Origin of the sequence: Psychrobacillus sp. PGGUH221 (assembly GCF_042055255.1) — a bacterium.
Lineage (GTDB): Bacteria > Bacillota > Bacilli > Bacillales_A > Planococcaceae > Psychrobacillus.
The window spans coordinates 115,344-173,014 of record NZ_JAQMHQ010000011.1 but is presented as its reverse complement, the minus strand read 5'-3'; the positions used below and the strand labels follow the sequence as shown (position 1 = coordinate 173,014).

Sequence of the window (57,671 nt, the reverse complement as noted above, 5' to 3'; positions counted from 1 at the left end):
GAAAGTAAATTTATGAGTAAATAAAAAATTATAGGAGTGGAGAAAATGATTACTAAACTAGGCCAAATTATGCTCTATGTAAACAACCAAGAGGAATCCGTTAAATTTTGGACAGAAAAACTAGGATTTATTGTTAAATCTGAAGTAGACAATGGACAAGGAATGAAGTGGTTTGAAATTGCTCCAACTAAAGACGCAGAAACTAGCATTGTCCTTCACAATAAAGAGTTAGTTGCAAAAATGTCACCAGGAGTTAGCTTAGAAACACCATCATTAATGTTCTTCTCAGAAAATCTAGATCAATTATATAAAGACTTTTCGGAAAAGCAAATTACGGTTGGGGAACTTGTGGAAATACCTGAAGGAAAAGTATTTAACTTTGCGGATAATGAGAACAATTACTTTGCAATAATGGAGAAAAAGTAGGAAATACTAAATACTATAAAAAAGAGCACTTAACATGTCGTAAAGTGCTCTTCATCATTTATTTTAGTAAGCTGACCATCCAGCATCGATTGCTATAACTTGTCCGTTTACAAAGCTTGCTTCATCAGAACCTAAGAAGATAGCTAGTTTAGCAATTTCTTCAGGTTGGCCAATACGAGGGTTGATTGCCATACCAAGAGCTTGACGAGATGCTCCTAGTTCGTTGATATTTGTCATTGTTGAACCGATGTTTGTTGCCACGGCACCAGGGGCGAATCCGTTACAACGAATGTTTTTGTCTGCATACATAAATGCAGTGTTTTTAGTTAAGCCCACAACAGCGTGTTTAGATGCAGTATAAGCAGCACCTGCACGAGCGCCGTATAAACCACCAGCAGAAATATTATTTACAAATGTCCCGTGACCTTGTTCAAGGAAGATAGGGATTGCTAAACGCATTGTGCGCATAACGGCAACAGTATTGACTGCAAATACACGTTCCCAACGTTCGTCCGAAATATCCCCAACAGGTTCCATACCATCCATAATACCTGCATTGTTTACTAAAATGTCTAGCTTTCCAAAAGCAGTTTTCGTTTCGTCGAATAAACGTTTTACATCTTCTTCTGATGTTACATTAGTTTGAATAGCAATCGCTTCACCACCAGCTGCTTTAATACCTTCAGCTACAGCAGTTGCTCCTTCTAAATTCATATCAGAAACAACGACTTTTGCTCCTTCTACTGCATAGCCTTCAGCAATTGCTTTCCCCATACCTGATGCAGCACCTGTTACAATCGCAACTTTACCTTCTAGTTTCATAAGAGAATACCTCCTTGAATTTTATTGTACACTTGTTCAATAACTATTATAATAAATAAAAGTAAACGCTTTCAATATGCAAAAATAAGCTAACTGTTCAGTAATGAACAACTTCATAGAAAATTGTTCAATAAGAGGTGAAATAAATTGTCTTCTACCGATATACGAATTGTTAAAACGAAAGAATCCCTTCACGAGGCATTGTTAGAATTACTGAAAGAGAAACCATTAGAGACTATTTCTATTTCTGAAATATGCAGAAAAGCTAAAATCAATCGGGGGACATTCTATTTGCATTACGGCCGGGTGGAAGACTTGTTTGAGGAATACTTCCAAGAAATTATGGAAGACTTAGCAAGCTCATATGAAGAACCATATCGCCATGTACTAGTTCTAAAAACAAGTAGCCTAGATCCATCTACTATTCGAATCTTTCATCATATTGAAAAATACAAGCCCTTTTATAAAATTGTTTTTTCTAAAAACGCACCATTAACCTACTACTATTTATTATTTGAGAAAATAAATTCACTATTACATACAGATAAAGCGGTGAAATTAGAAGAGGGAATCAATATGAATTTAAACAGTGCTTATCAAGCAAATGCCATTATCGGAATCATTATTGAATGGTACAAGGGAGACTTTGAACACAGTGCAAGCTATTTGAACGAGCAGCTCGTAAAGATTTTGAATGTGAAAATGAATATGGAATAGAAGATAGAAACATTCAACTTATGTAGAAACTTTTCTCTAGAAAAAACAAAGAGGAGCAGGTTAATTCCTGACTCCTCTTTTTTATATATAATGTCTTATTTTAATCCTGAAGCTTTCAGTACATTCTTTTTGTACATCTCTTTAACTGCTATAGGCATTTCTTTAGTTGTTTTCCATTCGGCCTGTTCTGTATAAAAAGTTTCCTCTAAACCCTCTGGGAATTTCATCTCATACAGGTCATTTATGCTCTTAACTCTTAAAGCAGCCATAATAGCAAAAAGCTGTACTTTATTTAAGCTAATACCTTTACCATTTATAATCTCTGATATTGTACCAACGCGCATGCCCGTCATCTGAGCTAAGTCTTTTTGAGTGATCCCTCGTTCTTTCAACAAGTCATCTATCTTAATAACAAAGTATGCATCTTCCAGTAAACCAGCCGTATCCATTACTATATCATTCATGGAGCTATGTCCTTGTTCTAATAAATCCTTAACCATTATTTTTTTCATCAGTATCTATCTCCTAAAAATGATTTCGTTATTCCGTGATACATGATAAATGCATGAGTCACAGTTTGTCAATTCACTTTAACCTCATGCTTTAATTGTTCGAGTTCCTTTTCGGCCTTTTAACAGCTACTTTCTAATCATGTCTATTCTACTTTTCTAGAATTTATAATATAATAGAACTACAAATAATTATTACCTTTAGTATGAATATAATATTAAATATAAGTAAAATAGACTCATTATACTAAGAATAGGGAGTAGTCGAATGCGTTTAGTTAAAATTGATCAATGTCAGCCGGGGATGAGGTTGGGCAAACCAATATATAATGACAAAGGTAAAATTCTGTTAGCAAAGGGAGCAGAACTAAGAGATCGAATCATCCTTAAGTTACATAAATATAATGTTACAACTGTTTACATAGAAGATGAAGTATCTGAAGGAATAGAGATTATTGAATCTATTCCAGAAGCTTTACGCATGGAGGCTTTAAATACGATTACGGAAGGATTCCAAACTTTAATGGATCTAAGTCATTCCAACTCTAATCTTCAAGGGATGATGAAAACAGGTAGAGCTATAAGAAGTTTTCAAAAAGTATTTAAGGATATACTAGCGTCACTAACAGACAATCAAAATGCATTAAATTTACTAGCCTCGACAAAATTGCATGAAAATTATGTGTTCAATCATTCGTTAAACGTTTCTATATATGCTTGTCAGCTTGCTATCGAAAATGGATTGCCTCTTAAGAATATTGAAGAAATTGGATTGGGGGCCATGTTACACGATTTAGGTAAGGTGCATATTCCACTAGATATCTTAAATAAGCCCGGGGAGTTAACGAAAGAGGAATACGCCCTAGTCAAACAACATTGTGAAAAGGGCTTTGAAACTCTACGAAAAATACATGAAATCCCTTTACCAGTTGCTCATTGTGCTTTTCAGCATCACGAAAGAATCGATGGGATGGGATACCCAAGAGGATTAAAGGGAGATGAAATTCACAAATATGCGAAAATCATCAGTGTTGCGGATGTGTTTGATGCGGTAACAAATCCAAGAGCATTCAGGCAGGCCGTAATGCCTCATCAAGGACTAGAAATTCTGTATGCTGGAAGTGACGCTCAGTTCGACACACATCAAGTCAATTTATTTAAAGAGTGTATCGCCATCTATCCACCAGGCTTAACCGTAACATTAAATGATGGTCGAACAGGAATCGTCACACAATATAACTACCAAGCGGCGGGGCGTCCTGAAGTTCGCATTATTAAGAATGAAGAAAATGAAAATGTTGCTCCATATGAGATAAATTTAGGAGCAACGGAAAACCTTACGCTTGAAATTGTGATGGCGGACGCATTGATTTAAAAGTAATAATTCACGATGTTTACTTATAAAAGAGGGTTAGATTATTTAATTCGTTAGTCTTTTATAATATCCAATAATGCAAGTACCCTTTGTGATATAATTTCGATAAAAAGTGGCTAGTATAAAGAAAAGCTCTATTGAATTTCTTTGGAGGAATCTATATGTTTGATCCAACTATTTTTGAGAATTTAAAAGTCGCATTGGAAAACCAGGTGTATGATTTAGATAATATAGAACGAAAAATCATTATTACAAACCGGGTGGACCAAATTGATTTATCCATTTTGGCTAGAGAATTTTCTGTTCAATTTACTCTCGTCAGCTCTCGAGACGTTACAGCAGAGATTGTATTAAAGGCCTCATTAGATGAACTGGCAGGGGAGATATTAGAGCTTCCTGGAACAAATTTAGGGTGTTCCTTACTGTTAAGATTCTACAAGCAAGTTCAAAATTTTCCTATTCAATGCAAAATTATTGAACAAAATCTAAACGATATTTGGGAAGATGATGTGGAGCTGTCACAGACATTGAGCTTCCTGTTCAACCAAGAAGAACCAAGCTATCTTGACACGATTGAAGTAAAGTTTACTCGTAAAATTAACGAAGAACACATGGGGGATATTGAAGATTTTCTAGAGCATGTTTTAGAAACGTTAGAAGAACTGCATAGTATTTAAATCTGTACTCAGTGGATATTAGTAGACAAATGTATAAAACTGTTATATAGTAAAGACAATAATTAAATTGCTTAACAGAAACAATGAATTCACATATTACAAAAAGTAATCGTGTTTGTTCGGTACTTTTTGTAATATGTGAATTTTTTATTCACTACAATTTTTGGAGGTCTTTTAAATGACACAAGGTACAGTAAAATGGTTTAACGCAGAAAAAGGTTTTGGATTTATCGAAGTTGAAGGCGGAAACGACGTATTCGCTCACTTCTCAGCAATCCAAGGCGAAGGTTTCAAATCACTTGACGAAGGTCAAAAAGTGGAATTTGAAGTAGAACAAGGTCAACGTGGACCACAAGCAGTTAACATCGTAAAACTTTAATTCTTCGGAATGAAGTAAATGTTTAACCGTGAATTCGAGACACTCTGATAAGAGTGTCTCTTTTTTTGTCAATTTAATTAAAATACTTCCGGATAGAAATATTTTTGACCGGATAAAAGAAAATACGACCGGATAGAATTGTTTCTGACCGGATAAAAGAAAATACGTCCAGATGGAAAAATTTCTGAGCCTATAAAATATATTCAATAATAACTAGTTTGTATCTGCTTTTATCGGTACAAAGTGATAGCATATGATACAGATGAATCACTAGATGGAGATGAACTAAGATGAGTAATACACATATATTTTCGAAGCGTGAGGAGATTGCGAATGCAATCATTCACGGGATTGGGGCTCTTTTAAGTATAGCTGCACTTGTCATTTTGATCGTATCTTCTGTGTCAAAAGGGACGGCGTGGCATGTGGTAAGTTTTACGTTGTTCGGAGCAACGATGGTGCTGTTGTATGCGTCTTCTACACTTGTCCATGGGTTTCCGGCTGGTCGAGCGAAAGATGTGTTTGAGATAATGGATCACTCGTCCATTTACTTTTTTATAGCAGGGACGTATACTCCTTTTTTATTTCTTGCAGTAAAAGGGTCACTTGGTTGGACGCTATTTGGGATTGTATGGGGGCTTGCGATAGCAGGTACAGTATTTAAAGCCTATTTTGTAAAGCGCTTTTTGCATACGTCGACGTTGTTATACGTTGTGATGGGCTGGCTGATGGTATTTGCTTGGAAACCCCTAGTGGCAAACGTATCGACTGAAGGCATGATTTATCTGGCTGTAGGTGGTGTTCTCTATACACTTGGTGCGATTTTTTATGTATGGAGAGGGTTTACGTACCATCATGCTGTCTGGCATATATTTGTTCTTGCAGCGTCCATACTACATTTCTTTGCAGTAATGACTTTATTGCCATAAATTTAAACTCCTCTCTGATACGTAAAAGAGAGGAGTTTAATGTTTCTATCCACTTACTACTAAGTCCACCACATCTGACTGATAGAATCCTTCACAATAATCGGCTTTAAGTTTTCGACTGCTTTTGTAAAACCTTCTTCAATCGACATTAATCCATCCTCATGTTCGATACTTACAACATAATCATACCCATAAAGTCGTAGAATACTAATAATGTCTGCCCATGTTTTTTGATCGTGCCCAAAACCAACGGATCTAAAATACCATGCACGGTCACGCATATTCGCGTAATCGGTCATATCGGTCAGACCGTTCCGGTTCATGTTTTGCTGATCGATAATTGTGTCTTTTGCATGGAAATGATGGATGGCATTCTCACGTCCAAGTATTTTAATTGCTTCTATTGGATCAATACCTTGCCACCACATATGACTAGGGTCAAGGTTAGCACCAATCATTGGACCACAGGCTTCTCTCAATCGCAATAGTGTAGCAGGAGTATGTACAGTGAATCCTCCATGTAGTTCTAATCCAATCTTTACGTTAAGTGATTGTGCTAAATCATTTTTTTCTTTCCAGTACGGAATCAGTTTTTCTTCCCATTGCCATTTTAATACTTCTTGGAAATCATGTGGCCAAGGGGCTACTGGCCAGTTAGGATAAAGGGCATTTTCATGATCTCCTGGACATCCTGAAAATGTATTAACTACTGGAACGCCCAGTTTGGATGCTAGATGAATGGTCTTTATAAACAATTCATCAGCGGGATCTGCGATTTTTTTTTGTGGATGGAGTGGGTTTGCATGACAGCTTAGGGCACTAATGATTAATCCGTGGTCGCTAATTTTTTGCTTAAAGCTCTGCAATTTCTTGTCATCGTTTAAAAGTTCATCCACTTTACAGTGAGCATCACCAGGATACCCTCCTGTACCCAATTCAATTGCTTCTATACCTTTAGAGGAAACATAGCTTAACATGTCTTCAAAACTTTTATCAGAGAAGAGTACGGTAAAAACACCTAGTTTCATAAAAACAACCTCCCTTAGTTATCAGAATTTACAGTAATGTAAACCGTTACATTACTAACATATATAAAACTTTCAAGTAAATCAATAGATTTTTATAATAAAAAATATATATTGACGCATAATTCGGAATATAATAACATGTAAATGTAAACGATTTCATTTTTCTTTCAATGAAATCATAGAAAGTGAGACTTAGAGAGATGACAAACATCCAACAGGTGGCTAAACAAGCTGGGGTATCTGTAGCGACAGTGTCCAGAGTACTCAACGGACAAAATACAGTATCGTCAAAAACACGAATTAAAGTAGAAGAAGCTATAAAGAATTTAAGTTATGAACCTAGTATGTTAGGGAGGAATTTAAGAAATTCAGAAAGTAGAATTCTTTTAATATTGATCCCGAGCATTTCCAATCCGTTCTATTTAGAAATCATTAAAGGAATTGAAACCGTTGCACTTAGTCAGAATTACAATATCCTGTTATGTGAAACAGATTCCAATCCGGAAAAAGAGAATATTTACTTTGACCTTGTTAGAAAGAAGATGGCGGATGGAATTATTTCAATGGACCCTGCAGTTAATATCGAAACATTAAAAGAGCTAGCAGAAAAGTATTCCATTATTCAATGTAGTGAGTATAACGTCGATAGCGGGATTCCTTATGTGACGATAGATAATGAAGAAGCGTCTTATCGCGCTGTTAAGCATTTGATACAAATCGGCCATAAAAAAATTGCCCTAATGAATTCGGATGATAAATTTCTTTATTCGAGACAGAGGGAAATGGGATATCAACGAGCATTAGAAGAACATGGTATAGCGTTGAACAACGATTATATTCTTTATACAAAACATTTAGGCTTTGAGCACGGACAACAGGCGATGAAAAAGATACTGGCTATGCACGATCGCCCAACAGCGATATTTGCAGTATCGGACCTTTTGGCGATAGGGGCACTAAAAGAAATAAATGCATCTGGATTACATGTACCAAATGATATAGCAGTAATAGGCTTTGACAAAATTGATTTTTCGAATATGACAAACCCTACGCTCACAACGATTGCTCAGCCTATGTATAAGATGGGTACGGTGGCGGCGGAAATGTTAATTGATAAGATCAGAGGAAATGATGTGGATAATGTCATATTGAACCATGAATTAGTCATTCGGGAATCTACATGAGGATAAACAACTAAGATCAGCGCTCTGTTATTAAAAGGGATTAATAATAGAGCGTTGCCCTTAGTTGCTGATGTAATCGATTACAAAAAGGGGAGCACTCACTAAATTCAAGGGGGAATAGTGTTGAAGAAATTTCTAATCTTATGTTTATTTTTAGTAACAGTCTTTATGATGGCAGCTTGTAGTGATGATACGAATACTGCAGATGGAAAAGAAGATGATACGTTAAAAATCGGTATTTCTTTGCCTTCAGCAACACATGGGTGGATGGGAGCACTAATTGATAGTGCGGAAAAGCAAGCAAAAGCTCTTAAAGATAGCGATGGCATTGAATATGTGATGACAAATGCCGCTGATCCAAACAAACAAGCAAACGACGTAGACGATTTGATCGCACAAGGTGTGGACGTTATCGTTATGCTTCCAATTGAATCTGCGGCACTTTCACCAGTGGGGCAAAAAATAAAGGATGCTGGAATTCCTTTAGTCATTGTGGACCGTGAGCTTGAAAATGATGCGGCTACAGTTGTTGTTAAAGGTGACAATGAAGGTATCGGCGTAAATGCTGGTAAATACTTTGTGGAAAAATTAAATGGAAAAGGTAAGGTAGTGGAAATTTCCGGACCACCAAGTTCCGTTACAGAACAACGCGGATCAGGTTTTAAAGAAGCGATGGAAAATGCAGAAGGAATGGAGATTATTGCTTCACAAAGTGGTGACTTCTCTACTGAAAAATCATTAGAAGTGATGCAAAACATTTTACAAGCACATCCGCAAATAGATGCTGTGTTTACACAAGATGATGGAATGGCGCTTGGTGTACTACAAGCTATTAAAGAAGCTAACCGCACAGACATTAAATTTGTAACAGGTGCTGGCGGTGGTAAAGCAGTGTTTGAGGATATCAAAGCAGACGGTCTTATGACAGCTACTTTCCTTTACTCACCAACGATGGTAGAAGACGCAGTGAAAATTGCGGCGGATATCGCTAAAGGTAATGAACCAGAAGAATCAATGGTCGTAAAAGAAGCTACTCAAGTAACAAAAGAAAACGTGGATGAGTACTATGATCCGGAATCTAAATTTTAAATGAATAACAGGAAATACAATGGTTGTGTAAACAGTTGTTGTATTTCCTCTTTTCCTATATAAGGAGTGATAAATAACATGACTGAAAATCCTTTTATAAAAATGGAGAACATGAACAAGTCATTTAATGGTGTACCAGTTGTAAAGAATGTGTCTCTTCAGATTGAAAAAGGTGAGATTCATGCATTGTTAGGTGAAAATGGTGCCGGAAAATCCACTTTGATGAATATTTTAGGGGGAGTCCATCAACCGAATAGCGGCACTATTTACATAAACGGTCAAGAAGTTAGAGTGGCTAATCCAAGAGTATCCCAAGAACAAGGGATAAGCTTTATCCATCAAGAACTAAACATGGTTTCTGACCTCAAAGTCTATGAGAATATGTTTTTGGGATCAGAACTTCGAAACAAAGTCGGCTTTTTAAAAGTAGAAGAGATGTGTCAACAAACTCATGAAATCTTATCGAAGCTTGGAGTAGACATCAATCCGAAAGAATACGTTCGAAATTTAGCAACTTCCTATAAACAACTAATAGAAATATCCAAGGCACTGCTTCATAAATCCACGCTTATCATTATGGATGAACCTACAACCTCATTAGCAGAACATGAAGTAAACCGTTTATTTGAATTAATGAAGAACTTAAAGAAATCAGGCATCTCGATTATTTATATATCCCATAAACTAAAGGAAATTAAAGAGGTATGTGACCGTTATACCGTATTACGTGACGGAGAAATGATTAAGACTGGCGATATAGAACAGGAAGACTTAGATACAATCACCAAGCTAATGGTTGGTAAATCTATCTCTCAAAATAGATTTGTACAGGAACATTCATTTGGCCAAATATTACTAGAAGTGAACAATTTAACAAGTCAAGGTTTGTTTAAAGACATTCATTTTCAGGTGAGAAAAGGGGAAATTGTAGGTTTTACTGGACTAGCTGGAGACGGTAGGACAGAGCTTTTTGAAAGCATATTCGGATATCGAAAAAAATACACTGGTGAGATAAAGATCCATAATCAGTTAGTAAAAATAGATCACCCCCGAAAAGCCGTAAAGGCAGGAATAGGTCTTGTTCCAAAGGATCGAAAAGAAAATGCAATTATTAAAGATTTAAGCGTGATTCATAACATGAGTTTATCTTCCATAGGAAACTTTGAGAAATCTGGCTTTATCCAAGATAATAACGAACGAGATAAATTTCAACATTATAAGGAACTGCTGAATATCAAAGTACACAACCCTCGTATCACAATCGATAAGTTAAGCGGTGGTAACCAACAAAAAGTAATCATCGCGAAATGGCTTGAAGTAGGGGCAGATATACTCATATTTGATAACCCGACACAAGGGATTGACGTCGGGGCAAAGCAAGAGATTTATCAGCAAATCGTGGCATTGGCCGAACAAGGGAAATCGGTGATTATATTGTCTTCGGAGGCTCCTGAAGTAATGAGGCTATGTCATACAATAAATGTGATGTACCAAGGAGAAATAACAGCAAGGTTTAACGGAGAAGAAGCAACGGAAGAAGAAATTATGCATTATGCAACTGGCTCGAAAAGGGAGGTCGCAACAAGTGGCTAATATTAATGTAAAAGAATATCGTCCGCAAGTGTCAAATGCCAAAAGTCGTCTCACATGGCTATGGTCAGAATATAGCGTCATAATAGCTTTCATTATTATTTTTATCGCATCTTCTATTATGAGTCCAAGATTTTTAGATATGAACAACCAGCTCAATATACTCATGCAAGTATCTATTATCGGAATTGTTGCATTAGGTATGACGGTCGTTATGCTTTCAGGTGGGATCGACTTGTCCGTTGGGTCTGTGCTTGCACTAGTCGGGGTCATTACGGTTCTAGCATTAAATGCGACAGGTAGTATACTTGTTGGGATTTTCACAGCATTAGTCGTAGGTTCCTTTGCAGGATTCTTGAACGGATTAATGGTTGCTAAAGGAAGGATTGCCTCTTTCATCGCAACATTGGGAATGATGGCATCAGCGCGTTCCATTGCATTGTATATTGCCGAAGGTGGAAGTGTTTCTGGAGAAGTGCAAGGATTTACTGCGATCGCAAATAATGATTTATGGATATTTGATTATCCTGTCATTATTTTCTTCGTCATGACCGCACTGGTTTATATGTTAATGCACAAGACACGCTTTGGAAGATATGTGTATGCACTTGGAAGTAATGAAAAAGCAGCATTGCTTTCAGCGATTCGTGTGGACCGTATTAAAATTGGTGTCTATAGTTTGGCTGGCTTATTAGTAAGTGTTGCAGCGATCATTGAAACATCCCGCTTAAACTCTATTTCATCTTCAAGTTCAGGAGTTCAATATGAACTAGATGCGATTGCTGCCGTTATTATAGGTGGTACAAGAATGACAGGTGGTCGAGGTAAGATAATTGGAACACTTTTTGGAGTGCTTATTTTAGGTATTCTGAATAACATGATGAATTTAATGAATGTTTCCCCATACCTGCAAGGGTTTGTAAAAGGTTTAATCATTATTATTGCAGTAGTATTCCAAAAGAGAGAGTAGGAGGGATCATATGGGGTTAAAAGTAGGCATTGTTGGATGTGGATCGATAACAAAATTGCGCCATGCACCTGAATATAAAGCGAATCCATTTGTGGATGAAATTGTTTTTTATGATCGAAATCCTGAACGTGCAGCAGCGTTAGCAAGCCTGTTCGATGGGACTGTAGTGCAAAGTGTGGATGAATTATTAACCGATCCGACTATACAAGTAATTAGTGATTGTTCTTCGAATGAATTTCATCATATATTTTCTACAAAAGCGTTATTAAATGGAAAGCATGTTTTATGTGAAAAGCCGATCGCCCTTACGATTGAACATGCGAAAGAAATAGTCGATGCCCAAAAGCAATCCGAGAAAAAATTTATGGTAGATCACAATCAAAGATTTACTCGCGCGCATCAAAAAGCGAAAGAAATCATAAAAAGTGAAGAACTTGGGAAAGTGCTAACTTTTAGAACAACGTTTGGACACTCTGGACCAGAACAATGGGGAGTGAATAAATCAAACTCCACATGGTTCTTTCAAAAGGAACGTTCTGGACTTGGCGTTGCTGGTGATTTAGGGGTCCATAAAGTAGATTTGCTGCATTATTTATTAGATGATGAAATCGAGCAGGTAAGTGCTTTTCAAGGAGCACTCGACAAAGTAAATGAAAACAACGAACCGATAGAAGTGTGCGATAACATCGTCTGTAGTTTAAGAACGAAAAAAGGACGATTAGGGACTGCTGCTTTCTCTTGGACGTATTACGGAGAAGAAGATAATAGCACCATCATCTATTGCGAAAAAGGTATTTTGAAAATCTACCATAGTGATCAATATCAATTAGAAGTCATCACGAAGGATGGGGAGAAGGTACAATATCAACTAGAGAACATCCAAACAAACAACAATCAAACAAATAGTGGTGTGATTGATGCATTTATTGAATGTATTCGACTTGATCAAACTCCGCTTGTTACAGGAGATGATGCACTCTCTTCACTAAAAGTTATTTTAGGTATTATAGAAGCAGCTGAAACGAATACGGTTGTTACAATTGAATAACAGATGTTGACTACGGTTTCCGTGGCGCTTTGGACTGTCTATTTGCTACATAATTATCTTGAGAATGAGAGCTGGAGTAAGTGACATGGTCACTTACTCCAGCTCTCTCTTTTAGGTAATCTTGTGGCGAATACTTGTCCTTCGCGCCACTGCAACCTTGGTGTACAGTGTAATTTGGTTTTGGGGAATGAAAGAATCGAACCTATTCTAGTCAGAAAGTAAGTGGCCGAAGATATAATTTCGGCCACTTTTTTCTTTTAATTCTTATTCAAAAGTAAATTCAAATCGTTTTTCTGTCTGGAATACTCCTTCGTGAAAAGTTCGCTCCACAAAAGTAATATTATGCTCTTTATCTATTAGTAAAACAGTCGATGAACGAGTGCCATAGTTAGGACTTTTTATAAACAGAGGAGACAGCAATCTCTCCATCTCTAAACCAACACCAGTATTGGGTAGATGTTGATCTTCCGCTATTGTCTGGTCAGAAATAATATCGAACAATGAATCAATCTGTACCTCACCTGGACAGGAACGAACATAATCACCTAGTTGTTTCTTGCCTATTGCAACCTTCGGCCAAGGAGTATTCAAAGTATGATTACTCAAGCTATGCGTGCCAGGTGGAATTTCATTCATTTCATCTAATATATTGTTGTAGTGAAATAAATGATTGCCGTCACCTACAACTACATTAAAGCCCCCATATTTACCTTTGTTTTTCGCAAGCGTTTGAATAAAATCAACGGAAGCCTCGCCATTAGCTAAAAAATCACGCACAATATCCCCTCGTGAAAAACGACCTTTTGCTTCATTAGGATCCCGATAATTTGTTAACGCCGCAAAACGACCATCTCTCGTCACACCAAGCCAAGTACCCATATACACCAAATCTCGTCCAGCCAAAATACCCGGATAATCCTTCCAAAATCCAGCAGCCGCTGTTGGTCGCTCATAAAATTCATCTCGATTTGCTACGACAATCAATTTATAAAACGGATGCTCCTGAAAATGAAAATTCACCAAACACATTCAAACTACCCCTTTAAACGTTTTAAGTATTTTAATCATAACATGTGTCAAAAAATTAATACCAGATTTTTGCAGGTACTTATATGTATGAGATTGCCTATAAAAATTAGCATCTTTCAAAAGAGTTTATAAGCAACCCTAATCTATTAGGAGAACATTATATGGACGAATGAAATCATGATTATAATAATTAGAAGATGATTATTTTGTGATAGGCACGACAAACGTTCTGCATTGAAAGTCGGAAGAAAGTTCATGTTCTTTTTGATATCATCCAATTAACATATCATCACCATATTCGACAAACTAGATTTCAGACAATCCGCAAATACTTATCATCATTTGCTTAAAAACTCGCAACAATTACATTAATGGAGGCAACACAGTTGTATCACGAATATAAACATGTCTTTAGTAAAGAGGAATTTAACGAGCAACTGGAAATATTCCTCCTATTGATTTAAACAGTAATCAATTCAATTTTACTCAATTAGGGCTATTTTACTCACTAAATTGGAAAATATTAAATAAATGTAAATGAATTTTCTGTGAGAAGACATACATACTTGTTAAAAGAATGGTAAAATAAGAATATGAAATCTTTTCTATTTGAATAGTTAAAATTTTGAGTAAACATTATTTTTAATAAATTTCTTAAAGTCGATTGTATTTATAAATATTAAATTAAAGGTTGTGAACTAATAATATGAAAAATAATTTTATTACATATTTAAATACTATGAATAATGCTAATAGTTCCAATGAAAATGCGATAGCTGAATCACAAATAACTAATCCTTATTACGAATCAATTCGTGTAGAAAGAAAGATAGGCCAATTCTTAATTGAATGTATGAAGGAAAAGCCTGTAACAATCTTGCTAACAGGACATGCTGGGGATGGGAAAACAAGTCTAATTTATCAAATACTAAGAGATTTAAATTTAATCCAGGTTAATGAACAACTTAAGATTAGCGATAAAATGTATTCGGAAAAATTAGAATCGAGCTTTTATTATGTAAAAGATATGAGTGAATTAAATAAAGAAGAACAAGTAAATTTCTTAAAAAAAGGTCTAGATATAAAGAAAGAAAAAGGGTCAGCAATTATAATATCTAATACTGGTCCTTTAATTGATGCTTTTAAAGGGTTAGAAGATAAAGAAAAAAGTGTGGAATTAGACTCCGTCATTGAGATGGATTTACTTGAATTGATGGATAGTAATGAAGGGAAAATGGGTAAGGTTGGTAACCACGAAGTATTAGTAATCAATATGGCTAGAATCGATAATACTATATTAGTACCTCAATTATTAAATAGAATTCTTAAAGAAGAATTATGGGAACCTTGCAGTGTGTGTGACCATAAACTAAATTGTTCGATTTACAATAATTATCAAACTTTAAAAGAAAACACTAATAATGTTAATACATTTATTACTAGTTTTTATAGATGGCTATATGAAACTGATAAAAGACTGACCGTTAGGCAAATACTTGCGCATTTAACTTATTCAATAACAGGTAACTTAAATTGTGATACTACTTTAATAGATAACAAGGGAGCAAATTTATTCAAGTACCATTTTTCAAATCTTTTCTTTGGCTATCAAGGTACTGAAGAAAATTCTGAAGCACTACAAATCCGTGCAATAAAAGAAATAAAGAATCTAATGCTAGATTCTAAGGAATTAACATTTGATTATGAAATTTTTGTTAAAAATGATTTTTCATTTTTAACCCCTTTGGCTCAAAATGTAATTAGTCCATATTGGAAAAAAAAGATGCATAAATATACTTCACTTTCTATGGACTTATTAAAAAGGGAAGAACCATATAAATTAAGAAAAGCTGTTAGAAGGATGGAAATGCTATTTGGAAAACATACAGAAGATACAATGAATCTAATGTTAGGAAATATATACACAAATATTTACCCAACATATTTGGAAATGAGAAAAAAAAGTCTAAGTGTCAAAAACACAAGAGATTTAAAAAATAAAATTATTCAAGCGTTGTACTTTATGTTTATTGGAGTTGCTAAAAAGGATGAAAAATCTATTTACCTTCCACTTAGTAGAACAGGAAATGGAACGCAAAATGTACAAGTTTTACTTGGTAAAATAGATTTAGACGAAATTACTATTTTACAGAAGTTCAAAGAATCAAAATTTGATGTTGGAGAAAACCACTATGAGCTAGTTATAACGTTTCGTGCAATAGATGAAGAGTTTCCAATTTCATTAATGCTGTTAGATTACTTTGATAAAGTGTCTAATGGAGCTGTTTCAACTAAATTAAATCCTGCGCTAAGCCACGGTGTTGGAAGGATGAAGTCGAAAATTTATAAAAAATACAGATATCGAAGTAGTGATAAATCAATAAAACTTCTTGTCCATACTGTAAAAGGAACACGATATCATAATTTAGAAATAGAACAACAAGAATTGTTTGTTGATTAAAATGAGAAGGTGATGGAAATATGTTTCCTAAATTAAATAACTTTGATAAAAATAAACAAAATTTACAAATTCAAATATATGGACAAAGGCTTTACGCGGATCAAACATTATATGAATACTTACTAGAATTTTTGCTTGTATTTATTTCTCCGAAAGGGTCAAATAGTATCCAAAACGCTGATGATGGTTTTTCTTTCATTGTCCCAGAGAATGGTGAAAATCTAACCTACTTTCCTAGCCCGAGAATGGGTTTAAAAAGATTTGTGTTTTTTGAGAGAAGTGAACAAGAGAAAAGATATAATGTTGATAAAGACGCATTAGAAGCTCAAAGAGACCTATTGAAAAGAAAAATCAATTTAGGGAGTTCGTTAACCAATAAAGATTATGTTTTAGACGTTATACAAGATTTATTTTATGGCTTCAATGCAGTGATAGGAAAACGATCTTGGTTTGCACAATCACTACTTCCTGTGTCTCCAGAATTAATATTTTGTGAGGCTATGGGTAAGAAACAGAAAAGAGAAAAAATTGAATATAAACATGATTTAATAGATGTTGATAAAGATTTTGAATTTAATGGACATGTATTTATGGCTCGAGGAGGAGAAGTATATTTTTTACATATTGTTCAGGGATTAAAAGAAGCCCCTGAATTTGAAAAAGGCATAATTGAGGGTTTAAAAAGTATGGTTACAAGTGTACCTCAGTTAAGTATTTTAGCCGAATATATCCAAAAACAGTGGCAAGACTTTCAGTATGAGGACCTTTCTAATGACAGCGAAGTAGATGGAATTAGATTTGTAAAAAAAGATGCTAAGTGGATACCAAAAAATTACTCTAAAAGAGCTAAAAATTCAGTTATTGAACTAAGTAATCTTTTGCAAAGTGAATTAGATCCTTTTGAAAAAATTGAGCTAGTAGGAAAGTTAATTGCCTTGCAGATAATTCGGATGATGTGCCTTCAATCTTCCTTAGTATTAAGCAACGATGACCAGCAAGAATGGTTATTAGATTTTACAGATGATTCAAAGGGCTCTATTCGCAAAATGGCAGTAGAATCGTACCGACAGGTAGAAGAAAATGTTTTTAGAGCAGTTCATCATGCAGATATAGAAAGTTATAAAGGTGATGATGCTAATAAGGATGAAATGGGGATTTTTAATTCTGCATTAAAAGATACAAGTCGATTAGTTAGAAAATTAGCTAAAGATATAAATTTATTAATCCCACCAAAAGGTGCTAATATGCGATTTAGTTTAGATGAAGAATTAATAAAAATATTAGTTGTGAGTTTGATTGAGCCCGGTGAAAGACTATTATTTTCAACCTTTTTAGAAAAATGTTATGAACATTTTAAAATAGTCATTGGACCAAACGAATCTCTAAAACATTTTACCGAAATACAAGAGTTGGATCTAGGAGCTTTTGATTCAAATGAATATATCTTTCAACAATTATTAAAGAGTTGTGGTTACTTAAGAAATCTATCTGACGCTACTTCTATCGTTGAAAATCCATTTAAAGGGTGATGAAGTTGAGACATTATATTAACGACCTAATTTCAATTATAGACAAAAATATTATAAACAATAATAAATCTTTTATTAGAGTTGATCATTTTAATCATCCGCAAATTTATTTAGAAATATGTTTGTATTTTAAAAAAGTTACGAGCCAAAGAAATGAAAACATAATAACTTTATTATCTAAAGAGAAGTTTGATATTTTCCAAAACAGTGGACTTAACTTGGATATACTTAGTGAATTAACTAAAGGTGGATTTATTAGTAATGATGATAGTTTCACTAAATGGAGAAATGAGTTTGCTGAAGATGATAAAACTATAATCTTAATGGGAACCGAAAATGTTCAAGATAAGGGGGGGATTGCTGATTTCTATTCAGTAACCCCATTAACGATTCAGGAGAATATTGGTAAAAAATATCATAAATGGTTTTTGGAATATTTAGATCAAATGGAATCCTCATCAGAGATACTAATTATTGATAACTTTTTTTCTAACATCTTTCAATTTGTACCAGTCGATTTATTTAAAGTAAGTCAAATTGCAGATGATGTTTATAATGAAGAGATCATAGGAGCAACTGAAATAGTTAATTTTATAGGCAATACTTTATGGGATTACTTTAAAATACCAAATATTAAAGAAATTAGTCTTGCCGATATTGCTAAATTAAGAACTTCAAAAAAAATAAATACTTTTGAAAAAGCTATAAATTTTATTAATAGGAAAGATTATAAGGATAGCCTGTCAAAAGCTAAATATTTAAAACTTGAAAGTAAATTACAGCTATTTGAAGAAAAAAATCCTGAAGAGATGCTTCGTTACAATGATGAAATTAATAAATACTTCAAAAGTTACGATGGTTTTAAGAGGGATATTTTAAACTTTATTAAAGGTATAGATTTAGAAGGTAACAGAGAAAGATTATCTAAGCTCGACTTTAATATTATTAATAATATTTTAGATATAAAGCTCCCCACTTCAAAAAAAGAAACTAGTAGAGTAATTGATTTATATGGATTTCCACTACGTGTGTATTCCAAAATGATAATAGACTTTGTTAGGAACTATAAAAATTCTGCAGATATAACTGATATTGTAGATAGGAAAATAGTAGTGCAAGTTAAAGAAATTCTACTAACTGATATTTCTGAACCTGATGGGAAATATAATATGTGGAAATCTTTAAGTATGAGTTTATGTGGAGTAGTGGATTATATTAATGAAGAAATAAGTGATTGTATCCAGATTTCATATGTAGAGGGTATTGACCCATTCTTTTTAGAAAGTTTTTCAGATGAAAAAGTTAAACACACAAGTGCAGTAGAAAAACTTTCTAAGATTCATTTCAAGGTTTCAATTGAAGGTGGACTGACAAAAGAATATAGATGGATATTTAGTCCACATGATTATTGGATTCAGTCATTCTCATATCTAAACAATTACAGAGAATCCTATCAGGAAAACGAAGATATATTACCCATTTTCTATACTAAAGGATTAGGTAATCTGTTAAGTAGTACAGATCGAGAAGCTTTTAGCTATCAATTAAAAAATTATGAAATTAACTATATTAATGTAATGAAAAGTATTGATCCCAGTCTCCATACAAGTATTTTGTCGACTCGTTTATATCAACTTGTTGAACCGTTTCGAAGTTTCGTAAATAATATATGTGATGAAGGTTTTTATAATGTTATAAACAATACTAAAAATGATAGTACCGTAAAATTCATTTATAAGTATATTGAGGTTATAGATTATTTAAAAGAGAAATATAGTGATTTAACTAGTTTAGAAAAAGAACATTTAAATTTAGTAGCAAATCTTTTCTATATAGTCTCATCAAAAGATGTTGCAACTAAGCAGTTAAAATTAGATGGGGCGATAATTCCTCCTTATCATCCTGCAATGTTGGAAAAAATATTAGAACAACAATCTTTTCAAAGAAAAGGATACGGAGAAATAATTCGAAGTTTAGTATTAAATGAAAATAGCAAGCAAACTGATGATGACAATAAAATGGAAAGAATAGACAGACAGTCTACGATTATTTCAGCTGTAGATACAATATTAAGTGAAAATAGTTTCAGTAGAATTCCATCTCAAGTTTTAGGTTACTATGCTTTGCATGGTGAGGAAAACAACGATGTAATTATTGACAGCTCAGTTATGATTGATACTGACATTATTTTTGATGAAAACTTTAATAGTAAAGAATTAATGATAAATACATCTAAGTCTCAATTAATTATGAATCATATTCAGCAATATGTTATGACTTTCCCGGCAAATGCTGACTCGTTAAATCTTTGTTTTGTGAACTTTGAACAATTACAACCTATAATTGCTGGGTTACATAAATTTATTGAACAATATAAAGAGTTACCTCATGGGATAAATATAAAGTTGCATATACTTTCTCCTTCTCTAAATTATAAGGGAAGAAATTATATTCATTTATGGTTAGATAACTTTTTCAGTGAAGAAGATAAAGTACAAATTGAGACATATTATAATACTTTTGATTATAATGCTGTAGAAATAGATAAATTTAAGAAAATGGATTCAAAATATGATGTTGTATTTATTGAGAGTGTCTTAGAAACTACAGGAATAGAATACGAACAAACTGGCGAGAAGACAATTAATCCTAGTGATACAAGATTTCCTATGGTTTTTCATCCCATGCCTGCTCCTAAAAAGGACAAATCAAGAAACATTTCTATTAGTCAGAAACAGTTTCAAGCATCGTTTTCACACTCACAACTATTATTTTGGATAGAAAGACCTTACAGCGAAAAAGAAATATATAGAGTAGAGAAAGAACTTGTTTTAAGAGCAGAATCTAAGGATTTGCTTAAGTATTTTCATAAGAATGCACATTGGGTTGTTACAATTGATACAGGATTAGACAAGTCTATATTTGAGAAGGAAAATATTATTAGTTTTTCAACAGGTGAGGGTACATTTGGGGAGCTTAATGTCGCAATTTCTTCTTCGAAAGAAATGAAAAATGATATATCAATAAGATTAAAATCACGTTTACAGGCTTTGTTTAACTCCTGGGATAAAGAAGTTTGTAGTAAAGCTGCGAATCATTGTATAGAAAAGTCAAGCAGATTAGACGGGATCAAGGTATTAAAAGCATTAAATCCACATAATTATGAAATTCATAGTTTTTTGTCTAGTATACTAGCTGCAGAAACTTTGCATGTGGAGAAACATGATGAAAAAACAGTATTAAAAAGCTTAATTTCATTAGACTCATATCAGCATTGGTTTTCAGAACAATATAGTAGACCAGACTTCTTAATGCTGGAAATAAATCAAGATGGACTTGAAGCTAAAAAGCTTACAATAAAGGCAACCTTAGTAGAATGTAAGATGGGTAAAGAGAATGAAGTCCACATTACTAAAGGAATAAATCAATTAACAAACGGAATTAAATTCCTAACAAAAATATTTAACCCTGATTCTTTAAGTTATGACAGAAGATATTGGTATGCCCAACTTTATAGGTTACTAGCTTTTTCTCCTAATTTCCTTGCTGAGTCTCTAACTTTAAGAAAGCTTTTGAATCAAAATCTATTGAAAATTCTAGATGGGGAGTTTTTGATTGAATGGGATACAAGGCTATTAACATATTGGTTAGACTACAATCAAGAAAAATTAGAAACTAAGGAAATAGAACTTGAAGGCATTGAGATTTCATGTACTCATAAATCCTATGGTCAAATTTATATTCAGAAAAATCTATTGCCTGTGGAAGAGCACTCTGCAATTGAGTTTGTAAATCCACATAATGCCGAAATGGAAGTATTCGCTGATAATGAAAAGGATTACGAGATGATCATCCAAACTAATGATATATCTTCCTTATTAAATTTGGAGGAAGATTATGGAAAAGAATTTGATACATCCGAGGTTACGTTGCCTACTCCATTAACAATTATTTCAGGTAAAAATGTTTCAGAAAATGGTGAGAATAACACAATTATAGATAATGTTACTAATATAAAGATTAACCCTAGTGAAGGAACTGAATTAAAATATACTGGAACGATTGAGCCTTCTTATGTTGCAGAATCAGGCTTAGATTCTATTAGGATTTTATTGGGAGAAGAAGTTAAAACTAAAAATAAATATTATTGGGAATACGGGCATAAAGAACTGGAAAATAGACATATTTTAATTTCAGGTAAATCTGGAGTAGGGAAAACATATTTTATGCAATGTTTATTACTTGAGCTAGCAAAAAATAATATTTCCAGTTTAATATTTGATTATACCGATGGATTCAAGAAATCGAAACTTGAACCAGAATTCAAAGAATATTTAGGAGAGAAAGTTGAACAGTTCCATGTTCAACTAAAAGGATTCCCTATTAATCCCTTTAAAAAGAATATGAAAGAAATTGATGAAGATTTATTTGTGCCAGAAACCAATACTGATGTTGCTGAAAGAATTCGTAGTGTATTTGCTGCAGTTTATAAAGGTATGGGTGATCAACAAGCTAATGCAATTTATAGAGCTACAATGAAAGGCTTAGAAAAATATGATTCTAAAATGAATTTGCAGTATCTTAAAGCAGAATTGGAAATGGATGGAACAGGCAATGCAAAAACGGTTTTAGCTAAAATTGAACCTTTAATTGATCGAAATCCTTTCGACATGGAATCCCAATACAATTGGGAAGATCATAGAAAAAAAGAAGGTATTGTTTTTGTAGTCCAACTATCTGGTTTTGTTAGAGAAGTACAGTTAATAGTTACAGAGTTTATCTTATGGGATTTGTGGAATTTTAATTTATCACATGGGGATAAATCTAAACCATTCCCTGTAATATTAGATGAGGCACAAAACCTTGATCATTCTGAAAAATCACCAAGTGCAAAAGTGCTTACTGAAGGAAGAAAATTTGGATGGTCAGGATGGTATGCTACTCAGTTCATGCAAGGGCAAATGAGTAAAGATGAGATTCAAAGACTCCAAAATGCAAGTCAAAAAGTATATTTTTCTCCACCAGAATCGGAGATAAGTGATGTGGCAGGATTCTTAAGTACTGAAACTCATTTGAAAAAAGAATGGTCAACTAAACTTTCAAAAATAGGTAAAGGACAGTGTGTAATAGCAGGTCCGGTTTTAAAATCTGACGGCTCACTCACTAGAACTTCACCAGTTGTAATTAATGTCTCACCTTTAAGTGAAAGGATATGAAATGGAATATCAAATTAATTTCCATCAAACGTTTGCTCCAGAAACAGAGGCAATTGCACATTTAATGCAACTTGCTTCTGTAAATAATGAATATCTTACGAAAGAAGAAATTTCGAGTTTGACAACTATTCCTACTGGAAAAAGTTCAGGAAAAGTTGTTCCAAATATTTTATATGCCCAAGCAATGGGATTAATTTCTACTATAAAAGAAAGTACTAAATATTCTTTAACATTGACCGATTTAGGGAAAGAAATTTTGAAAGAAGATCCATTTTTAACAGAAGAACTTACACTTTGGCTATGTCACTATAAGCTGGCAAGTTTTAGTTCGCCAGCAGTTATGTGGTCAACTATATTTAGTGCAGTAGGTGTTAATAAAAGTAGAGTATTGACAATGGATAATATTGAAACATTATTGACTCAAAAGTTAGGGTTAAAAAAAGAAATAATTTCTATAAGAAATGAGAAAAAAGGTAATAAAAATCCTATTACCCCTTTTAAAACAGGTTATATAACTGAAAAAGCTTTTGGACCATTAAATATTATAAATGATACTGGAACCGAAATTGAGTTTTCAAGTCACAAAGTTTCACGTGCATACAAATATTTGTATGCATACTTATTGCTGAGTCAATGGGAGGAAATACTACCAAGTAGGACAGATATTACTTTTGATGACTTAATTAATACATTGGGGTATGGCTTTCCTTTTATGTGGAATGATTCGAATGTAATGGAAGTATTAGAAATGCTTGAAGAAGAAAGTATTATTGTGTTGAATAGACAGTTGTTTCCAATAACCATTATTAAACAACTTTCATCTAGCTCAGTTTTGCATAAAATTTATAGCTTCCTAATTTAAGGAGATGAAGATTGTGAATCAGCTTAAAGATATTGTAAGGTTTAAAAAAGAATTATATTTTAATGGAGCTGTTCAAGTAGACTGGTTTTATAACAAGGAAAAACAAGGCGAAATTTCAAAAAGTTTTGTGTTTCATGGTCCTGAGTATTTTGGAGTATCAGAAGAGGATTTAGCAATTAAAACACATCGTTTAGTAGATACTGCTTCATTCGCAAATATATTAACGAATAAATTGTATGGTGAGAGTAATAATTCTAACTTCTTTATGACTATTGCACCATACGGCACTGGAAAATCACACTTAGCGGTAACCTTGGCAAGTTTATTTAGTGGCGAGTCCTCTATACAAGAAAAAATTATTAATAATATTAATCTTGTAGATTCTAGTGTAGGAGGCTCAATTAAATCAACACAATTAAAACCCAACTTAGTTCTAGTACTAAACGGTATGAAAGATTTTAATCTAAATTATGAGATACTGAATGTCACACAAAAAGTACTAGACTTCCATAACTTAGATTCTGATTTTTTGAAAACAATAACTAAGTCATATGATATTGCAAAAAACTTTGCTGCAAATACCTTTGAAAATTATTCTAGTTCGTATGAAAGATTTGCTAATGAAATATTAGATGTATCCCGTATAACCAATCTAAAAGATTATCTCATTGAGAATATTCTTCAAGATACTAATGTATTTGAAGTAATAAACAATGTTTATTACGAAATCAATGGAACGTATATTAGATGGGATGAAGGGGTTTCTGCTGGTGATGTATTAGCAAAGATAGCAGATACATTATGCGGTGATCGTGAAGTATTTAATAAAGTACTTGTGTTTTTTGATGAATTTGGAAGATACATAGAATTTGCTTCATCATATCCAACACGTGCTGGTGATTCAGCACTTCAGCAAATTTATGAAGCAGTTCAAGATGGAGAAGATAAAATTGTCTTTGTAGGTTTTATTCAGTCTGATTTAAAATCATATCTTAGTCGAGTTGATAGAACTGCAAATATAAATCGCTACATCGGTCGGTATGAAGCAAGCGAGAAAATTCATTTATCCTCAAATTTAGAAACTATCTTTGCAAACTTAATTGAGCGAACACAACCAAAGCAATTTACTAGTTTTGTTGTTAATAAAATAGAAAAAAACAATAACCACTGGAAAGAATTTCATGATAATTTTCTCTCGTGGGCTCCTCAGTCAAAAAACTCGACAGTTTGGGGAGACTTTGATAGATTTCGTAAAGTTATATTAGAGGGCATTTATCCACTGCACCCACTAACTGCGTGGATGCTCTCAAACTTATCATCTTGGCTACAACAACGATCATCACTAACATTTTTAGAAAAGCAAATTGAGCTTGAAGGAAACAATAATTTAAGTGAATTTGGTGATTTATTACTAGTTCCAGCAACTAGAATTATTCGCACAGAATTTTTTACTGAATTATTAACAGCTGAACAAGAAGGAAGAAAACAAAGTGAATATTGCATTTTATATAATCAAATTATTTCTAGTCATGGAGATAAATTTAATGAAAGACAGATTGAAGTACTAGCTGCAAACTTGATTGTTCGTATTGGTCGATTTAAAACTAAATCTTTAAGTGATGCAAAGCAAGCGTTAGCTTACGCGGCTAACATTACACTTAAAGAAGTTGAATTAGTAATTCAGCAACTAGAAGATGACTTTGGAGTTATTAGTTTTGATGAAAGGGCAAATGTTTTTGATTTTGTGGTAGACGCAATTGGAATCAATGATTTTAAGAGATTGGTGAATAGTAAAAAAAGAAAATCCGACTTTGATATAAATGTTGCCTTTCATATTGGATTAAATGAAATATTACCACTAGAAAAAATGGAAACCTCATTTGCTAAAAGACATTATATAAGTACTCATGAATGGCAGTTTACACAACAAATAGTTCATATTAATAATATTAACCTGAAGTTTCTAAAAGACTTAGAAGATGAGTGGTTACATGCAACTGCTCCAGATATTGCAAAAGGAAAATTGATATGGGTGTATACATCTCCAGAAACTGATTCAGAAAAAATTCAAAATCTACAGGATAACATGAAACGTTATAAATTAGAAGGGAAACCAATAGTCTTTTTCTTGATGGATGATACTGAAAATGATTTTTATGATGCACTTCATGACTATCAAATTTCTAACTCTTTCAGTGAACAAGAACGTGAAAAATATAATCGTTTTATTACTGACTATAAAGTTAAAGTTAATGCAGTAGTTGAAGATAAATTTAATGAATTAGTAGGAAAAAGAATAGTAATAAAATCAGAAGGTCTAGAGAAAATTGTTAAACGTCCTAAAATGTATATAGAACATATATTTGAAACTCTTTATAGTTTTGCAATTCCATTTCCATTTACAGAGTTTGCTGGAAAACAACAATCTAAAGGGAAAAAGAACTTATCAAGAATCGCACGTTTAATTCTTTCAGGTGCATCATTCCAGATGATACATTCTGAAACAACAGATATTAAAAACAGAATTGAAGGTTTACTATTTGAAAAGAATATAGGTTCATGGGGAACGTTTAACTCAGAATACCAATTAATATCACCAACGAATCCAAATGTGAGAAAAATATTTGAAGAATTGGATGTTCAATTAGATGAAAGTGGAGCATGGGATGTGTCTAAAGTTTTTGATAAATATCAAAAACCACCATATGGTATAAACGATTATGCATTAGCGTTATTAATTGCAGTATACTTAGTTCAAAGAAAAATTGAATACAGAGTAAAAGTTAATGACACTAGATTACGTTTAGAAGAATGGAGCAATCAAATATTTTTAGATAAGAATGTTAATTTTAAAGGTCTATTGGACACTACAATTGTGAAAGTAGATCCTGATAAGTCAGCAAGTAGGTACTTATTACTTTTCCAAAAAGTTGACAGAAATAATGACGTTGATTTATGTCCTCATTTATGGGATGAATATCAAAATCTAAAACTAGAAGAAGATGTGCCACCTGAACTTGAAGATAAAGTAATTAATTTAGAAATGCAGCTCAAAGAAGGCAAAAAGTTATATGAATTAAATGTTCAATTTTTCGGAAGCATAAGAGGAACTTTAGAGTCAATCTCTAGAGGAGATGATGGATTTAAAGAGGTATTTGAAATTCTAGATAAGACTAGCGGTATTAAGAGCAATATTGAAGGTTCAGATAAATATATTTACAATCCAAAACAATTAGAAGAAATGGATTTATTTGTTGACAAATCTCATAGATATATTGAAAACAAATTTCCTACATTTCTTAAAAGTTTAAAATGTCAATCTTTTGCTCAATTATCTGCCTTTGAAAAATGGGTACGTAAATTAATTGATTCCTTTAATAGGTATAATTATACTGATGAAGCTCGTCAATTATATACTAAGCTAGAGAAAATTTTAGATGATACATCAATTATACACAAACTTCAAAATATAAATGAGACAGTTGAAAATTACTTAAATAGAAATATTCCTAGCTCAACATCAGGTTACAAAGATTTAACTGACATGAAAGAAGCTGGGCTTCAAGTTCTAAGTTTATTAAAAAACCACAAAGTTGAACAAAAACATTTAGCTGAAAATATTGGGAAAGTAGAAAAGAATTTAGATAGAATTGAAACCTATTTGGATAAGTTAAATAATGAAGTTGCAAATATTTACGATAATATGTACGAATTATCCTCATTTGAACAATGTAAAGAATTATTAATACAGGCTAAAACAATTCTTGGCAAATCAATAAGAGAAGAAGATAAAGAAGGAATAGAGCAAGCGGCAGATCACTTGCAAAACTTTATTAATGATATACAGGGGATTAATAAATATAAAGATGCTAGGAAGGAAATTACTGCAGCCTTAGAAGGGTTACAGGGAAAATGGAAGGAAATTGAATCTGAAATTGACTTTATAATTGTATTATCAAATTACAATGAAGTGTTAATTGATCGATTAAACTCTATGGAAAGACGGTGGGTAGAAGATAATATATTTGAATATACTGATATAAGGAATTGGGATACGTTTTCATGTACATCTTGGTCAGAAAGATCTAAAATAATTCCTGACTATTTAAGTGAAGATGCTATTAATAAGTTAAGAAAAATGAAAGAAAGTGTTGATAGACGACTTGAAGAGTTAGAAATAGACGCAGTTATAAGTTTGTTTGAAAATTTAACTGAAGTACAAAAAATAGCAGCATTAGAAAAACTAAGAGAACTAGCAAAAGTATAAGTATTTAATTTAAATTATTATTCTTTTGTTAGTGTTTTGATTTTTATAGTATAATTAAGAACGCATGTTTGTAAGTTATTAAAATAAATTTTAAATAACGATAATGTAACAAAGAAAGAGACGTTTGTCTTTTTCTTTGAATACTTTTTTGCTGGAGGAAATCTCCAATGAAAGAAGGAGATAATAATGGGGTATAGTCAACATCAAAGTTTCTATTTGAGAGATAGATGGCTTAGTAAAGCGATAAATAACATAAATGGAAATAATTCCTTTTTTTATGAAAAAGATGCCTTTGAAAAAATGGGATTAGGAAAAAATATGGTTCAGTCCCTAAAACATTGGATAGTTGCGACTAATTTATACAAAGAGGAGAAAGAAGATAATAAAAAAATACACGAAATTACGGAATTAGGGAAATTCGTGAAGTGTAAAGATCGTTCAGTAAAATACTTCAACACGGCAGGACTACTACACCACTCTTTAGCAACCAATAAGAGTATAAGTACAACATGGTATTGGTTTTTTAATATTTATACGGAAACGGTATTTACTAGAGAAGAAGTATTAACCGAATTAACAAACTGGGTTCAGCAAAATGAAAAACGTATCATCTCTGAGAATTCACTTAAACGAGACATTGATTGTTTGGTCAAGCTCTACACTACGGGAGGGAGTAGTTCTGACCCCGAAGAAGTGATATTAAGTCCACTCTATAAGTTGCATTTACTTGAAGAAAGAAATGGTATGTTTTATAAAAAAGAAGCTAAATTAGATTCTGAAAATTTACTTCTAATAGGTTATACATTATTAAAATATAAGGAAAAAAATAATAACTTAACAATTAGCTTAGACGATATGGTACATAAAGAAGGACTTTTAGGTAAAGTATTTAATCTCAAAAGATCTACAATTGTCTCTTTAGTAAATGAATGGACAGAACATCCTGAATTTCCGGCCATTTTTACAAGAACAAATAATCTTGATACTCTTAGACTCCCTGATGTCAATCCATATGAATTTATTAACTATGAGTATGAGAGAAAGGTAGAGAAAGTCTATGATTTTAAAAAGTAAAAAAAACTTTACCACTAGTGTGAATCTAAAGTTTGATATTGGAAATAAAGAATTTATTCGGAGATATCTACCTACTCCCTCACATGCTGACTTTTTAAAAGGAATTATTGGAGGATTTTTAGGAGAAAATAAACATAATGCTCATGTAATGATTGGCCCATATGGTAGTGGTAAATCTTTAGTAGCTACTATAGTTGCTAATATATTTTCCGGTAATATAAACGAACGAGAATTTAAACTATTAATCAACAAGTTTAAGAATGTAGATCAAGAGATATATGAAAAACTATTAGCAGCTTATAAATTTAAATCAAATTTTATTCCAATTATTTTGTCTGGAAACGAAGGTTCATTTGGTAGAACCATCATTAGTGCAATTTATAGAGGAGTTAAAAATGCAGGTTATGAATTAATAATTCCTGGAGAAATGGAGGAAATAAACACAATACTGAAGAAATGGGAAACCAAGTTTCCAAAGACTTTTAATGAATTTAAAAAATCATTAAAAATTAAAGGTCTTACTTTCAATCAATGGAAAAAAGAACTACAAAATAACAATCAGATTGAAATCGATTGGTTTAAAAAAGAATATTCTGTTTTAAGTGCTGGTGCAATCTTCCAAGTGAATTATGAAAATAACTTTTTAGAAAAAATCACACAAATTATTGAACAACTAAAAGAAAAGAATCTTCAAATATTTATTGCTTACGATGAATTTGGACGTTTTTTACAGTCATTAGAGATTAGCCAAGTTTATAAAACAATGCAAGATTTACAGGATTTAGCGGAAATCGCAACTAGAAGCAATAATTTACTTCAAGTTCTGCTAATATCACATAAAAATATGTCTCAATATATTCTAAGTCAGAATGCTGAATATAAGTCAGAGTTTCAAAGGATTGAAAAAAGATTTCATACTTACTTTATTGAAAGTGATAAAGCTACTTTTTATAGAATAGCTCAAGAGTATACAAAAAATCTTCAAGAAGAATTGTTGTTACTAAACATTGAAGCAAAAGATTCTAAGTGGATTCTAAAGAAATACAATTTGTTTAATGAGTTAAATCACCAAGAAATAGAAAAACTAATTGTAGAAGGCTCATATCCAATCCATCCATTAGCTTTGTTTTTGCTTCCTAGACTATCAAGTATTTTTGGACAGAATGAGCGTACCCTTTTTACTTTTTTAGAAAGTGAAGATACTGGGGGATTAAACAACTTCATTATTAAACAGAAGAATGAAATGTATTATCCTCATATGCTTTTCGATTATTTCTTTCAAAACTCAATTTCTGAGTTTATGAAAGATGAGTCTTTTGAAGCGTTAAAAACATTTGCAAAACTAACAAATAAGATAAAAATATCAAAAGATAAAAGTGGACAACTTAATATATTAAAACTAGTTACACTTTGGGAATTGTCTAACTCAAATAATGTAGTGAAATTAAATAAAGAGTTGTTTATGTATGGGACTGGTCAAAAAGAGGATGAGCTAGAAAAGAACTTGGATGAACTTATTCAACTAAAATTATTAAGATTTAACCGCATATTAAACCAATGGGAACTTAATGAAGGAAGTTCGATAATAGTGGAGGAATTAGTGGAGTCAGAAAGAGCGACTCTATTGATAAATGAAGAAACTAGAATAAATGAAATCAGTGAACTACTAAAAAAGAAATTTTATCTTGCTACTGATTATAATGACGAAAAAAGTATTACTAGATTTATGCAAGTGAGAATCATAACTTCAGTGCAACTACTTAAAGAGAATTTCGTTGCAAAAAATAGTTTTAATTCAGACGGGATATTATTTTTCGTAATACCTACTAGCCAAGAGGCTTTTAATGAATCATTGTTGAAAATTAAGAACTTCCATAATGAACAATTAATATTTGCAATTACTAACCGTAATTTTACAACGATCAAATCTGCTTTAGATAGATTAATATTTCTAAAAAGTATCTTTTCAAATAAGAAATTACTATCAGAGCATAATAAACTGCAAGAAGAAATAAATATACTAATTGAAGAAATAAGATTTGAGATTATTGAGTTTCTGAATGACTTTGAAAGCTTTAAGGAAAATGTGCAATGGTATTACGTCGGGGAACAAATAAGTCTATATCATGAGGTTGAATTAGAAAATAAAATTAGTGATATAATGTACAACTTATTTCCTCAAACTCCAGAAATACGAAATGATTCCATCAATAGAAGAAATCTTAATGGAATGCAGACTAAAGCAATCTACTCAGTACTAAACGGAGTTATTAAGTATCCAAACTTTGGGAATTTAGGAATACAGGGTCAAGGTCCAGACTATTTGATTTACGCTACTGTGTTTAAGAATAATGACTTTGATATCAGCAATCTTAACAATATTAAATACGAACCCTATAAACTGATAAGAAATAGAGTATTAAGTTTCATTCAATCTCAGAAAAAAGGTACTGTACTAGAAATTGAGGAGATATTTACTAGTCATCCTTTTGGAGTTCGAAAACCCCTTGTTCCTTTACTGTTTGTTGCTCTCTTAAGAGATCAATGGGATCAATTAATGTTTTATAGAAATAATATGTATGTTACCGCTGTGGATGCAGAGAAATTATATGGGATTTTTGAGAATTCAGCTGAATATGAATTTGTTTTTCATGATTACTCAAAAGAGTTTTTAGAGTTCATTAACAATGTTGAAACTATATTTCAGCCCTATGTTAGTGAATATGTATTAGATCAAACAACAGTTATTAGAGCTAGTAGCGGTATTTTAAACTGGTTGAGACAATTACCACGCCATACACAAATTACAGAACAGTTAGATTCAACCTTACTCGATTTTAAAAATACTATTCGGAAAGTAGAAGTAAACCCATTAGAGAATCTACAATTAATGTATAAAAAATACTATGAGCGTTCAATTTTACTAGAAATGAAAATACATTTGGAAAAGGAATTTGAAAGCTTTAAAAAAGAAGTGTTATTAAAATTATTGGAAGCATTTCAAGTTTACACATTCGAGGAATTAACTAAAAAATATGCTAGTTATACAACTGAGGAAATTAAAAGAAATAGATTGTTAAAATCCATAGATAAAAGTTCGAATAGTTTTATAGAAGATTTTGCTTTGAATTATACGGGAGTTGAACTCGTGAATTGGTCAGACACAACATTTGATTTATTTGAAAGACAGGTTCAAAATGATTACATGGATACTTTACAGTCCTCTACTTCTAATGATTCCATATTAATAGGTTTAAATGATATGCAAAAATCTATAAAAAAAGTTGAATTGTCAACCAAATCCCAAACGATTTATGACAATGTAAATAGAATGATAAGGAATGCTGGGCGAAATGTTCCAAGGGAAGAAATAGAATATCTTGTATATAAATTACTAGATGAATTCATAGATTAGGAGATGTAATTATGGAAAGAAAACCTGTCCATGTTGCAATGTACAGTGGAGGAGCATCTAGTGCATATGTAGCCTATCAAATGGTACAAGCGCATGGAAAAGAGAATTGTATCTTATTTTTTACTAATACGCTTTGGGAAGATGAAGATAACTACAGATTCATGTATGAAATATCAGATTACATTGGTGTAGAAATTACTGAAAGAGTTGATGGACGTACTCCAGAAGAAGTCTTTTATGATTATCGTTTTCTTGGAAACTCAAGACTTGCCAAATGTTCCGAAGAGTTAAAAGTATATCAAACTGTTGTATTTCTAGAAGAATTGAGAGATCTTCATAACTTAGAGCCTATACTATACTTTGGAATAGGACCTCATGAAACTCATCGCGCAGATAACTTAAAAGAGTTTTATGAACATCGTCCGATGGAACCTGTTGAAACAAGGTTTCCAATGATTGAAACGTTTAGAGAAGATCTAGATGTAAAAGCAATTATTGAGGAAGAATGGGGTATTAAACTTCCTAGAATGTATGACTTAGGATTTTCTCATGCAAACTGTGGAGGACGTTGTGTACGTGGAGGGTTCCAACATTATGCTCAACTCTATAAAGTGTGGCCAGACCGTTATGCTTTACAAGAGGAAATGGAAGAAAATTTTAGAAAAAACTTTGAGAAGAATGTATCCATACTTAAAAAAGATGGCGGACCATATACATTACGAGAGTATCGTGAAAGAATGGATCAGGAAGGTATAGATAAATTTTTAAAAGTACAGGATGAAACTGTCCCGTGTGTTTGTTCATTTTCATAATATCATCAGCAGCTTCGTTATTAATCGAGGCTGCTTTATTTAATCAACTTCTATTAAATATATACCTTCCTTAAATCCGCCGCGTTTTTGTTTCTTGGCTAATCGAATATTTTCTAGTTCTTCGAATGTTGCGTCATGGATAGAGAGGGCAGCATGGATTAGTTCCAAGATATCCGCTAGTTCTTCAAGTGCATCTTGTTGGTTCATTGTTTCTTGGAATTCTTTTACTTCTTCAGATAATTTATTTTTGATCTCAGTTAGGTGTTCAGATGGATCTAGGATGCGAGTGGTGAATTTGCTTCCTGATTTTTGGATTACTTGTGGGATTAAGTCTCGAACTAGTTTGTTGTATACTGGCATAATTTTTGACATCCTTAATTTTTTCTTTAAATCTATCATATCTTTTTTTCAAAATACTGTCTCTTAGTAGCAGAAATAGAATGTTAGAGAGATTTTAAGGGTTGCATCTTCATAGAAGCAAAAGAGCTGCCGAAATTGTATCTTCGGCAGCTTACTTTCAAAATAAAGAAGTTATCTTCTCATTAAACCGTAAGGCCGCTTGTGTAATTAAATCATACTTTTTACTACTTTAGACATGATCGAACCGTCTGCTTTACCAGCAAGTAACGGTTTTGCAATTTTCATTGCGTCACCCATGTTCATCCCTTTTGTAACACCTGCTTCTGTTAGGAGCGCTACAATCTCTTCTTCACTTAATTGTTTCGGTAAGAATTTTTTTAATAGAACTAATTTCGCTTCTTCTTTTTCTAATAGGTCTTCACGTTTCGCATTCTGCGCGCCTTCTAATGCTTGATTTGTCTGTTTAATTTCACGATTTACAATAGCGATTTCTTCTTCTGGAGTTAGGCTTGAACCTTTTTCCTTCTCAGCTGTATCCAGTGCTGATTTTAAAAGCGTCATTACTCCTTTTGAGAGCACGTCTTTTTCTTTCATCGCACGTTTTAGTTCTTCGAATACTGTAGTTTTTAACATAATTTTCATTCCACTCTCTTTCATTTATTCGATTTATCTTTTCTGCATTCTCAATCATTCCTTGTTATTATACCAATAAATCGTTACATAGCTTGCCAAAGGCTTTATTTCGCCATTCTTCACAAAGAAAATAGCTTCTAGAATTAAGAAAAAGCTACGTCTTTTGTTTCCTTCGTGTCAGCAAACCACCGTAACACTTGGTTGTGGTGATTAATAATTTGTTGTGCAGTCAATTCCTCTGAGTCCCATGTACTGTGAGCATCTGTTACTAGCGTAATATCATAGCCTAAGCTATAGGCATTTCTACAAGTTGTGTCTACGCATATTTCCGATTGAATGCCGGCAAGAATTAGGTGTTCGATCTGTTGTTTTTGAAGTTCGTCATGTAAGTTCGTTTTATAAAATGCATCAGGTGTTGTCTTTTGAATAATGAAGTCTGTGGGGTTAGGTTTTATTTCAGGGTGTATTTCCCATACTTCAGAACCGTTTTCTAGGTAATTGTTGTTGTGTTGAATATAAAAGATGGGTATATGATGATCGCGTGCATTTTCTAAAAGGTGCTTGAGTTTGATTATAAGCTTGGTCGAGTTAAATACAGGATTTTCATCTTGAAACATACCGTTTTGAACATCAATCAACAAAAGGGCAGTTTTTTTCATATCGTTCTCCTCCTAGCATCTTGTTATTGTTAATTATAGATTGGTAGCTTTAGGAATACAAACGAGTGTAATAATAGTAATATCCTTTTCTATTCTACATAGTATCGATAAAATAATGGATACTATAGTTGTAAGCAAAAAGGAGTGATACTTATGGCAATGTGTCCTTTATGTAATTCATTAAAAGAATTAGAAGTTTCTTGCCCAGAATGTAATACTCGGTTAGATGATTCAGGGAAGGTATCCGATTTTTTAGATCCGTATGGACATTATAACGATGAAGAAACTGTGATAATGGGTGACGGTTATCCGAATACTGGCCTAGAGCCTCTTAAAAGTCGGTGTAATGGTTTATTTCAGACCGAAATAAAAAACGTTCTTCTAGCAACTAACGATAAAAAAGAAAATCTGAAGGTTTTTTTATATAAGTGAGGGGATTTATTATTAAGCTCTTTCTAATTTACCATGCTAATATTGTGGTATCAGATGATAAGAAGGATTCGAAGAAAGAGGCTAAAACTATGGAGTGTAGAGTGATTGGTATGTGGGGAGGATTCCCTAAAAAAAATGGTCCTTGTTCGGGCTATTTAATTCAGCATGAGGGATTTTCGTTATTAATTGATTGTGGAAGTGGTATATTAACGGAATTACAAAATTATATTGATTTAAATGATATAAATCATGTCATTCTAAGCCATTACCATTATGATCATTTTAGTGATATAGGAGCGTATTTATTTTCTAGACTAGTGAATACGCATTTAGGTAGAGTTGGCGAAGAGTTAATTGTTTATGGACCTGCGGACGAAGATATGAAAAGGCAGGTGGAGGATGTAGCTTATTCCCGATTTACTTCTTTTAGCGAAAAGAGTAAATTAGAAATTGGACCCTTCACATGTACATTTATGAGAAATATCCATCCAGTAGAAACGTATAGTATAAAAATTGAATGTGACAATAAGAGTATTGTATTTACATCTGATACTAGCTTTAAGCATGACTTAATTTCATTTGCAGCTAATAGCGATCTTCTTATTACTGAATGTAGCCTGTACGAAGGAATGGACGGAGTAGGATCGGGACATATGACGTCCGAGCATGCAGGGATACTAGCATATCAATCAAATGCAAAAAAGGTGTTATTAACACATCTTCCACACTACGGTGATTTAAACGATTTATTAGATAGTGCGAAAAAACAAGGAAATCAAAACATTGAGTTAGCAGAGCCAGGAATGTTAATAGAATTATAAAAGCTGATAGAATGAATGTTCTTTGCACGGACTGCCATTTTTGAGACAGTATGAAAATACATTATTTAGCAGCCAGTTGACGGTATTTTACCGGCGACTGGCTTTTTTTACAATCGGGGCATACATAGGTGCTTGCGCATTTCTTGTGGTAGATTGTTGGAAGATTGGTTGTTACCTTTTTGAATTAAAGCATTTTTGTATTATCGTTTTTTTCTGTTCTTGGATTTTGTACTTTAGGTTTAATATGTTGCTTGGCGATATCAGGATTCATTTGTATCGTTGCAGCATCTAAATTATTATTCATTGCACCTTGATTATTGAACTGTTTTTCATTTTTCGGGCTTACATCATGTTTCAAGCTATTTTCCTCCAATTTGATTCGACCTATGCCTTATTTTGCTCTGTAAAATATATATAATGTATAGTTTAGGCAGAAACATTTTCAACTTGGTACTCAAGTGTAAAAAGTGGTAAATTTTACATAATAGAAGGGAAGGGGAGGAATGGCATTAGGACATTATTAGAGTTAGTACGAATTATTATCATATTTTTTATCATCGGTGGCATTTTAGGTTATTTTCTAGAATTTGATTATGTTGAAATGGGCATTGATACTGAAAAATATGGTTGGTTGTTCTTTTTTGCTATTTTTCTTCTGATTTTCGTGCTTTATCGAAATAAATTGCAATTTAGCGGATGGTATAAAGGAGCAGGTAGGAGAAAGTTGCCAAAAACAGTGTCTCAAATTCTTTTATTTAGTGCAGTTTTTCTCTTAATATTACCGGCAATTCCTTTGAAGTATTCAACGATTGACATAACATCAACCATAGAACGACCTAGACGGTCTAATTTATGAACAACTACTAAATCACCAGTTACAAGACGGTCCTTAAGTCTATTCCATTCCGTGCGATTTTTAGCGTCTTTCCCACTCATTTTTTCCGAATAGATATTTTTAGGATCTACACCTGCTTTAGTTAGTGCCTCCACCTGCAATCCTAAATCTTGTTGAACTATGCTTACTCTCGCATATCCATAAGTTGTCCCTGTTGTAATTTCGCTTGTCATGTTTAAAATACCGCCTTTAAAGTTCTTCGTTTATTTAACCAATATAACATTATATCAAATGTCAAAGAATTTTAAGTGTGTAAAATTTTACATATAAAACTGTGTTCATCATTAAAAAGGTTTTATCAAGATAAAACGTGGGTTTGAAGAGTGGCTGTTAAATCGAGATCAGAAAGTATACTACTATGAATGGTTGGTTCTCTTCTGATTATAGTAGCTTTTTTTATTATTTTTATAGGTGAGCGATGATATTAAGGCGACCTGCAAAGTCGGTTTTCACCGATCTATTGGGTCACCTTAGTTTTATCTGCTGACGATAGGATAAGGGGCTATACTTATATTTCAACTTAAATACTTTAGAGAAATAATTCGCGTCATTAAAACCAGTGGTAGATGCGATTTCACTGACGGATAGGTTCGTTTCTAATAAAAGCTGACTTGCATGGGAAAGCCGTTTTTTATTGACATACTGTTTAAAGGTAATGCCTTTTGTTTTTGAAAAAAGCATACTTAAATAGCTGGGGCTAATGTCTAAGAACTCTGCCATTGTTTCTAGATTTAACTTGTTATCTGTATAGTAAACATCGATATAGTCTAGAGCGGCATTCACGTAGTCAAACTGACCTTTTTCTTTTTGCAGAACGGCTTGGTTCATCACATCCTGGCAGAAGAGGACGAATTCTTGGATAATTGTGTAGAGCACAGGGTGATTTAAAATAATATCAAATAGACGATTGTATTTTTGCTCCAAATCTATCTTCTTTTCCATCTGGTATTTCAATATGAAACGCCTTACTTGAGCGAGTATGCTTGTTAAATGGATGCGAATGGAATCTGGCTGATAATACGTATCTATCGAGGAAATGTTATATAAAAATTGTTTAATCATTTGCACATCATTTTGCTCGAGGCTATTGATCCAAAGGCGCTGCTGTTCAATCGTTAAAAAAGGATCAAAATTTGTATAGGTAGGATGTTGACTTACTAAAAAAATCTGAGAGAAACCGTTTTGGAATCGTAAATTTAATGCTTCTCTCAATGCGCTATACATCGCTTTAACGGATTGATTCGGCAAATCATAGATGGCGATATTTAAATTTGCGTTGTACGTATTTGCCCATTCTCGAATGATTGATTTTGCTTTTTTTAATAGCTCCTCCATCGACTCATCATTGGAAAACCCCACTATTCTCTTTGATAATGCATAGAACGTAAAGTGCTTTTGTGATTGCAACCAATGAAAAAGTAACTCATTTTGCTCCAAATACTCTGTTTCAATCATTAGGCAGAAATTAAATTCCTCTAATTGTATAGAGGTGGTTTCCTCTAAAAATAACGCTCGGTACACCGAATTCTGCTCCCCAAGTGGAAGCATTTTTCCACTTTCGTTTAAAACCTGCCTCGTTGCATATGTTAGGTATTGCTTTAACAAATCTAAATCAAGCGGTTTAACGAGTAGTGTAAGCGCACGTAATGAGAGTGATTCAAGTGCATTTTTGAATAGCGGCTCGGCTGTCATGGTGATGAGATGATGAGAATGAAGTGTTAGAACCTTCTTCAATTCATTTGCCTCATCCTGAGCTAGTAACTCAATCTCCAGTAAAATAATTTCTGGATTCTCTTTTTCTATCCACTTTACAGCCTCAGCAATAGTTCCTGCCTGAAAAACAAATAAAATGTCTAATTGATATCTTTTGATAAACCAGTGAATACCCGTTCGTTCGGTTTGGTCACGATCGATTATTAATAGCTTCATATTGTTCCACACCTGTCTTTTATTTCGATTTATTAAATTTGGACAATTAATTAAATATATTTACTTATATTAATTAATATAATTCCATGCTATATAAAGAAATTCCTCTTTTTTATAACTTTAATCCATATACTTATTATTTTTAGAATTTTACAATTATAAAAAGGGAGTGATGGATATGGAAAACGTAATACAGAATATTAAAGCACCAACTGGAAGTCAGTTATCTTGTAAGGGATGGACTCAAGAGGCGGCAATGCGAATGCTTATGAACAACTTGGATCCAGAAGTAGCAGAAAATCCGGATGAGCTTGTTGTATACGGAGGTATTGGGAAGGTAGCACGTAATTGGGAGAGCTACGCACAAATTATTGAGTCATTGAAAACGTTGGAAAATGATGAAACATTAATAGTGCAATCAGGTAAACCTGTCGCAGTATTCCGCACATATGAGCATTCACCAAGGGTATTAATTGCAAACTCAAATTTAGTTCCTGCATGGGCAAACTGGGAGCATTTTTATGAATTAGAAGATAAGGATTTAATGATGTATGGACAGATGACCGCTGGTAGCTGGATTTACATCGGTGCTCAAGGTATATTACAAGGTACTTATTTGAGCTTTGTAGAAGCTGGCAAGAAAGTGTTTGGCAATGCAGATTTACGTGGAAAATTGATATTGACTGGCGGTATGGGAGGCATGAGTGGTGCTCAACCATTGGCAGGAAAAATGGCTGGGGCAGTTATTCTAGTAGTAGAAGTAGACAAAAAACGTATTGAACGGAAGATAAAAGAAGGTTATTGTGATTATTTAGTGGAAGATTTAGACGAAGCATTAGAGTTGGCAAAGGCGCTCCAGAATAAGAAAGAACCCGCATCTATTGGACTTGTTGGAAACTGTGCAGATGTGTACCGAGAAATTTATGAACGAGGCATTATACCAGATTTCGTAACGGATCAAACAAGTGCACATGATCCATTAAACGGATATATACCAAATCATATGTCCCTTGCAGAAGCACTGCAATTACGCAAAGATAATCCGAAATTATATGAACAAAAGTCTAAACAAGCAATGGCAGACCATGTGCAAGCAATGCTTGATTTCCAAACATCAGGTGCAGAGGTATTTGACTATGGAAACAACATCCGTAAATATGCGCAAGAAATGGGCGTTAAAAATGCTTTTGATTTCCCTGGATTTGTGCCTGCTTATATACGTCCATTATTCTGCGAAGGAAAAGGACCATTCCGTTGGGCTGCACTATCAGGTGATCCAGAAGATATTTATAAAACAGATGCACTGGCAAAAGAAATGTTTGCGGATGATGAAGGGTTAGTGAACTGGATTGATATGGCGCAAAAAATGGTGAAGTGGCAAGGGCTTCCTGCGCGTATTTGTTGGCTTGGATATGGTAATCGTCACCGTTTTGCTTTAAAAGTAAACGAAATGGTCTCTTCAGGTGAACTAAAAGCACCAATTGTTTTTGGGCGTGATCATTTAGACTCTGGCTCTGTTGCATCTCCTAATCGTGAAACGGAAGGGATGAAGGATGGTTCGGATGCCGTTTCTGATTGGCCAATTTTAAATGCATTAGTGAATACAGCAGGTGGTGCGAGCTGGGTAAGCGTGCATCATGGTGGCGGTGTAGGTATGGGCTACTCCCAACATGCTGGTCAAGTACTCGTCGCTGATGGGACAGAAATGGCTGCAGAAAAAATTAATCGGGTATTAATATCAGATCCTGGTATGGGCATTGTGCGTCATGCAGATGCAGGCTATGATATCGCGATTAAAACGGCACAGGAAAAGAATGTTCAGATGCCAATGTTAAAAACAAAAGGATGATGAACCATGACATTACTTATAACAAATGCAAATCAAGTAATTACATTAAAATCTACTAGTCAAACTGCAAGAACAGGAAAAGAAATGAGCGAGCTCCATATTATCGAAAACGGTTGTGTATTAATTGAAGGAGATCGAATTGTTGCGGTAGGCTCGAAAGAAACTCTTCAAGACCAACATGCAGATTTGATAGCACATGCAGAAGTTATTGATGCTACCGGAAAAGTGGTTATGCCAGGCTTAGTCGATGCGCACACACATTTAGTGTTTGGTGGTACTCGTGAAAATGAATTTCAAATGCGCTTAAATGGTGCAACCTATATGGATATTATGAATGCGGGAGGTGGCATTCACGCAACGACGAAAAAAACGCGTGAATCATCATTTGAGCATTTATATGAAAAGACATATGAGCATCTCAACGATTTCCTAAGACACGGTATAACAACAGTTGAAGCGAAAAGTGGCTACGGTTTAGATTGGGAGACCGAAGAAAAACAGCTACAAGTTGCGAAAAAATTGCAAGAAAATCATGTCATTGATGTGGTAAGTACATTTATGGGAGCTCATGCCATCCCATCTGAATATAAAGAAAATCCGGATGCATATGTGGACTTAATAATTAATGAAATGATTCCAAAAGTGGTAGAAGGAAAGCTTGCAGAATTCAATGATGTTTTTTGTGAAAAGGGTGTTTTCACTCCAGAACAATCACGCAAAATTTTATTGGCTGGTAAAGAGCATGGCTTAATCCCTAAAATTCATGCAGATGAAATTGAACCGTATGAAGGAGCAGAGTTAGCCGCAGAGGTGGGGGCTATTTCTGCGGAGCATTTATTAGTCGCATCTGATCAAGGGATACGTGACATGGCGAAGGCTGGAACTGTTGCAGTTTTATTACCTGGAACTGCATTCTTCTTAAAAGCCGCATCTGCAAGAGGACGTTTGATGGTGGACGAAGGGGTGCCCGTCGCGATTTCTACAGACTTTAATCCAGGCTCATCACCAACGATTTCATTGCCATTCATTATGAACCTAGCTTGTATGAACATGGGAATGACGATGGAGGAAGTGCTGACTGCCACAACGATTAACGCCGCATACGCGATTAATCGTGGACAGGAAATTGGTTCACTTGAGGCTGGAAAGAAGGCAGATGTGCTTATTTTGAATGTAGCAAACTATCAGCAACTGCAATATTTCTACGGCATGAATCACACCCAGACAGTTATAAAAAATGGCGAAGTTGTAGTGGATAATGGAGTAATTATTGATCTTAAATAGAAGTAATTCCGGATAGAATGATTTATGACCGTATAAATAGAAATGTGACCTTCCATTTTAGAAGAAAGTAAATAAAATGCAGACCAATAAAACACCTGTAAGCGAGAGAAAACTCAGCTTACAGGTGTTTTTTTAATTGCATAGAGTGAATCCGAATAGAAAAATGAAGACAAAAAATCGAGGATATTTTTACAAATTCAAAGCATAATATCAATCAACTTTTCTTTACTCCAAGATAAATTATCAGAAAAAATGTTTGCTTTATGTATTTTTGGGGCAATACATAAATGGTGATTACTGATAACTTGTCATGGAGGGATTCACTTTGAAAATGAAAGTCATATTATTTACAGTAGTATTTATTTTTTCGTTTATTTCGGTAACGTATGCAGCAGAACCCATAGGTACTTTAACGAATGAGACTAAATCTAGTATAGAACGTTTCGACATAATGAAGGAGCATTTTGAAAATGCTTATGATAGGCAAGGAGCTTCAGAAGAATTACTTGAGCCAAAGGTATACATAGTGGAAGAAGGAGACAGTCTTTACGAGATTGCTATCGAACATAATGTGCCGTTAGATTCTCTGAAGGAATGGAATAATCTCACGGATCATACAATTCACCCGAAGGAAGAGCTCCTTGTAAGTAATGATCAACTAGCGAATTTTACAGAGCCTGCTTTAGCAGAGGGTGAAATGATTGTCACAGCAACGGCTTATACAGCATACTGTTACGGCTGTTCAGGCACAACCGCTTATGGGATCGATCTACGTGCCAACCCGGAAGAGAAAGTAATTGCTGTAGATCCAAGTGTTATTCCACTTGGCACAAAGGTGTGGGTAGAAGGCTACGGTGAGGCGATTGCTGGTGATACAGGTGGGGCAATTAAAGGAAATCGAATTGACGTTTTCATTCCATCCTACGACCATGCAATCGAATGGGGAGTAAAAGAGATTAAGCTTAAAATTATTGATTGATAGCGCATAGTTGAATGCGATAATGATTCTGTATATAATGAGCTTATACACATACAATAAAAAAGACTGGATACGCGAATATCCAGTCCTACAACTGCAAACCGCAGAAAAGAGCGGTTGGTCCGGTTGAACGCTGAAATAATCGTCCGCGCCTTACCAGTGGGGGACGGTTATTTCTTTTTTACAAAGAAAATAATCAGTGACACAACGATTGAAAAAGCTGCTATGAGTACAGCACTAAGCTGTATTAACAAACTGATTGTTTCGTATAACGTCAATGGCATCACCTCCTTCTAAAGGAAGTGACCAACCGCCCACCCTGCTTTGCAATTGTTAATGTATTATACCATAATCACAACGATTGTTTAGAACTACAAACCAGGTCAGAAACCATTATTGGTGTCTAACCTGGTTTTTTGTTACTTAAATTTGTTAAGGAAATTGCTTTAAAACACAGGGTTTATTTAATTAAATTAAGTGATTAAATGTTTTTTATTTAAAGGTTATCGGAATTGCTTTAAGTAATTTATTATTTTTAAGTGAATAGTTATAATTACTTAAAAGGGGTTGGGATGATGGATATAATCGATGGGAAGATTTTAGAGGCTTTAAAGCAAAATGGACGATCTACTGCATCTGATATTAGTAAGCAAGTAAATCTTTCTGTACCTGCTGTATCAGAAAGAATTAGAAAGCTGGAAGAGGCAAATATTATTGAACAATATACGATTAAAATTAATCGTGAGAAGATGGGGTTTAAATTACTCGCAGTTATTTTTGTGAATATTGACCATGCAACTAATATTCAACATTTCAGGGATGCGATTATTCAATTCCCCGAGGTGATAGAGTGTCACCATATGGCAGGCGAGTACGATTACATGCTAAAGGTTCTGATTGAAAATACTTCTAAATTAGAGTTTTTTCTAAATGAGCAATTAAAAACCATTCTAGGGGTTCAGAAATCCAATACATTAATTGTCTTATCTACTTTGAAAGAAATAATGAATAGGTGAATGGGATGATGATTTGGAAAGGATTTCGCTTTGGACTTTTTTTGCAAATAGCTGTCGGTCCTGTGTGTATTTTTATCTTTCAGACGGCTGCTACTTCAGGTTTTTTTATAGCGGAAATAGGTGTATTAGGTGTAACAATTGTGGATATTTTTTATATACTTGCAGCTATTTTTGGAATTGGAACACTACTTAACAAATATAAAAAGCTAAAGAGTATCATTCATTATTTTGGCGCAGCTGTGCTCATTATTTTTGGTATAAGTAATATCATTGGATTTTTTTATAGTTCTCCGATTGTAAGCATGGATCAAAGTGCAGGGAATACTCTTTGGAAAGCACTCCTACTAACTCTTTCAAATCCACTAACTATTTTATTTTGGGCAGGTGTTTTTTCTACGAAAATAGGGGAGGAAAATATAAAGCAAAAGGATTTATATTCTTTTGGTTTTGGAGCGGTATTGTCTGCTTTTATATTTTTAACGATTATCTCCATGTTAGGGACTTATTTAACGATACTATTAGAACCGAAAATGATTATGGGTTTAAACTTATTAGTTGGTATTGTGCTTTTGTTATTCGGGGTGAAAAATCTAGTTAAACATCGCAGAAATAACGTAAATCCAGGTCAACAAGTATGACCTGGATTTTTTTGTTTGAAGAATTAAGCGTTATTTGTAGTTGCCATAGCTTGGCTTATTTTTTCCGACGTTTCTTGTAGTAGTGGTAAGAATTCATCTCGAAGCACATCTTTGGAAATGCGGCCAGCGTGAACGGAGCAGTTGACAGCGGCGATCACTTCACCGTGCAAGTTTCGAATTGGGACTGCAATAGAACGAAGGCCCTCTTCTAATTGTTGATCGACACCTCCCCAATTATTTTTACGAACTTCTTTTAAAACTTCTAGTAACTGTACCTTGTGTTGAATGGTATTGTTTGTGAATTTAGTAAATTCATTTGAAGCAAAGTAGTTCTCCAATTTTTCTTCCGGCAGGTAGGCAAGTAAAACATGACCCATTGAAGTTGCGTATGCTGGCAGCCTTGTTCCTACATCTATGTTAATAGACATGATTCTTTTTGAAGAAACACGAGCTACATATAAAATATCTGTGCCATCGAGAATTGAAACGGAACAGGATTCTCCTGTTTTATTAACAAAGTCTCTCATGAATGGATGTGCGATACTCCATATGTTATTGGATGAAAGATAGGCATGGCCAAGAGTAAGCGTGCGAGCTGTTAAGGAAAAAAAACCATTTGTTGATTCAGCAAAGCCTAGGTGTTCCAGTGTTAGTAGGATTCTCCGGGCAGTGGGTCTACTTAGACCAGTAATTTTAGCTACATTACTAACCGTTAGCGATTGGTTTTTCTGAGTAAATGCTTGAATCACTTGAAGGCCACGATCTAAAGATTGTATATAGTCTCCAGATTGTTTAAAAGCATCTAATTTTTCTATAGGCAAAAATATGACCCCCTGTATTATTGTTACATGTACGAATAGAATAACATCGTACGTATAACGTGAAATATTAAAATTAAAAATGCAAGTACTTAATTATTATGAATGCGGTTACATTTCCCATTTTATCAGAATATTGAAGGTAATACCGAAGGAATTTAATCTAAATTTAGAACATAGATATGGAGCTTGTGAGTTGTATAATTACCGCTGGAGGTTAAGTCTAGGGATTACAGAGGAAGTTGCTATCGCAACAATAGTAGAAAATATGCAAGATTAATTTGTTTATGGTATTTGAATTCTTCGAAATTAAGTATGATGTAGATTACTAAATGGAAGCCACTTTTCAAAACAGATTTTAGTTGTTTTGAAGGGTGGTTTCTTTGTGTTTTATTAGAATGTATGGTTTTCAGAGATTTTGGGCAATACTGAGTTCAAATTTAGAGTAATTGAAAGATTACTTGTTAGGAGGAACTAGTATTGAAAGTTAGAAGTATATTGTTGGTACTGTTATTCGTATTTACGACGAATTCTGTCACGCATGCATCTGAGCTTTTTGTTGTCGCCACTAATGACGCAGAATTATCGATCTCTCCTGATCTAATAGAAGAGAGATCAATCATAGAAGAGACATTTGACGTACATTTCCAGGATGCATTAAATCTTTGGGCAGAATTAGAGGTGGAACCTGAGCCTCAAACGTATACCGTTGTGAAGGGGGATAACTTGTATAGGATTGCTGAGGCGCACAATATATCCTTGGCAGCTCTTATCAGTTGGAATGGTCTTACGACTGATTTAATTCATCCTGATGATGTACTAATCGTAAGCGGTGATGAGGAGGACGTGGTAGAGCTCGCTCAGTTGGAGCCAGTGAAACGTGTTGCATCATCGTCCAATGTGGAAAATTCAACGATCGAGGCCTCTCAACCAGTTGTTTCAGCCCCTCCTGCAGAGGAGGGGACTGAGATGATTGTTACAGCGACAGCCTATACAGCATACTGCGAAGGTTGTTCTGGAACGACCGCTTATGGAATTGACTTACGTGCAAATCCCGATCAAAAGGTAATTGCAGTAGATCCTCGAATCATTCCACTTGGTTCAAAAGTTTGGGTGGAAGGCTATGGAGAAGCAATTGCTGGTGATACTGGTGGTGCTATTAAAGGGAATAAAATCGATGTATTTATTCCAACATATGAGAGTGCTATGCAGTGGGGAGTTAAAAAGGTAAAGATCAAAGTAATCAATTAACAAAGTGCCTGTGGGATAAACGATTGTTTATTTCACGGGCTTTTTTGTATGTAAAATACGGCTGTCCATATGTTTAACTCGAACTTTTATCAATATAAAGCTTGAGAAGATGTTTATAATGATGCATAATGATAAAATTAATATATTGAATATAGGAGTTGTACACCATGTCCATGGAAGTAAAAGTTAAAGGAAAAATAAATAAGCAACTTGATAATAGAGGTCGCTTGTTAGTAAAATGTCCAGATAAGCCAGGGATTGTATCTGTTCTGTCGACATTTTTGCATAATCATGATTCAAATATTATTGAATCAAGTCAGTACTCCAGTGACCCAGAAAATGGCACATTTTTTATTCGTATCGAGTATCACAGCGATCATTTAACTGAAAAGTCTGCGAATATGGAGAAGGATTTTGAAGAAATAGCCGCTAGCCATTCCATGGACTATGAATTTGCTTATCCAAATGAGCGGAAGCGTTCTGCTATATTTGTTTCAAAAGAGCCCCACTGTTTGATGGAGCTTTTATGGGAATGGCAAAATGGTGATTTAGATACGGACATAGTGATTGTTATTAGTAATCACGAGGATGCTCGTCCTTTTGTGGAAGCATTAGGAATTCCATATCATTACATTCCTGCGAACAAAGATATTCGAAAACAAGTAGAAGAAGAGCAAATCCGTCTTATGAAAGAATACAATGTGGATCTATTAATCCTTGCGCGCTATATGCAAATATTGACGCCTGATTTTGTGCGCCACTTTGAAAATAGAATTATCAATATTCACCATTCCTTCTTACCAGCATTTATCGGAGCTGGCCCATATGAACGTGCTTTTGAGCGTGGTGTGAAGCTAATTGGTGCTACTTCTCATTATGTAACGAATAATCTGGATGAAGGTCCAATTATTGAACAGGATGTAGAACGAGTAGACCACCGAGACGATGTGACGGATTTAAAGAAAATTGGTCGCAAAATCGAACGTCGAGTTCTCGCAAAAGCAGTAAAATGGCATTTAGAAAATAGAATCATCGTACAAGATAATAAAACCATTGTGTTTCATTAAGTAAACTGTTTTGACACAAATATGTGAGATATGTAATAGATGGAAATGCTCATATAGGTTGAATGGGTTTGAGATTCTGTATATAATAAAAGTAGAAACATATAATATAAAGACTGGATACGCGAATATCCAGCCCTGCAACCGCAAACCGCAGAAAGAGCGGCTGGTCCGAGGTCAGAAATAACCGTCAAACCTTTGCTGAGGGACGGTTATTTCTTTTTTACAAAGAAAATAATCAATGTCACAACGATGGAGAAGGCTGCTAACATTACAGCGCTTAACTGTATTAACAAGCTTGTCATCTGATATGTTGTCATTGGTATCACCTCCCTAGAAGGAAGTGACCTACCGCCCACTCTGCCTATGCAATTGCATTTTTATTATAACATAAATACGAATGAGTGTTCTATTTTTTAGTAGAATTTCGATTTTTATTGTATAAATAGCTTGTTTATTAAATGGCTCTTTGCGAAAATGCAAAGAGTCATTTTTATTTTGAGTGAATCTCATAGAAGTAAACTACATAATGTGAGAAATGGTTGCTCTTGGGTTAAAATTGGTTGCTCTATGGAGAGAGTTGGTCGCGGTTCGGATACAATTGGTTGCTTATGCATGCGATTTGGTCTCGCTTAGACATTTTTTGTCTTTTATTAGATAAGAAATACATAGTTTTATTGAAAGTTACTTAATGGTGTGAAAGAAATATATTCCAATTAATGAATCTTATGTGTCATTACACTCGTATAACTAATACAGATTCTTGTTCTATTAGAGTGATGTCTTACTAATTAATTTATATGTAGGAGTGATTATATGATATGGATAAGCTTGATATTTATTTTATTGATAGTTTTTGCTTTAATATCAGTAGTTAAGACAATTTTGAGAAAAGTATTCAATATAGAAAAAGAAAAGAAAGAATTCTTTTCTTACAACCATATAAATGAATTGCATAGAAAAATTGATTGGGTTATAAGAATAGCTGTATTTATTGCAACGATTTCGGCCACATTCTATATGTTAAATGAGGATTTTTCAATAAACCTTTTACTATTTATATACTTTTTCAATGTAGTGATTGAATATGGGGTAAGTGCGTTTTTTCAATGGAAGTATTTGGATGGATCTAAACGATATATTCTTACTATTAGCGAAGGGGTTATCTTAGCGCTGGTGATAGCTATAGTAATCGATTTTGATTTACTTAGTTATGTATAACTTCTTAGTTTGAGAAATGGTTGCTGTTATGCGGGAAATGGTCTCGGTTCTAAGCTAGTTAGTCTCGGTAATAAAGAGATTTGTTCATTGGATAAAAATAACATAACCTTTGCTGTAGATGAGCTGTTTCAACTGTAGATAACTTGATATTATGAGAAATGGTCTCGATTCCAGTTGAGTTGGTCTCGTAATTAGCTTAATTGGTCTCGGTTAACAATTAATTGGTCTCGCTTAGTAACCGTTTAGTCTCGAAGTGCCATTAATTGTAAACAAAAACACGCCCCTTTCAAATAGAAGGGGCGTGTTTTTTTAAATTTCGATTGGCTTCTTCGCTCGGATATCGCCGAGGAAAAACTTGCCGTATGGAATCATTTTTTGAATGGCGATGGAAATTAAAATTGGTATGACTAGTCCCAGTGTAGTGAATCCGATTATTCCATATTGGAAATAGTCATTCAAAATAATATCCGTTAATATATGCAAATACATAATTGAAATAGAGTGTTTTTCAATATTGGCTAGCCAATTTAAAGGTACTATTTTTGTGAGTCTTTGGAAAAGAGCAAGAATCACAATAATAAAAGCTATGGGAATCACTAAGTCTAATACTAGGTGATCATATCTTAAAAACTTCATACTTAAATGGTAGTCAATTAAACCAACTCTGTCTGCAAAGACTGCGCCAATTGCCACAACGCCTGCTCCGATGAGCCAAGGGAGTGTGATGTTCATCCAGACAGATTTTGCATAATAGCCAAGGGCAAAGTAAACAATAGCCATTAACACAACATCCAAATTCCAAAGCATTGGAATTGTTTGAGAAGCTTCGTCTGGTGCTCCGCTAATTACACGCATTGCGAAGATACTTTCTAAATGTGCTACAAGGTAACATGTTGCTAGTAAAACTATTTGTTTTACACGGCTTAAATGTTTTGTCATCCAAATGAATAGCAAATAAGTGAAAAATAAAGTAGTTACAAACCAGAAAACGCCATAAGCTCCACGAGCGAATCGGCCTCCTATAACTAATGTAGATAAATCTTGTAAATACCAAGATAAATCGAAGTTTCCTAACGATAGCTCCATTCCATAACGAATTCCAGTAATAATCATTAGGAAGAATAAATAAGGGACCATCAATTGTAAAAATCTCTTTTTAACCGTTTTATTGGAGCTTTCATCTTCTGAGATTTCTTTAAAAAATAGTCCGCTTAATAAGAAAAATGCTGGCATGTGGAACCAGTATATATATTTTGCAAGTGGGAAATCTAATTCTCCAGGATAATGACCGATCACAACTAAAATCATTAAAAATCCTTTTGTCACATCTACCCATGTTAATCTCTTTTTAGACATATTACATCCTCCAAGCTTTGATCTCCATGTTTATTTATCCATTATACGGTGAATATAAACGTATATTGTGTTTCAATTATATTACAATAACGTAGAAAGGAGCCTGTAAAATGTTGGATGTTGTATGTTTTGGGGATAGTATCACCGCTAGAAAAGAAGGATATCCTTCCCCTATATTGACTCACAAACTAGCTTCTAAGCTCAAAAACTATCGATTCATCAACGCTGGTATTTCCGGAAATACGACTGCACAAGCGATGGAACGATTTGAAAAAGACGTACTTGCTAAAAAGCCTGATATAGTGACCATATTGTTTGGCGCCAATGATTCTTCCATACATAAGTTTGTGGAGCTGGATACATTTAAGCAAAATATAAAAGAATTCACAAAGAGAATTGGAGCAGAAAAAACGATTTTAATAACCCCTGCACCAGTAGACGAAGCTCTTCAACCAAATCGATCCAATGAACGATTAAAGCAATATGCTCAAGCGGTAAAGGAAGTAGCAGAAGAAACAGGGAGTCATACGATTGATTTTTTCACTGTACTTTATTTGAAACCGAACTACAAAGAGCTATTAATAGGAGAAAAGAATGACGGTCTTCATTTTGGTGAAGCAGGATATGAAATCTTATCAGATTTGATTGTTCAGAAGCTAGAGGAGATGAATGAAAGCAATCAATCGCCAGGATTTTTGCGGAGACTATTTCAAAGATTGTTCGATTAATAAGATGCTTCCCTTTTTTCAGTTTGTATTTTTTCATTAGGTATTGGAAAAGATAGGACTGAGTATGTGAAAAAGGAGTGGAAGGCATGTTACAGTTACAGACGGATCTAGAAGGTAAGAAGGCGTATTTTGGTGATTTGAAGAGTCGCATTCAAAGTCTCGGTTATTCAATCGGTGGAAATTGGGACTATCATAAAGGAAGCTTCGACAATGTTTTACATCGAGATGGTGGAGAGACGATTTATTTGCGACTACCTTTTGAGGTTTTAGAGGGTGATCTTGATCACCATGAAGCGTATATCCGTTTTCAAACGCCATATGTTATTAAACATGTGGTGAATATGGGATTGGATACAGACCAGAATTCCTTGCTGACGACCTCGGGTTTTGATCAATTTCAAGATCCGGTAGACAAAGATGGTCACATTGAGAATAAAAACAGGTGGGCACACGCTGGTGAGCAGGCTGTACAACAAGTTGTACAATATTTAAATTAAATAATATAGACCATTTCGCTATTTAGTGAAATGGTCTTTTTAATTCCAACAATTCACCTAAAGGAGTGCATACTTACATTCCGGCGCATATTTCTTTATAATAGAAGTCAAATAGTTATGTACTGGAAAGGACAGCGGCCGAAATGATTTTTGAACGGATAATTAATTCGGAGCAAGAAACAGAGGAACTTGCAAAGCAGCTTGCTGCTCTCTTAAAACCGGCAGATGTGCTCACGTTAGAGGGAGATTTAGGAGCAGGCAAAACAACCTTTACGAAAAGTGTTGCCAAAGGACTTGGCATTACGCGGAATGTGAATAGTCCAACGTTTACAATATTGAAGCAATACGAGGGTCGACTACCTTTGAATCATTTGGATGTCTACCGATTGGCAGATAGTGATGAGGATTTAGGTTGGGACGAGTTGTTTTACGGAGATGCGGTAAGTATTATCGAGTGGGCCCATTTAATAGAAACTGATTTGCCGCCAGAGCGTTTGGCTATTGAAATACTACAACTGGAAGATGAACAGCGAAAGTTTGCTTTTACTCCGTTTGGAAAACGTTATGAACAATTATGCGAGGAGCTTTTTGAATGATTTGGTTAGGAATAGATACATCACATACGCCGCTTGGGGTTGCTGTAGTAAAGGACGATCAAGTGCTTGCAGAGTATAAGTCGTCCCTTAAAATTACGCACTCAATCGGAACGATGCCAGCAATAGAAGAGTTATTGAAAAAGGCAGATATTAAGCCGAATGAAATAGATGCAATTGCTGTTGCGAATGGTCCAGGTTCTTACACAGGTGTGCGTATCGGAGTAACGATTGGAAAGACGCTTGCATGGACGCTGAATATCCCGATTGTTTCTGTATCGAGTTTACAAGTGTTAGCGGGCAATGTTCCGTTCTTTTCAGGAGTCGTTTGTTCCATTATGGATGCAAGACGCGGTAATGTGTTTGCAGGAATTTATATGAATGAAGAAGTGGTGAAGGAAGCGCATATGTCGCTAACAGAGCTACTTCAAACATTGGATGAAATGGGGCAACCGGTTTTATTTGTCGGAATGGATGTTTCGATTCATTGGGAGCAAATTAAAGAAGTACTTGGGGACAAAGTGCAACGGGTGAATGCAGCGTTTAATCTGCCGAGTGCAGCTGTATTAATTGAACTTGCTAAAAAGCAAGAAGCATCTGATGTGCATACGACTGTACCAGAGTATTTACGTGTAACAGAAGCTGAAGCTAATTGGATGAAAGAGCAGAAGAAAAATGGAAATTAATTATCGAAGAATGACTATAGAGGATATCGATCAAGTCTTACGTATAGAGCAAGAAGCCTTCACACTTCCTTGGACAAGAGAAGCGTTTGAACATGAAATGACGACAAATTTGTACTCCTATTATATTTTGGCAGAGACAGAAGAAAAAGAAATTGTTGGCTATTGCGGAATGTGGATTGTAATGGATGAAAGTCATATTACAAATGTAGCGGTAACTGAAAAGATGAGAGGTCTGAAAATTGGAGAGGGCCTCATGCGCGAAGCCATTCGAGTAGTGCTCGAGCAGGAAGTTGTTCTTATGACATTGGAAGTACGTGTATCAAATGATGTTGCCAAAAAATTATATTACAAATTAGGTTTCCAAGACGGCGGAATACGAAAAAATTATTATACAGATACGCAAGAGGATGCTCTTGTGATGTGGGTGGAATTTAAATGACAAAAGACCAATTTATTTTAGGAATTGAAACGAGCTGTGATGAAACAGCTGCGTCTATAGTGAAGAATGGTAAGGAAATTATTTCGAATGTGGTCGCTTCTCAAATAGAGAGCCATAAACGTTTTGGTGGGGTAGTTCCAGAAATTGCTTCCAGACATCATGTGGAACAAATCACGATAGTCGTGGAAGAAGCGTTAAAGCAGGCGAACATGACACCGAAGGAATTGGATGCAGTAGCAGTAACGGAAGGTCCAGGATTAGTAGGTGCACTTTTAATCGGAATAAATGCAGCAAAAGCTTTTGCCTTTGCAAATGGACTTCCACTTGTGGGCGTTCATCATATCGCTGGCCATATTTATGCCAACGCGCTCGTTCAGCCGATGGAATTTCCGCTTCTCGCATTAGTTGTATCAGGTGGACATACCGAGCTAGTATTAATGAAGGAAGACGGTCAGTTCGAGTTAATTGGTGAAACACGAGACGATGCAGCAGGAGAAGCTTACGATAAGGTTGCTCGTGTTTTGAATCTTCCTTATCCAGGAGGGCCACATATCGATCGACTGGCGACTGAAAGTGACGGGGCAGTGCCGTTTCCAAGAGCTTGGCTAGAAGAAGGATCTTATGATTTCAGCTTTAGTGGATTGAAATCTGCCGTTATCAATTATCAACATAATGCGGAGCAGCGTGGAGAGGAAATCAACCCAAACCATTTAGCAGCAGGATTCCAAGAGAGTGTAATTGAAGTGTTGACTGCAAAAACACTAAGAGCAGCACGTGAGTTTAACGTGAAACAAGTCATTGCAGCGGGTGGAGTAGCAGCGAACAAAGGTCTTCGAAAATCATTGGAAGAAACATTCACTAAAGAAAACATCCCTTTTTATGTCCCACCAATTTCATTGTGCACCGATAATGCAGCAATGATAGCTGCAGCTGGAAACTCTAAGTTTTCGGCAGGTCAACTTGGGGATATGTCGATGAATGGTCGACCAGGGATGGAATTAAATAGTTGGAACTAATTTTCATTTAAGCACATCAGCTAAAGTTCTACTAGCTTTCACCTCGTGTTACGTGCTTTGAAAGCTAGTCTGGAAATACGAAATCCTCTTTTCTTCGACAAGAAAAGAGGATTTTTTTAACAGGTTTATTTCCAGTTGTCAATAGAGAACATTCGTACTTATGCACAATTTGTGGATAAGATGTGTATAAGGTGGTAAATTTCAATATATAGTGTCACATTTATACACTTTCATGTGGAAAACTATCTTTCGAATCTGTGGACAATGTGTATAAGTCTGTTGATATGTTGGTATTGCTTAGTTTTTTATGTGAATAAATTTGTGGAAAAAAATTATTATAATTTTGTACTTGACCAACATATATGGGCATGAATCGACAAATTTTTATGGGAGCTTCATGGAGGTATGCTGATTACTTTTTCTTTATGATATACTGCCAGTGTGGTGGAAGGTCGTAAGTCTCTATATGCTTAAATTCAGTAAGACTAATCCTACTCGGAGTTATAGTAAAAGTTAACTGGTCTTTTCCAACAGGAATGTGTGGACCGACTACAGGAGTAACTTCAATCGTCACTGAAAATATAAACCCACGATAACCATTAGTTCTTTCCATGTTTAAAATTTTTATTTGATACGGATAAACCATCGGGGAAATTAGAAGGGAATCTGAATAATAATTTGTGATCGCCTTATCGATATTTGGAGAGAGTAAGGATAAAAATAAATCCATCATTAGTTCTTCTTTTGACTTTTCTTCTGGTTGATAGTAATTTTGTGCAGGCTCATCAATAGCTGTATTTGACTGAACTAATATGGATGGCGGTAAAAGAAACAGAACAAAAGAAAAGACAAGTAATATTTTTTTCATAATTACGCCACCTTCATCATTATTTTGTTCAGAAAAAGTTAACTTATTTCGTCCAAATATTAGTGAATGGATAAAAAGTTTAAACGCTCGACATGAGCTATACATAAATCAATGTTTTTGGATAAAAATAATTTGATGATAAGGACGTGATTTCAATTATTGCAATTGCCCTTTTTATACTTGCAGGATTAGCTGAAATTGGTGGTGGTTATCTCATATGGCTTTGGTTAAGAGAAGGTAAGCCGTATTATTGGGGTGTTTTAGGAGGTGTGGCATTAGCTTTATATGGAGTAATTGCTACATTTCAAACTTTTCCATCGTTTGGCAGAGTGTATGCTGCTTATGGCGGTGTGTTTATAGTTCTTTCTGTATTATGGGGCTGGGGAATTGATAAGAAAACACCAGATTTTTATGATTGGATAGGTGCAGGTATATGCATAGTTGGTGTGTTAGTCATGCTATTTGCTCCGCGCCATTAAAAAAGGAGTTAAATAACAAGCAATCGGATGGTTTAGTTAAATAATCGGATGGTTATCAGCTATAATCGGATGATTAACCAACATAATCGGATGGTTTCAAGCAAAAATCGGATGGCTCACTAAGAAAATCGGATGGCCACTCAAGATAATCGGGTGGTTCCTCATTTCAAATAAAAAAAATAGTGTAAACCATTTCTCGGTTTACACTACTTATTTCATGAAACGATTTCTTCGAGTTGCTCTTGCAATTCTAACCATTCGTTGGACAAATTATCTTGTTTTTCTTTCCATTCATCTAGTTCTTTTTGCAATTGTTGTACAGCTTCGTGGTCTTGGAAAATTGCAGGGTCACAAAGCTTTTCTTCTATAGAAGCAATCTCTGTATCCACTAACGGAATTTGAGATTCTAGTTCTTCCAGTTGTCTACGGAGTTGGCGTTCTTTTTTCTTCGCTTCTTTATCAATCGTAGAAGTGCTTGCCTTTACGACAACGGCTTTTTCTATTGCTCCTGCGCTCTCAAGAGCCAGCTCTTCTAGTTCGAGTTTCTTTTCTAAATAGTAATCGTAATCTCCCAAAAATAGTGCTGCGTGATCATTCGATAATTCAACCACTTTCGTAGCGATTCTATTAATGAAGTAACGGTCATGTGAGACGAAAAGAATCGTTCCTGGAAAATCGAGCAATGCATTTTCAAGCACTTCTTTACTATCTAAATCTAAATGGTTGGTCGGCTCATCTAGCACTAACGTATTTGCTTTTAACAACATTAGCTTTGCTAGAGCAAGTCTAGCTTTCTCTCCACCAGATAAGGTAGAAACGGTTTTTTGAACATCGTCTCCACTAAATAGAAAACGACCTAACACAGTACGGACATCTTTTTCATTCATAAGTGGCCATTCGTCCCATAATTCAAGAAGTGCTGTTTTATTGCCAGTAAGAGCAGCTTGTTCTTGGTCGTAGTATCCAAATTGGACGTTTGTGCCGTATTGAATTTTACCGCCTGCACTTTCTAGTTGTTTCATAATGGTCTTCAGTAAGGTAGATTTACCGACACCATTTGGTCCGACTAGCGCTATTCTGTCCTGCTTATATACGGAAAAAGAAATATTTTTAGAAACCGATTTGCCAGGATAGCCAACAGAAACTTCTTCGAGTCTAAGTACATCATTTCCACTTGGCCGATCAATCGAAAAGCCGAAAGAAGCTGATTTTTCATCACCATCTGGAGAATCCATCCAGTCTGTCTTCTCAATCACTTTGCGTCTCGATTGAGCCATTTTGGTTGTGGAAGCACGAGCTAAATTTCGATTGACAAAGTCTTCGAGTTTAGCTTTTTCCTCCTGCTGTTTTTCGTACATTTTTTTATCACGTTCGTAATTTTTTGCTTTTTGATCAAGGTAACTACTATAGTTGCCAACATATCTAGTAACATTATGGCGAGATACTTCATAAACAAAGTTTACGACTTGATCTAAGAAATAGCGGTCATGGGACACGATAAGAATTGCGCCACTATAGTTTTTTAAATAGTTTTCCAAAAAGTTCAGTGTTTCAATGTCCAAGTGGTTGGTCGGCTCATCCAATATGAGTAAATCGGGTTTGCTAAGTAGCATTTTAGCCAGTGCCAACCTAGTCTTTTGTCCACCAGATAATGCTTGCACAGGCTTATCATAATCCTCAGGGAAAAACTGCATTCCGTGTAAAATAGAACGGATATCTGATTCGTATCGATAACCGCCTGCTTCTTTAAAA

General features: G+C 34.3%; 51 protein-coding genes (2 of these 51 cut by a window edge). 37 read left to right on the top strand and 14 right to left on the bottom strand.

The annotated features are described in order from the left end of the window. On the top strand, nucleotides 1-24 hold the 3' portion of the coding sequence (locus PGC35_RS18785; protein ID WP_375220219.1) for a hypothetical protein. Its footprint begins 420 nt before the window's first position; only the last 24 of its 444 coding nucleotides appear in the window; its start codon lies beyond the left edge, outside the window; its stop codon occupies nucleotides 22-24. Nucleotides 25-45: 21 nt separating this feature from the next. Continuing rightward, complete coding sequence (locus PGC35_RS18780; RefSeq protein ID WP_375220218.1) at nucleotides 46-426, top strand: VOC family protein; 381 nt, start codon at nucleotides 46-48, stop codon at nucleotides 424-426. A gap of 63 nt (nucleotides 427-489) precedes the next feature. On the opposite strand, the gene PGC35_RS18775 is transcribed toward PGC35_RS18780, so the two are convergent. Continuing rightward, nucleotides 490-1,248 carry an SDR family oxidoreductase gene (locus tag PGC35_RS18775; protein ID WP_375220217.1) on the bottom strand — a complete coding sequence of 253 codons (759 nt, stop codon included), beginning with the start codon at nucleotides 1,246-1,248 and terminating at the stop codon, nucleotides 490-492. Between the two features lie 147 nt (nucleotides 1,249-1,395). Here PGC35_RS18775 and PGC35_RS18770 point away from each other — a divergent pair, with 147 nt between their 5' ends. Continuing rightward, nucleotides 1,396-1,965, top strand: a complete 570-nt coding sequence (locus PGC35_RS18770; protein ID WP_375220216.1) for a TetR/AcrR family transcriptional regulator — start codon at nucleotides 1,396-1,398, stop codon at nucleotides 1,963-1,965. A 95-nt stretch (nucleotides 1,966-2,060) separates the two neighbouring features. On the opposite strand, the gene PGC35_RS18765 is transcribed toward PGC35_RS18770, so the two are convergent. Next, the gene (locus PGC35_RS18765; protein WP_375220215.1) at nucleotides 2,061-2,477 is read right to left on the bottom strand and encodes a helix-turn-helix transcriptional regulator; all 417 of its coding nucleotides are present in this window, start codon (nucleotides 2,475-2,477) and stop codon (nucleotides 2,061-2,063) included. Nucleotides 2,478-2,742: 265 nt separating this feature from the next. Between PGC35_RS18765 and PGC35_RS18760 the strand changes: the two genes are divergently transcribed. The 4 genes from PGC35_RS18760 to trhA all read left to right on the top strand — a co-directional run bounded on the left by PGC35_RS18760 (nucleotide 2,743) and on the right by trhA (nucleotide 5,834). Further along, entirely contained in the window at nucleotides 2,743-3,849 is a 1,107-nt protein-coding gene (locus PGC35_RS18760; RefSeq protein ID WP_375220214.1) for an HD-GYP domain-containing protein, read from the top strand. A 161-nt stretch (nucleotides 3,850-4,010) separates the two neighbouring features. Next, complete coding sequence (locus tag PGC35_RS18755) at nucleotides 4,011-4,526, top strand: hypothetical protein (protein WP_053591737.1); 516 nt, start codon at nucleotides 4,011-4,013, stop codon at nucleotides 4,524-4,526. A gap of 178 nt (nucleotides 4,527-4,704) precedes the next feature. Next, nucleotides 4,705-4,905: a cold-shock protein gene (locus PGC35_RS18750; protein ID WP_053591738.1), complete on the top strand. Its 201-nt coding sequence runs from the start codon at nucleotides 4,705-4,707 to the stop codon at nucleotides 4,903-4,905. A gap of 290 nt (nucleotides 4,906-5,195) precedes the next feature. Beyond that, nucleotides 5,196-5,834: a PAQR family membrane homeostasis protein TrhA gene (gene trhA, locus PGC35_RS18745; RefSeq protein ID WP_275783917.1), complete on the top strand. Its 639-nt coding sequence runs from the start codon at nucleotides 5,196-5,198 to the stop codon at nucleotides 5,832-5,834. 59 nt (nucleotides 5,835-5,893) lie between these two features. Here trhA and PGC35_RS18740 read toward each other — a convergent pair whose 3' ends face one another. Continuing rightward, nucleotides 5,894-6,862, bottom strand: coding sequence for a sugar phosphate isomerase/epimerase family protein (locus PGC35_RS18740; RefSeq protein WP_275783920.1), 969 nt, complete (start codon nucleotides 6,860-6,862; stop codon nucleotides 5,894-5,896). A gap of 200 nt (nucleotides 6,863-7,062) precedes the next feature. On the opposite strand from PGC35_RS18740, the gene PGC35_RS18735 reads away from it, so the two are divergent. The 5 genes from PGC35_RS18735 (at nucleotide 7,063) to PGC35_RS18715 (ending at nucleotide 12,743) form a co-directional block, all read left to right on the top strand. Then, complete coding sequence (locus PGC35_RS18735) at nucleotides 7,063-8,046, top strand: LacI family DNA-binding transcriptional regulator (protein ID WP_375220213.1); 984 nt, start codon at nucleotides 7,063-7,065, stop codon at nucleotides 8,044-8,046. A gap of 123 nt (nucleotides 8,047-8,169) precedes the next feature. Continuing rightward, nucleotides 8,170-9,135 (top strand): substrate-binding domain-containing protein, encoded by a 966-nt coding sequence (locus PGC35_RS18730; protein WP_375220212.1) that lies wholly within the window; start codon nucleotides 8,170-8,172, stop codon nucleotides 9,133-9,135. A gap of 78 nt (nucleotides 9,136-9,213) precedes the next feature. Beyond that, the gene (locus PGC35_RS18725) at nucleotides 9,214-10,728 is read left to right on the top strand and encodes a sugar ABC transporter ATP-binding protein (RefSeq protein ID WP_375220211.1); all 1,515 of its coding nucleotides are present in this window, start codon (nucleotides 9,214-9,216) and stop codon (nucleotides 10,726-10,728) included. After that, complete coding sequence (locus PGC35_RS18720) at nucleotides 10,721-11,695, top strand: ABC transporter permease (protein WP_275783929.1); 975 nt, start codon at nucleotides 10,721-10,723, stop codon at nucleotides 11,693-11,695. Before PGC35_RS18725 ends, PGC35_RS18720 begins: the two co-directional genes overlap by 8 nt. A 10-nt stretch (nucleotides 11,696-11,705) precedes the next feature. Continuing rightward, the gene (locus PGC35_RS18715; protein ID WP_375220210.1) at nucleotides 11,706-12,743 is read left to right on the top strand and encodes a Gfo/Idh/MocA family protein; all 1,038 of its coding nucleotides are present in this window, start codon (nucleotides 11,706-11,708) and stop codon (nucleotides 12,741-12,743) included. A 264-nt stretch (nucleotides 12,744-13,007) separates the two neighbouring features. Here PGC35_RS18715 and PGC35_RS18710 read toward each other — a convergent pair whose 3' ends face one another. Next, nucleotides 13,008-13,772, bottom strand: coding sequence for an NRDE family protein (locus PGC35_RS18710; RefSeq protein WP_375220209.1), 765 nt, complete (start codon nucleotides 13,770-13,772; stop codon nucleotides 13,008-13,010). A gap of 706 nt (nucleotides 13,773-14,478) precedes the next feature. Between PGC35_RS18710 and PGC35_RS18705 the strand changes: the two genes are divergently transcribed. The 8 genes from PGC35_RS18705 (at nucleotide 14,479) to PGC35_RS18670 (ending at nucleotide 33,408) form a co-directional block, all read left to right on the top strand. Continuing rightward, a complete protein-coding gene (locus PGC35_RS18705; RefSeq protein ID WP_375220208.1) occupies nucleotides 14,479-16,233 on the top strand; it encodes a hypothetical protein in 1,755 nt (584 codons plus the stop codon). Between the two features lie 20 nt (nucleotides 16,234-16,253). Continuing rightward, nucleotides 16,254-17,762, top strand: a complete 1,509-nt coding sequence (locus PGC35_RS18700; RefSeq protein WP_375220207.1) for a hypothetical protein — start codon at nucleotides 16,254-16,256, stop codon at nucleotides 17,760-17,762. A 5-nt stretch (nucleotides 17,763-17,767) separates the two neighbouring features. Beyond that, entirely contained in the window at nucleotides 17,768-22,978 is a 5,211-nt protein-coding gene (locus PGC35_RS18695; protein ID WP_375220206.1) for an ATP-binding protein, read from the top strand. Between the two features lies 1 nt (nucleotide 22,979). Beyond that, on the top strand, nucleotides 22,980-23,840 hold the full coding sequence (locus PGC35_RS18690; RefSeq protein WP_375220205.1) for a DUF4007 family protein: 861 nt from the start codon (nucleotides 22,980-22,982) through the stop codon (nucleotides 23,838-23,840). 13 nt (nucleotides 23,841-23,853) lie between these two features. Next, the gene (locus PGC35_RS18685; protein ID WP_375220204.1) at nucleotides 23,854-28,107 is read left to right on the top strand and encodes a hypothetical protein; all 4,254 of its coding nucleotides are present in this window, start codon (nucleotides 23,854-23,856) and stop codon (nucleotides 28,105-28,107) included. 186 nt (nucleotides 28,108-28,293) lie between these two features. Then, the gene (locus PGC35_RS18680; RefSeq protein WP_375220203.1) at nucleotides 28,294-29,181 is read left to right on the top strand and encodes a DUF4007 family protein; all 888 of its coding nucleotides are present in this window, start codon (nucleotides 28,294-28,296) and stop codon (nucleotides 29,179-29,181) included. After that, the gene (locus PGC35_RS18675; protein ID WP_375220202.1) at nucleotides 29,165-32,596 is read left to right on the top strand and encodes a hypothetical protein; all 3,432 of its coding nucleotides are present in this window, start codon (nucleotides 29,165-29,167) and stop codon (nucleotides 32,594-32,596) included. The genes PGC35_RS18680 and PGC35_RS18675 overlap by 17 nt, the downstream gene beginning before the upstream one ends. Nucleotides 32,597-32,607: 11 nt before the next feature. Further along, complete coding sequence (locus PGC35_RS18670) at nucleotides 32,608-33,408, top strand: hypothetical protein (RefSeq protein WP_375220201.1); 801 nt, start codon at nucleotides 32,608-32,610, stop codon at nucleotides 33,406-33,408. A 39-nt stretch (nucleotides 33,409-33,447) separates the two neighbouring features. On the opposite strand, the gene PGC35_RS18665 is transcribed toward PGC35_RS18670, so the two are convergent. From PGC35_RS18665 to PGC35_RS18655, 3 genes are all read right to left on the bottom strand, one after another. Continuing rightward, entirely contained in the window at nucleotides 33,448-33,768 is a 321-nt protein-coding gene (locus PGC35_RS18665) for a phosphoribosyl-ATP pyrophosphohydrolase (protein ID WP_375220200.1), read from the bottom strand. Between the two features lie 207 nt (nucleotides 33,769-33,975). After that, on the bottom strand, nucleotides 33,976-34,401 hold the full coding sequence (locus tag PGC35_RS18660) for a GatB/YqeY domain-containing protein (RefSeq protein ID WP_375220199.1): 426 nt from the start codon (nucleotides 34,399-34,401) through the stop codon (nucleotides 33,976-33,978). Between the two features lie 143 nt (nucleotides 34,402-34,544). Beyond that, nucleotides 34,545-35,060: a cysteine hydrolase family protein gene (locus PGC35_RS18655; RefSeq protein WP_375220198.1), complete on the bottom strand. Its 516-nt coding sequence runs from the start codon at nucleotides 35,058-35,060 to the stop codon at nucleotides 34,545-34,547. A 153-nt stretch (nucleotides 35,061-35,213) separates the two neighbouring features. Here PGC35_RS18655 and PGC35_RS18650 point away from each other — a divergent pair, with 153 nt between their 5' ends. Continuing rightward, complete coding sequence (locus PGC35_RS18650; protein ID WP_375220197.1) at nucleotides 35,214-35,492, top strand: hypothetical protein; 279 nt, start codon at nucleotides 35,214-35,216, stop codon at nucleotides 35,490-35,492. Nucleotides 35,493-35,602: 110 nt separating this feature from the next. Beyond that, nucleotides 35,603-36,313, top strand: a complete 711-nt coding sequence (locus PGC35_RS18645) for an MBL fold metallo-hydrolase (protein ID WP_375220261.1) — start codon at nucleotides 35,603-35,605, stop codon at nucleotides 36,311-36,313. A gap of 184 nt (nucleotides 36,314-36,497) precedes the next feature. Here PGC35_RS18645 and PGC35_RS18640 read toward each other — a convergent pair whose 3' ends face one another. From PGC35_RS18640 to PGC35_RS18630, 3 genes are all read right to left on the bottom strand, one after another. Beyond that, nucleotides 36,498-36,671 carry a hypothetical protein gene (locus PGC35_RS18640; protein WP_375220196.1) on the bottom strand — a complete coding sequence of 58 codons (174 nt, stop codon included), beginning with the start codon at nucleotides 36,669-36,671 and terminating at the stop codon, nucleotides 36,498-36,500. Between the two features lie 383 nt (nucleotides 36,672-37,054). Further along, entirely contained in the window at nucleotides 37,055-37,381 is a 327-nt protein-coding gene (locus PGC35_RS18635; RefSeq protein ID WP_375220195.1) for a recombinase family protein, read from the bottom strand. 292 nt (nucleotides 37,382-37,673) lie between these two features. After that, nucleotides 37,674-39,137, bottom strand: a complete 1,464-nt coding sequence (locus PGC35_RS18630) for a helix-turn-helix transcriptional regulator (RefSeq protein WP_375220194.1) — start codon at nucleotides 39,135-39,137, stop codon at nucleotides 37,674-37,676. Between the two features lie 178 nt (nucleotides 39,138-39,315). On the opposite strand from PGC35_RS18630, the gene hutU reads away from it, so the two are divergent. From hutU to PGC35_RS18605, 5 genes are all read left to right on the top strand, one after another. Next, nucleotides 39,316-40,986 carry a urocanate hydratase gene (gene hutU, locus PGC35_RS18625; RefSeq protein ID WP_375220193.1) on the top strand — a complete coding sequence of 557 codons (1,671 nt, stop codon included), beginning with the start codon at nucleotides 39,316-39,318 and terminating at the stop codon, nucleotides 40,984-40,986. A 6-nt stretch (nucleotides 40,987-40,992) separates the two neighbouring features. Further along, the gene (hutI, locus tag PGC35_RS18620) at nucleotides 40,993-42,270 is read left to right on the top strand and encodes an imidazolonepropionase (protein ID WP_375220192.1); all 1,278 of its coding nucleotides are present in this window, start codon (nucleotides 40,993-40,995) and stop codon (nucleotides 42,268-42,270) included. A 331-nt stretch (nucleotides 42,271-42,601) separates the two neighbouring features. Beyond that, nucleotides 42,602-43,249: a 3D domain-containing protein gene (locus tag PGC35_RS18615; RefSeq protein WP_375220260.1), complete on the top strand. Its 648-nt coding sequence runs from the start codon at nucleotides 42,602-42,604 to the stop codon at nucleotides 43,247-43,249. A gap of 575 nt (nucleotides 43,250-43,824) precedes the next feature. Further along, a complete protein-coding gene (locus PGC35_RS18610; RefSeq protein WP_375220191.1) occupies nucleotides 43,825-44,265 on the top strand; it encodes an Lrp/AsnC family transcriptional regulator in 441 nt (146 codons plus the stop codon). An 8-nt stretch (nucleotides 44,266-44,273) separates the two neighbouring features. Then, complete coding sequence (locus PGC35_RS18605; RefSeq protein ID WP_375220190.1) at nucleotides 44,274-44,903, top strand: LysE family translocator; 630 nt, start codon at nucleotides 44,274-44,276, stop codon at nucleotides 44,901-44,903. A gap of 23 nt (nucleotides 44,904-44,926) precedes the next feature. Here the strand turns inward: PGC35_RS18605 and PGC35_RS18600 are convergent, their stop codons facing one another. After that, nucleotides 44,927-45,724 carry an IclR family transcriptional regulator domain-containing protein gene (locus PGC35_RS18600; RefSeq protein WP_375220189.1) on the bottom strand — a complete coding sequence of 266 codons (798 nt, stop codon included), beginning with the start codon at nucleotides 45,722-45,724 and terminating at the stop codon, nucleotides 44,927-44,929. A gap of 477 nt (nucleotides 45,725-46,201) precedes the next feature. On the opposite strand from PGC35_RS18600, the gene PGC35_RS18595 reads away from it, so the two are divergent. The 3 genes from PGC35_RS18595 (at nucleotide 46,202) to PGC35_RS18585 (ending at nucleotide 49,257) form a co-directional block, all read left to right on the top strand. Beyond that, on the top strand, nucleotides 46,202-46,972 hold the full coding sequence (locus tag PGC35_RS18595) for a 3D domain-containing protein (protein ID WP_375220188.1): 771 nt from the start codon (nucleotides 46,202-46,204) through the stop codon (nucleotides 46,970-46,972). A 173-nt stretch (nucleotides 46,973-47,145) separates the two neighbouring features. Beyond that, nucleotides 47,146-48,039, top strand: coding sequence for a formyltetrahydrofolate deformylase (purU, locus tag PGC35_RS18590; protein WP_375220259.1), 894 nt, complete (start codon nucleotides 47,146-47,148; stop codon nucleotides 48,037-48,039). Between the two features lie 813 nt (nucleotides 48,040-48,852). Further along, the gene (locus PGC35_RS18585) at nucleotides 48,853-49,257 is read left to right on the top strand and encodes a DUF4181 domain-containing protein (protein WP_375220187.1); all 405 of its coding nucleotides are present in this window, start codon (nucleotides 48,853-48,855) and stop codon (nucleotides 49,255-49,257) included. A 309-nt stretch (nucleotides 49,258-49,566) separates the two neighbouring features. Here the strand turns inward: PGC35_RS18585 and PGC35_RS18580 are convergent, their stop codons facing one another. Next, a complete protein-coding gene (locus tag PGC35_RS18580; RefSeq protein WP_375220186.1) occupies nucleotides 49,567-50,613 on the bottom strand; it encodes an acyltransferase family protein in 1,047 nt (348 codons plus the stop codon). A gap of 110 nt (nucleotides 50,614-50,723) precedes the next feature. On the opposite strand from PGC35_RS18580, the gene PGC35_RS18575 reads away from it, so the two are divergent. The 6 genes from PGC35_RS18575 to tsaD all read left to right on the top strand — a co-directional run bounded on the left by PGC35_RS18575 (nucleotide 50,724) and on the right by tsaD (nucleotide 54,572). Further along, entirely contained in the window at nucleotides 50,724-51,341 is a 618-nt protein-coding gene (locus PGC35_RS18575) for an SGNH/GDSL hydrolase family protein (protein ID WP_375220185.1), read from the top strand. 86 nt (nucleotides 51,342-51,427) lie between these two features. Then, nucleotides 51,428-51,838, top strand: coding sequence for a YugN family protein (locus PGC35_RS18570; protein WP_275783989.1), 411 nt, complete (start codon nucleotides 51,428-51,430; stop codon nucleotides 51,836-51,838). Nucleotides 51,839-51,981: 143 nt separating this feature from the next. Next, nucleotides 51,982-52,434: a tRNA (adenosine(37)-N6)-threonylcarbamoyltransferase complex ATPase subunit type 1 TsaE gene (gene tsaE / locus PGC35_RS18565; protein WP_375220184.1), complete on the top strand. Its 453-nt coding sequence runs from the start codon at nucleotides 51,982-51,984 to the stop codon at nucleotides 52,432-52,434. Next, nucleotides 52,431-53,117 carry a tRNA (adenosine(37)-N6)-threonylcarbamoyltransferase complex dimerization subunit type 1 TsaB gene (tsaB, locus tag PGC35_RS18560; protein WP_375220183.1) on the top strand — a complete coding sequence of 229 codons (687 nt, stop codon included), beginning with the start codon at nucleotides 52,431-52,433 and terminating at the stop codon, nucleotides 53,115-53,117. The genes tsaE and tsaB overlap by 4 nt, the downstream gene beginning before the upstream one ends. Further along, complete coding sequence (rimI, locus tag PGC35_RS18555) at nucleotides 53,107-53,556, top strand: ribosomal protein S18-alanine N-acetyltransferase (RefSeq protein WP_053591776.1); 450 nt, start codon at nucleotides 53,107-53,109, stop codon at nucleotides 53,554-53,556. The genes tsaB and rimI overlap by 11 nt, the downstream gene beginning before the upstream one ends. Beyond that, the gene (gene tsaD / locus PGC35_RS18550; RefSeq protein WP_275783999.1) at nucleotides 53,553-54,572 is read left to right on the top strand and encodes a tRNA (adenosine(37)-N6)-threonylcarbamoyltransferase complex transferase subunit TsaD; all 1,020 of its coding nucleotides are present in this window, start codon (nucleotides 53,553-53,555) and stop codon (nucleotides 54,570-54,572) included. Before rimI ends, tsaD begins: the two co-directional genes overlap by 4 nt. A 412-nt stretch (nucleotides 54,573-54,984) precedes the next feature. On the opposite strand, the gene PGC35_RS18545 is transcribed toward tsaD, so the two are convergent. Further along, a complete protein-coding gene (locus tag PGC35_RS18545; RefSeq protein WP_375220182.1) occupies nucleotides 54,985-55,440 on the bottom strand; it encodes a DUF3888 domain-containing protein in 456 nt (151 codons plus the stop codon). A gap of 155 nt (nucleotides 55,441-55,595) precedes the next feature. On the opposite strand from PGC35_RS18545, the gene PGC35_RS18540 reads away from it, so the two are divergent. Beyond that, nucleotides 55,596-55,919, top strand: a complete 324-nt coding sequence (locus PGC35_RS18540; RefSeq protein ID WP_375220258.1) for a YnfA family protein — start codon at nucleotides 55,596-55,598, stop codon at nucleotides 55,917-55,919. 215 nt (nucleotides 55,920-56,134) lie between these two features. On the opposite strand, the gene PGC35_RS18535 is transcribed toward PGC35_RS18540, so the two are convergent. Further along, nucleotides 56,135-57,671: the 3' portion of an ABC-F family ATP-binding cassette domain-containing protein gene (locus PGC35_RS18535; protein ID WP_375220181.1), read on the bottom strand. 398 nt of this gene lie beyond the right edge of the window; only the last 1,537 of its 1,935 coding nucleotides appear in the window; its start codon lies beyond the right edge, outside the window; its stop codon occupies nucleotides 56,135-56,137.

Coding starts and splice junctions, on each gene's coding strand:
- PGC35_RS18780 (WP_375220218.1), top strand. CDS start 46: ATGATTACTAAACTAGGCCAAATTATGCTCTATGTAAACAACCAAGAG.
- PGC35_RS18775 (WP_375220217.1), bottom strand. CDS start 1,248: ATGAAACTAGAAGGTAAAGTTGCGATTGTAACAGGTGCTGCATCAGGT.
- PGC35_RS18765 (WP_375220215.1), bottom strand. CDS start 2,477: ATGAAAAAAATAATGGTTAAGGATTTATTAGAACAAGGACATAGCTCC.
- PGC35_RS18760 (WP_375220214.1), top strand. CDS start 2,743: ATGCGTTTAGTTAAAATTGATCAATGTCAGCCGGGGATGAGGTTGGGC.
- PGC35_RS18755 (WP_053591737.1), top strand. CDS start 4,011: ATGTTTGATCCAACTATTTTTGAGAATTTAAAAGTCGCATTGGAAAAC.
- PGC35_RS18750 (WP_053591738.1), top strand. CDS start 4,705: ATGACACAAGGTACAGTAAAATGGTTTAACGCAGAAAAAGGTTTTGGA.
- trhA (WP_275783917.1), top strand. CDS start 5,196: ATGAGTAATACACATATATTTTCGAAGCGTGAGGAGATTGCGAATGCA.
- PGC35_RS18740 (WP_275783920.1), bottom strand. CDS start 6,862: ATGAAACTAGGTGTTTTTACCGTACTCTTCTCTGATAAAAGTTTTGAA.
- PGC35_RS18735 (WP_375220213.1), top strand. CDS start 7,063: ATGACAAACATCCAACAGGTGGCTAAACAAGCTGGGGTATCTGTAGCG.
- PGC35_RS18725 (WP_375220211.1), top strand. CDS start 9,214: ATGACTGAAAATCCTTTTATAAAAATGGAGAACATGAACAAGTCATTT.
- PGC35_RS18715 (WP_375220210.1), top strand. CDS start 11,706: ATGGGGTTAAAAGTAGGCATTGTTGGATGTGGATCGATAACAAAATTG.
- PGC35_RS18710 (WP_375220209.1), bottom strand. CDS start 13,772: ATGTGTTTGGTGAATTTTCATTTTCAGGAGCATCCGTTTTATAAATTG.
- PGC35_RS18705 (WP_375220208.1), top strand. CDS start 14,479: ATGAAAAATAATTTTATTACATATTTAAATACTATGAATAATGCTAAT.
- PGC35_RS18700 (WP_375220207.1), top strand. CDS start 16,254: ATGTTTCCTAAATTAAATAACTTTGATAAAAATAAACAAAATTTACAA.
- PGC35_RS18690 (WP_375220205.1), top strand. CDS start 22,980: ATGGAATATCAAATTAATTTCCATCAAACGTTTGCTCCAGAAACAGAG.
- PGC35_RS18680 (WP_375220203.1), top strand. CDS start 28,294: ATGGGGTATAGTCAACATCAAAGTTTCTATTTGAGAGATAGATGGCTT.
- PGC35_RS18675 (WP_375220202.1), top strand. CDS start 29,165: ATGATTTTAAAAAGTAAAAAAAACTTTACCACTAGTGTGAATCTAAAG.
- PGC35_RS18670 (WP_375220201.1), top strand. CDS start 32,608: ATGGAAAGAAAACCTGTCCATGTTGCAATGTACAGTGGAGGAGCATCT.
- PGC35_RS18665 (WP_375220200.1), bottom strand. CDS start 33,768: ATGCCAGTATACAACAAACTAGTTCGAGACTTAATCCCACAAGTAATC.
- PGC35_RS18660 (WP_375220199.1), bottom strand. CDS start 34,401: ATGTTAAAAACTACAGTATTCGAAGAACTAAAACGTGCGATGAAAGAA.
- PGC35_RS18655 (WP_375220198.1), bottom strand. CDS start 35,060: ATGAAAAAAACTGCCCTTTTGTTGATTGATGTTCAAAACGGTATGTTT.
- PGC35_RS18650 (WP_375220197.1), top strand. CDS start 35,214: ATGGCAATGTGTCCTTTATGTAATTCATTAAAAGAATTAGAAGTTTCT.
- PGC35_RS18645 (WP_375220261.1), top strand. CDS start 35,603: ATGTGGGGAGGATTCCCTAAAAAAAATGGTCCTTGTTCGGGCTATTTA.
- PGC35_RS18635 (WP_375220195.1), bottom strand. CDS start 37,381: ATGACAAGCGAAATTACAACAGGGACAACTTATGGATATGCGAGAGTA.
- PGC35_RS18630 (WP_375220194.1), bottom strand. CDS start 39,137: ATGAAGCTATTAATAATCGATCGTGACCAAACCGAACGAACGGGTATT.
- hutU (WP_375220193.1), top strand. CDS start 39,316: ATGGAAAACGTAATACAGAATATTAAAGCACCAACTGGAAGTCAGTTA.
- hutI (WP_375220192.1), top strand. CDS start 40,993: ATGACATTACTTATAACAAATGCAAATCAAGTAATTACATTAAAATCT.
- PGC35_RS18615 (WP_375220260.1), top strand. CDS start 42,602: ATGAAAGTCATATTATTTACAGTAGTATTTATTTTTTCGTTTATTTCG.
- PGC35_RS18610 (WP_375220191.1), top strand. CDS start 43,825: ATGGATATAATCGATGGGAAGATTTTAGAGGCTTTAAAGCAAAATGGA.
- PGC35_RS18605 (WP_375220190.1), top strand. CDS start 44,274: ATGATTTGGAAAGGATTTCGCTTTGGACTTTTTTTGCAAATAGCTGTC.
- purU (WP_375220259.1), top strand. CDS start 47,146: ATGGAAGTAAAAGTTAAAGGAAAAATAAATAAGCAACTTGATAATAGA.
- PGC35_RS18585 (WP_375220187.1), top strand. CDS start 48,853: ATGATATGGATAAGCTTGATATTTATTTTATTGATAGTTTTTGCTTTA.
- PGC35_RS18580 (WP_375220186.1), bottom strand. CDS start 50,613: ATGTCTAAAAAGAGATTAACATGGGTAGATGTGACAAAAGGATTTTTA.
- PGC35_RS18575 (WP_375220185.1), top strand. CDS start 50,724: ATGTTGGATGTTGTATGTTTTGGGGATAGTATCACCGCTAGAAAAGAA.
- PGC35_RS18570 (WP_275783989.1), top strand. CDS start 51,428: ATGTTACAGTTACAGACGGATCTAGAAGGTAAGAAGGCGTATTTTGGT.
- tsaE (WP_375220184.1), top strand. CDS start 51,982: ATGATTTTTGAACGGATAATTAATTCGGAGCAAGAAACAGAGGAACTT.
- tsaB (WP_375220183.1), top strand. CDS start 52,431: ATGATTTGGTTAGGAATAGATACATCACATACGCCGCTTGGGGTTGCT.
- rimI (WP_053591776.1), top strand. CDS start 53,107: ATGGAAATTAATTATCGAAGAATGACTATAGAGGATATCGATCAAGTC.
- tsaD (WP_275783999.1), top strand. CDS start 53,553: ATGACAAAAGACCAATTTATTTTAGGAATTGAAACGAGCTGTGATGAA.
- PGC35_RS18545 (WP_375220182.1), bottom strand. CDS start 55,440: ATGAAAAAAATATTACTTGTCTTTTCTTTTGTTCTGTTTCTTTTACCG.